40 protein-coding genes are annotated in these 49,852 nt (G+C 73.0%); 25 read left to right on the top strand and 15 right to left on the bottom strand.

Annotated features, from left to right (window positions below):
- Nucleotides 1-57: 57 nt before the first annotated feature.
- Entirely contained in the window at nt 58-1,380 is a 1,323-nt protein-coding gene (locus tag ACN6LM_RS21670; protein ID WP_445067029.1) for an ABC transporter substrate-binding protein, read from the bottom strand.
- Nucleotides 1,381-1,648: 268 nt separating this feature from the next.
- Here ACN6LM_RS21670 and ACN6LM_RS21665 point away from each other — a divergent pair, with 268 nt between their 5' ends.
- Nucleotides 1,649-4,048 carry a glycoside hydrolase family 2 protein gene (locus ACN6LM_RS21665; RefSeq protein ID WP_445067028.1) on the top strand — a complete coding sequence of 800 codons (2,400 nt, stop codon included), beginning with the start codon at nt 1,649-1,651 and terminating at the stop codon, nt 4,046-4,048.
- Nucleotides 4,045-5,070: a LacI family DNA-binding transcriptional regulator gene (locus ACN6LM_RS21660; RefSeq protein WP_445067027.1), complete on the top strand. Its 1,026-nt coding sequence runs from the start codon at nt 4,045-4,047 to the stop codon at nt 5,068-5,070. The genes ACN6LM_RS21665 and ACN6LM_RS21660 overlap by 4 nt, the downstream gene beginning before the upstream one ends.
- A 440-nt stretch (nt 5,071-5,510) precedes the next feature.
- Here ACN6LM_RS21660 and ACN6LM_RS21655 read toward each other — a convergent pair whose 3' ends face one another.
- Complete coding sequence (locus ACN6LM_RS21655) at nt 5,511-5,846, bottom strand: DUF6204 family protein (RefSeq protein ID WP_445067026.1); 336 nt, start codon at nt 5,844-5,846, stop codon at nt 5,511-5,513.
- Between the two features lie 184 nt (nt 5,847-6,030).
- Here ACN6LM_RS21655 and ACN6LM_RS21650 point away from each other — a divergent pair, with 184 nt between their 5' ends.
- Together ACN6LM_RS21650 and ACN6LM_RS21645 are read left to right on the top strand one after the other, a co-directional pair.
- Nucleotides 6,031-7,998: a DUF5107 domain-containing protein gene (locus ACN6LM_RS21650; RefSeq protein WP_445067025.1), complete on the top strand. Its 1,968-nt coding sequence runs from the start codon at nt 6,031-6,033 to the stop codon at nt 7,996-7,998.
- A 16-nt stretch (nt 7,999-8,014) separates the two neighbouring features.
- Nucleotides 8,015-8,551 carry an AAA family ATPase gene (locus tag ACN6LM_RS21645; RefSeq protein WP_445067024.1) on the top strand — a complete coding sequence of 179 codons (537 nt, stop codon included), beginning with the start codon at nt 8,015-8,017 and terminating at the stop codon, nt 8,549-8,551.
- Here ACN6LM_RS21645 and ACN6LM_RS21640 read toward each other — a convergent pair.
- The 3 genes from ACN6LM_RS21640 to ACN6LM_RS21630 all read right to left on the bottom strand — a co-directional run bounded on the left by ACN6LM_RS21640 (nt 8,548) and on the right by ACN6LM_RS21630 (nt 11,442).
- A complete protein-coding gene (locus ACN6LM_RS21640) occupies nt 8,548-8,901 on the bottom strand; it encodes a VOC family protein (RefSeq protein WP_445067023.1) in 354 nt (117 codons plus the stop codon). The genes ACN6LM_RS21645 and ACN6LM_RS21640 overlap by 4 nt on opposite strands.
- Nucleotides 8,902-8,958: 57 nt before the next feature.
- The gene (locus tag ACN6LM_RS21635; protein WP_445067022.1) at nt 8,959-9,768 is read right to left on the bottom strand and encodes a class I SAM-dependent methyltransferase; all 810 of its coding nucleotides are present in this window, start codon (nt 9,766-9,768) and stop codon (nt 8,959-8,961) included.
- A gap of 177 nt (nt 9,769-9,945) precedes the next feature.
- Nucleotides 9,946-11,442: a bifunctional phosphatase PAP2/diacylglycerol kinase family protein gene (locus ACN6LM_RS21630; protein WP_445067021.1), complete on the bottom strand. Its 1,497-nt coding sequence runs from the start codon at nt 11,440-11,442 to the stop codon at nt 9,946-9,948.
- A 116-nt stretch (nt 11,443-11,558) separates the two neighbouring features.
- Between ACN6LM_RS21630 and ACN6LM_RS21625 the strand changes: the two genes are divergently transcribed.
- From ACN6LM_RS21625 to ACN6LM_RS21615, 3 genes are read left to right on the top strand one after another with little or no spacing between them, the layout of a single operon-like run.
- Nucleotides 11,559-12,374: an IclR family transcriptional regulator gene (locus tag ACN6LM_RS21625; RefSeq protein WP_445067020.1), complete on the top strand. Its 816-nt coding sequence runs from the start codon at nt 11,559-11,561 to the stop codon at nt 12,372-12,374.
- A gap of 55 nt (nt 12,375-12,429) precedes the next feature.
- Nucleotides 12,430-13,680 (top strand): aminotransferase class I/II-fold pyridoxal phosphate-dependent enzyme, encoded by a 1,251-nt coding sequence (locus ACN6LM_RS21620; RefSeq protein WP_445067019.1) that lies wholly within the window; start codon nt 12,430-12,432, stop codon nt 13,678-13,680.
- A gap of 36 nt (nt 13,681-13,716) precedes the next feature.
- Nucleotides 13,717-14,802: an MBL fold metallo-hydrolase gene (locus ACN6LM_RS21615; RefSeq protein ID WP_445067018.1), complete on the top strand. Its 1,086-nt coding sequence runs from the start codon at nt 13,717-13,719 to the stop codon at nt 14,800-14,802.
- Here ACN6LM_RS21615 and ACN6LM_RS21610 read toward each other — a convergent pair.
- Nucleotides 14,750-15,376: a DedA family protein gene (locus tag ACN6LM_RS21610; protein ID WP_445067017.1), complete on the bottom strand. Its 627-nt coding sequence runs from the start codon at nt 15,374-15,376 to the stop codon at nt 14,750-14,752. The two genes, ACN6LM_RS21615 and ACN6LM_RS21610, sit on opposite strands and share 53 nt — an antisense overlap.
- Nucleotides 15,373-16,155, bottom strand: coding sequence for an MBL fold metallo-hydrolase (locus ACN6LM_RS21605; RefSeq protein ID WP_445067016.1), 783 nt, complete (start codon nt 16,153-16,155; stop codon nt 15,373-15,375). Before ACN6LM_RS21605 ends, ACN6LM_RS21610 begins: the two co-directional genes overlap by 4 nt.
- A gap of 226 nt (nt 16,156-16,381) precedes the next feature.
- Between ACN6LM_RS21605 and ACN6LM_RS21600 the strand changes: the two genes are divergently transcribed.
- Complete coding sequence (locus ACN6LM_RS21600; RefSeq protein ID WP_445067015.1) at nt 16,382-16,786, top strand: hypothetical protein; 405 nt, start codon at nt 16,382-16,384, stop codon at nt 16,784-16,786.
- An 83-nt stretch (nt 16,787-16,869) separates the two neighbouring features.
- Nucleotides 16,870-18,975, top strand: a complete 2,106-nt coding sequence (locus ACN6LM_RS21595; RefSeq protein ID WP_445067014.1) for a phage holin family protein — start codon at nt 16,870-16,872, stop codon at nt 18,973-18,975.
- On the opposite strand, the gene ACN6LM_RS21590 is transcribed toward ACN6LM_RS21595, so the two are convergent.
- The 3 genes from ACN6LM_RS21590 to ACN6LM_RS21580 form a co-directional block, all read right to left on the bottom strand.
- Entirely contained in the window at nt 18,976-20,028 is a 1,053-nt protein-coding gene (locus ACN6LM_RS21590) for a LacI family DNA-binding transcriptional regulator (protein ID WP_445067013.1), read from the bottom strand.
- Nucleotides 20,029-20,101: 73 nt separating this feature from the next.
- Nucleotides 20,102-20,674, bottom strand: coding sequence for a DUF305 domain-containing protein (locus ACN6LM_RS21585; protein ID WP_445067012.1), 573 nt, complete (start codon nt 20,672-20,674; stop codon nt 20,102-20,104).
- A gap of 73 nt (nt 20,675-20,747) precedes the next feature.
- Nucleotides 20,748-21,728, bottom strand: coding sequence for a DUF1996 domain-containing protein (locus ACN6LM_RS21580; RefSeq protein ID WP_445067011.1), 981 nt, complete (start codon nt 21,726-21,728; stop codon nt 20,748-20,750).
- A 236-nt stretch (nt 21,729-21,964) separates the two neighbouring features.
- Between ACN6LM_RS21580 and ligA the strand changes: the two genes are divergently transcribed.
- The 4 genes from ligA to secD all read left to right on the top strand — a co-directional run bounded on the left by ligA (nt 21,965) and on the right by secD (nt 27,974).
- Nucleotides 21,965-24,064 (top strand): NAD-dependent DNA ligase LigA, encoded by a 2,100-nt coding sequence (gene ligA / locus ACN6LM_RS21575; RefSeq protein WP_445067010.1) that lies wholly within the window; start codon nt 21,965-21,967, stop codon nt 24,062-24,064.
- 159 nt (nt 24,065-24,223) lie between these two features.
- Nucleotides 24,224-25,036: a rod shape-determining protein gene (locus ACN6LM_RS21570; protein WP_445067009.1), complete on the top strand. Its 813-nt coding sequence runs from the start codon at nt 24,224-24,226 to the stop codon at nt 25,034-25,036.
- A complete protein-coding gene (locus ACN6LM_RS21565; RefSeq protein ID WP_445067008.1) occupies nt 25,033-25,638 on the top strand; it encodes a hypothetical protein in 606 nt (201 codons plus the stop codon). The genes ACN6LM_RS21570 and ACN6LM_RS21565 overlap by 4 nt, the downstream gene beginning before the upstream one ends.
- Before the next feature lie 44 nt (nt 25,639-25,682).
- Nucleotides 25,683-27,974: a protein translocase subunit SecD gene (secD, locus tag ACN6LM_RS21560; RefSeq protein ID WP_445067007.1), complete on the top strand. Its 2,292-nt coding sequence runs from the start codon at nt 25,683-25,685 to the stop codon at nt 27,972-27,974.
- A gap of 51 nt (nt 27,975-28,025) precedes the next feature.
- Here the strand turns inward: secD and ACN6LM_RS21555 are convergent, their stop codons facing one another.
- Nucleotides 28,026-28,835, bottom strand: a complete 810-nt coding sequence (locus tag ACN6LM_RS21555) for a helix-turn-helix domain-containing protein (RefSeq protein WP_445067006.1) — start codon at nt 28,833-28,835, stop codon at nt 28,026-28,028.
- A 63-nt stretch (nt 28,836-28,898) separates the two neighbouring features.
- Between ACN6LM_RS21555 and ACN6LM_RS21550 the strand changes: the two genes are divergently transcribed.
- Nucleotides 28,899-29,204 carry a 4a-hydroxytetrahydrobiopterin dehydratase gene (locus tag ACN6LM_RS21550; protein ID WP_445067005.1) on the top strand — a complete coding sequence of 102 codons (306 nt, stop codon included), beginning with the start codon at nt 28,899-28,901 and terminating at the stop codon, nt 29,202-29,204.
- Between the two features lie 15 nt (nt 29,205-29,219).
- Here the strand turns inward: ACN6LM_RS21550 and ACN6LM_RS21545 are convergent, their stop codons facing one another.
- Nucleotides 29,220-30,182: a LysR family transcriptional regulator gene (locus ACN6LM_RS21545; RefSeq protein ID WP_445067004.1), complete on the bottom strand. Its 963-nt coding sequence runs from the start codon at nt 30,180-30,182 to the stop codon at nt 29,220-29,222.
- Nucleotides 30,183-30,284: 102 nt separating this feature from the next.
- Between ACN6LM_RS21545 and ACN6LM_RS21540 the strand changes: the two genes are divergently transcribed.
- Both ACN6LM_RS21540 and ACN6LM_RS21535 read left to right on the top strand, forming a co-directional pair.
- A complete protein-coding gene (locus tag ACN6LM_RS21540) occupies nt 30,285-31,025 on the top strand; it encodes a class I SAM-dependent methyltransferase (protein WP_445067003.1) in 741 nt (246 codons plus the stop codon).
- A 78-nt stretch (nt 31,026-31,103) separates the two neighbouring features.
- Nucleotides 31,104-32,039, top strand: coding sequence for a class I SAM-dependent methyltransferase (locus ACN6LM_RS21535; RefSeq protein ID WP_445067002.1), 936 nt, complete (start codon nt 31,104-31,106; stop codon nt 32,037-32,039).
- 77 nt (nt 32,040-32,116) lie between these two features.
- Here ACN6LM_RS21535 and ACN6LM_RS21530 read toward each other — a convergent pair whose 3' ends face one another.
- Both ACN6LM_RS21530 and ACN6LM_RS21525 read right to left on the bottom strand, forming a co-directional pair.
- Nucleotides 32,117-32,953 carry an aldo/keto reductase gene (locus tag ACN6LM_RS21530; RefSeq protein WP_445067001.1) on the bottom strand — a complete coding sequence of 279 codons (837 nt, stop codon included), beginning with the start codon at nt 32,951-32,953 and terminating at the stop codon, nt 32,117-32,119.
- A 91-nt stretch (nt 32,954-33,044) separates the two neighbouring features.
- The gene (locus tag ACN6LM_RS21525; protein ID WP_445067000.1) at nt 33,045-34,844 is read right to left on the bottom strand and encodes an AMP-dependent synthetase/ligase; all 1,800 of its coding nucleotides are present in this window, start codon (nt 34,842-34,844) and stop codon (nt 33,045-33,047) included.
- Between the two features lie 460 nt (nt 34,845-35,304).
- Here ACN6LM_RS21525 and ACN6LM_RS21520 point away from each other — a divergent pair, with 460 nt between their 5' ends.
- A complete protein-coding gene (locus ACN6LM_RS21520) occupies nt 35,305-36,375 on the top strand; it encodes a bile acid:sodium symporter family protein (protein ID WP_445067030.1) in 1,071 nt (356 codons plus the stop codon).
- Here ACN6LM_RS21520 and fdhD read toward each other — a convergent pair.
- Complete coding sequence (gene fdhD, locus ACN6LM_RS21515; RefSeq protein WP_445066999.1) at nt 36,354-37,208, bottom strand: formate dehydrogenase accessory sulfurtransferase FdhD; 855 nt, start codon at nt 37,206-37,208, stop codon at nt 36,354-36,356. The genes ACN6LM_RS21520 and fdhD overlap by 22 nt on opposite strands.
- Before the next feature lie 248 nt (nt 37,209-37,456).
- On the opposite strand from fdhD, the gene ACN6LM_RS21510 reads away from it, so the two are divergent.
- The 8 genes from ACN6LM_RS21510 to ACN6LM_RS21475 all read left to right on the top strand — a co-directional run bounded on the left by ACN6LM_RS21510 (nt 37,457) and on the right by ACN6LM_RS21475 (nt 49,776).
- On the top strand, nt 37,457-38,407 hold the full coding sequence (locus tag ACN6LM_RS21510) for a beta-ketoacyl-ACP synthase III (RefSeq protein WP_445066998.1): 951 nt from the start codon (nt 37,457-37,459) through the stop codon (nt 38,405-38,407).
- Nucleotides 38,408-38,546: 139 nt separating this feature from the next.
- Entirely contained in the window at nt 38,547-39,728 is a 1,182-nt protein-coding gene (locus tag ACN6LM_RS21505) for an ROK family protein (RefSeq protein ID WP_445066997.1), read from the top strand.
- Nucleotides 39,729-39,796: 68 nt separating this feature from the next.
- Nucleotides 39,797-41,323 carry a sugar ABC transporter ATP-binding protein gene (locus ACN6LM_RS21500; RefSeq protein WP_445066996.1) on the top strand — a complete coding sequence of 509 codons (1,527 nt, stop codon included), beginning with the start codon at nt 39,797-39,799 and terminating at the stop codon, nt 41,321-41,323.
- Nucleotides 41,320-42,354: an ABC transporter permease gene (locus ACN6LM_RS21495; protein ID WP_445066995.1), complete on the top strand. Its 1,035-nt coding sequence runs from the start codon at nt 41,320-41,322 to the stop codon at nt 42,352-42,354. Before ACN6LM_RS21500 ends, ACN6LM_RS21495 begins: the two co-directional genes overlap by 4 nt.
- Nucleotides 42,355-42,416: 62 nt before the next feature.
- On the top strand, nt 42,417-43,457 hold the full coding sequence (locus ACN6LM_RS21490) for a substrate-binding domain-containing protein (protein WP_445066994.1): 1,041 nt from the start codon (nt 42,417-42,419) through the stop codon (nt 43,455-43,457).
- 50 nt (nt 43,458-43,507) lie between these two features.
- The gene (locus tag ACN6LM_RS21485) at nt 43,508-44,716 is read left to right on the top strand and encodes a Gfo/Idh/MocA family protein (protein ID WP_445066993.1); all 1,209 of its coding nucleotides are present in this window, start codon (nt 43,508-43,510) and stop codon (nt 44,714-44,716) included.
- Between the two features lie 13 nt (nt 44,717-44,729).
- Nucleotides 44,730-45,734, top strand: coding sequence for a sugar phosphate isomerase/epimerase family protein (locus ACN6LM_RS21480; RefSeq protein ID WP_445066992.1), 1,005 nt, complete (start codon nt 44,730-44,732; stop codon nt 45,732-45,734).
- A 325-nt stretch (nt 45,735-46,059) separates the two neighbouring features.
- Nucleotides 46,060-49,776, top strand: coding sequence for a ThuA domain-containing protein (locus ACN6LM_RS21475; RefSeq protein ID WP_445066991.1), 3,717 nt, complete (start codon nt 46,060-46,062; stop codon nt 49,774-49,776).
- The last annotated feature ends 76 nt before the right edge of the window (nt 49,777-49,852 follow it).

Genomic DNA, 49,852 nt, shown 5'->3' with positions numbered 1-49,852 from the left:
CCCCCCCCCCCCCCCCCCCCCCCCCCCCCCCCCCCCCCCCCCCCCCCCCGCGCCGGGTCAGGAACCGGCGGTCTTCGCGGCGTCGTTCCACTTCTTGTTCAGCTCGCCGAAGTAGCTTTCGACGCTGCCCTTCTGCGCCCCGCGGGCGATGTCGATCAGCTTCTGCCGGTAGTCGGGCTTGTTGAGGCCGATCTCGGCGGCGTTGTCGATGTCGTTCACCGCACCCGTCTTGCGCTCCGAGCGCTCGACGAAGATGACATCGTTGTCAACGAACTCCTTGAGCGTGCCGGGCATGGGGGCCGACTTCAGGGTGGGGACGGCACCCTCCTTGGCGGAGTAGCCGGACTTCTCGGTGAACCAGTCGATCCAGGCCCGGGCCGCTTCCTTGTGGTCGGAGTGGATGTTGACGGCCTGCTGGTAGTCCGAGACGAGCGTGGCGCACTGCTGCCCTTCGTCCTCCTGGACGGGAACGGGCATGTAGCCGATGTCGTCGGGATTCCCGCCGGCCTTCTCGGCGGCGTCCCGCATCTGCGAGATCGCCCAGGAACCGACCATCATGGAGCCGATCTCACCCTTGGCGAGCTTGCTCTTGGACGCTTCCCAGTTGGTGGTGCTGGGGTCCTTCTCCGAGAGCCCGTCCTTGACGATGTCGAAGAGCAGCTTGTCGATCACTCCGAGCTCGCTGCCCGCCTTCCAGGGCGAGACGGCGCCCGCCAGCTTGTTGTCGGCCTCCTTGTCGCAGCTGACGGAACCGATGTTGGCGGACCACTGGACCAGCGGCCAGCCGTCCTTGAAGTTGGTGTAGTACGGGGTCGACCCGGTCTTCGCCTTGACCGCCTTGAGGTCCGCGAGGAACTCCTCCGGAGAGTTGGGCCAGGCGGTGATGCCGGCCTTCTTCCAGAGGGCCTTGTTGTAGACGAAGCCGTTGGCCGTACCGAACTGGGCGATGCCGTAGGTCTTGCCGTTGACCTCCGACTTGTCGCTGAAGCGGTACTTGCCGGCCATCTCGATGGACGGGCCCAGCGGCGCGAAGAACTTGGGGTAGTCGTTCTTCGCCACCGCCGCCGGGATCATCAGGACATCGCCGTACTTGTCCGTGTTCATTCGGATCTTGACTTCACCCTCGTAATCGGTGAGGCCCTCGAACTTGACCTTGATCTTGGGGTAGACCTTGTTGAACTCCGCCGCGTAGGCCTTCATGGCCCCGCTTTTGATCAGGTCCGTCCGCTGCGTCAGGACCGTGATCGTGCCACTCGCCGTGCTCGCGTCCGCGGGGGCGGAGGCGGTCTCGGTGGACGGCGTGCCGCTGCCACTGCAACCCGTGGCGGTCAGTGTCGCGATGGCCAGAAACGCACCTGTGAGTGTCCTGGTCTTCCCCATGTGCCCAACTCCTTCGGACGGCGGCTCGGGTCTGCGCCGGATGTCGGCACTATGGCAGGGCGGAGGTGAACCGGTAAAGCCATTGTTTCGTCTGCGATGCGGAATCGTTACCTCTGTGCGAGTAGTTGCAGGTGAGAGGGGTGCGTTGCAGTGCGGGCGTTGCCAACCCGTGACTAGACCGGTTTATGGACAGTGTGCGATCAGCGGGTTAGGTTGTGCGGCGTCGAACATCTGTCAGCGTGCGCACTGGGCCGATTGGAGCCGCACCATGAAGGACATCACCCCGCTCGCCGAAGGCTGGAATCTGCGCCATGACGAGGCGCTGTTGCCCGCCCAGGTCCCCGGCTGCGTCCACACGGACCTGCTTGCCGCGGGCCTCATCCCGGACCCTTTCCTCCAGCGGAACGAGACCGAGGCCGCCTGGGTCGGCCGACGGGCGTGGACGTATGAGGCCGAGGTCTCCCATGACAGCCCGCACGAGCGCACCGACCTCGTCTTCGAAGGTCTCGACACCGCCGCGCGGATCACCTTCGCCGGCCGGGAGCTCGGATCCACCCGGAACATGCACCGCACCTACCGGTTCGATGCCACTGGTCTGAAGGGCCGTCTGGAAGTGCGCTTCGCCTCCGCCTACGAAGAGGCCGAGTCCGTGCGGGCGGTCACCGGTGACCGGCCCAACGTCTATCCCGAGCCGTTCCAGTACATCCGCAAGATGGCGTGCAGCTTCGGCTGGGACTGGGGCCCGACCCTGGTGACCGCCGGCATCTGGCGGCCCGTGCGGCTGGAGCACTGGTCGACCGCCCGTTTCGCCACCGTTCGCCCACTGGTCACCGTCGACGGGGGCCGGGGGGCCGTGGAGGTGAGGCTGCGGGTGGAGCGCACGGAGTCCGGGGCCGCCGCCGTGCTGCGGGCGCGGGCCGCGGTGGCCGGCGAGGAGGCGGAGGTCCGCTTCGAGGGCGACGAAGCCGTGGTGCGGCTGGCGGTCGGCGAACCCCGGCTCTGGTGGCCGCGCGGCTACGGGGACCAGCCCCTCTACGACCTGCACGTCACCCTGTACGGCGAGGAAGGGGCGCTGGACACCTGGCAGCGGAGGATCGGCTTCCGCACCGTCGAGCTGGACCGCGCGCCCGACGAGCACGGCACCGGCTTCACCCTCGTCGTCAACGGCGAACGCGTCTTCGCCCGGGGCGTCAACTGGATTCCGGACGACGTGTTCCCCTCACGCGTCACTCCCGAGCGCTACCGCGCCCGGCTGCGGCAGGCGGCCGACGCCAACGTCGACCTGGTCCGCATCTGGGGCGGTGGCATCTACGAGGACGAGGCGTTCTACGACGCCTGCGACGAACTCGGTCTCATGGTCTGGCAGGACTTCCTCTTCGCCTGTGCCGCCTACCCGGAGGAGCAGCCCCTGCGGGGCGAGGTCGAGGCCGAGGCGCGTGACAACGTTGTCCGACTCATGCCGCACCCCAGCCTGGTCCTGTGGAACGGGAACAACGAGAACCTGTGGGGCTTCCGCGACTGGGGCTGGGAGCCCGAACTCGCCGGTGACTCCTGGGGCGAGGGCTACTACCTGGGGCTGCTGCCCCGCGTAGTGGCCGAACTCGATCCCACCCGCGCCTACTGCGCGGGCAGCCCCTGGTCGGGATCGTGGGACCACCACCCCAACGACCCGGCCCACGGCACGTACCACTCGTGGGAGGTGTGGAACCGTCAGGACTACGCCGAGTACCGGGCGAACGTCCCCCGGTTCGTCTCCGAGTTCGGCTGGCAGGCCCCGCCCACGATGGCCACGCTCCGGCGCGCCCTCCCCGGCGAGGAGCTGGCGCCCGACTCGCCCGGCATGCTCCACCATCAGAAGGCCGAGGACGGAAACGGCAAGCTGGACCGCGGAGTCGCCCGCCACTTCGCCCTGCCCGACGGGGACTTCGACCGGTGGCACTACCTGACCCAGGTCGTGCAGGCCCGTGCCGTCGCCGCCGGCATCGAGCACTGGCGCTCCCACTGGCCGGTCTGCGCCGGCACCGTCGTCTGGCAGCTCAACGACTGCTGGCCGGTCAGCTCCTGGGCCGCCGTCGACGGGGACGGCCGCCTCAAGCCGCTCCACCACGAGCTGCGCCGTGTCTACGCCGACCGCCTGCTGACCCTGCAACCCGGTGACCAGGGGCCGGTGCTCGCCGTGGTCAACCAGTCGGCGACGCCTTGGCGCACGGAGGTGGCCCTGCGCCGCGTCGAGGCCGACGGGGCGACCACGGGCCGGGGCGTGCAGGAAGTGACGGTCGCCGCCCGCTCCGTCGTCCGGCTCCCCGTCCCCGCCGGGCTGGCGCCGGCCGGACTCAGCACCAAGGAGTTCCTCGTCGCCGACGCCGACGGACTGCGCGCCACCTTCTTCCCCGTCCCCGACAAGGAGTTCGCCTACCGGCGGCCGGCCTTCGACGTCGTCGTGGAGCCCGGTCCTGACGGCAGTGGTAACGTCCACGTGGTGGTCATAGCACACACACTCATCAGGGATCTTCTCCTTCAGGCGGACCGGCTCGCCCCCGGCGCCACTGCGGACCGGGGCCTCACCACACTGCTGGCCGGGGAGCAGGTCCGTATCCGGGTCGACGGGTGCGGCGACGTCACCGCGGACGACGTCCGGGCAGCCTTGTTCTGCGTGGGCGAGCGGTGAGCGTTCCGGTCCGCGTGACCATCAAGGACGTCGCCGCCCTGGCGGGCGTTTCCAAGGGTGCGGTCTCCCTGGCGTTCAATCACAAGCCCGGCGTCTCGGACGCGACCCGGGAACGCATCTTCGCGGCCGCCCGGGAGCTGGGCTGGGCGCCGAACCAGACGGCGCGCAGTCTCTCGGGCCGGCGGGCCGACATCATCGGCCTCGTGCTGTGCCGCCCGGCCCGCCTGCTCGGCCTTGAGCCCTTCTACATGGACTTCATCTCGGGCATCGAGGCCGTGCTCGCCGAACGGTCCTGTTCCCTGCTCCTGCGCCTGGTGCGTGATGTCGAGGAGGAGATCGAGCTGTACCGGACCTGGTGGCGCAGCCAGACCATCGCCGGCGCGGTCCTCGTGGACTTCCGGGCCGACGATCCGCGGGTCCCGGCGCTGGAGGCCATCGGACTGCCGGCGGTCGCCGTCGGCCATCCGTCGCTCACCGGCTCGTTCCCCGCGGTCTGGACCGACGACGCCACGGCGACGGCCGAGGCCGTCCGCTATCTGGCCGCCCTCGGACACCGGCGACTGGCACGCGTCGGCGGTCCGGCCGGGTTCGGGCACAGCGCGATCCGGACGCAGGCGTTCGACGCCACGGTCCGGGAGCTCGGCCTGGAGCAGGGGACCCAGATCGCAACGGGGTTCGATGAGCGGGAAGGTGCCCGCGCCACGCGTTCCCTGCTCCTGGCGGCCAACCGGCCGACCGCGATCGTCTACGACAACGACATCATGGCGGTGGCGGGGGCCGGTGTCGCGGCGGAGATGGGGTTCGTCGTCCCGGACGACGTGTCACTGCTGGCATGGGACGACTCCCAGCTGTGCCGGATCACGCATCCCACCCTCTCGGCGATGAGCCACGACGTCCACCACTTCGGTGCCGAGGTGGCCCGCACCCTGTTCGCCCTGACAGAGGGGAAGCACAGCGGTTCCCTGCAGGTGCCGACCCCGTCCCTGACGCCCAGGGGCTCCACGGCACCGGCGCCCCACTAGAGCGTGTTTCGAAAGTCCCGCCTGTCCGGCGACGCCTGGCACGCACGCTCGCCGCGTTGTCGGGATCACCCCGATACACCCGGTATCGGGGCGACCCTCCGCCTTGCGATCGCACGCACCGGACGCCGCCGGCCCCGCCCTCCGGGCGGACGGCGCTCCTTTCGAAACACGCCCTGGAGCGGGTTTCGAAAGTCCCGTCTGCTGGGCGGCGCCGGGCACGCACGCTCGCCGCACCGGCCGCGATCCCACGTACATCCAGTACGAGGGATTGCGGCCGGCACGCCGAGAAGCGGGGTCTCCCCTGTGCGAGCGAAGCCGGGAACTCGGGGAAGCACCGGACGCCGCCCGGCCCGCCCCGCGGGCGGACGGCGCTCCTTTCGAAACACGCCCCAGCAGCGGCGCGCCGCGCGTCCCGGGCCTCCGGGGCGCGCGGCCCCACGTCACCGGCGCTTGTAGTTGATCTTCATCGTGTCCATGTCCGTCGCCGTGGACCGCAGCTCCCCGTGCCCGTACCCCGCCTCGCGCAGCGCCGTCTGCGCCCGGTCCTCGGCGATCGCGCCGGCCATCTCCTCGCCGTCCTCGGCGTCCGAGACCACCACATAGCGGAAGCTGAAGTGCTTGAGGACCCGGTCGTAGGTGAGCGACCCCTCCTCGGTGAACTGCATCGCCGCGAGGCCGTGCTCCTCGACCTCGGCCAGCAGCCGCTCGCGCGCCGCGTCCGGCAGGTCCTCGAACGTGCCGCGCACGATCACCCGGTAGGTGTGCTGCGTACTCATCTGTTGCGCTGTCCCTCTCGACTGCCGCGTACGTGTCCGGAGGGAGCGTACGGGGGCCGGGAGCGGGACGGAAACGGAATTCCGGGCGCCGAGACACCCCTTGTCGGGGCGGCGACCGGCGTGTTGCATGGTCATCGGGGGGCGCCCGGACCTGTGGCGGCCCGCGCGAGGGAGCGAGGTTGCCTTGGCCACCACCGTACGACGTGCCGTCCTGACCCTGCCCGCGGCGGCGACCGGGCCGGAGAACCCGCTGCCCGCGCTGCGGCCGCTGGACGAGACGCACGTCATCGACGACCGCGACCGGACCGGGCTCCCGCGCGACATGGCCCGCCAGCTCGGCCACGCCCCGCTGACCACCGTCCTGCCCGTCCGCCTCCTCGACGGCTACGGGCGCGAGCGCACCCCCACGGACCTCGACGCGATCGTCATCGAGAACGACCACCTGCGCGTCACCGTGCTGCCCGGACTCGGCGGCCGGATCCACTCCCTCGTCCACAAGCCGTCCGGCCGCGACCTCGTCTACGCCAACCCGGTCCTCCAGCCCGCCGACTTCGCGCTCAACGGCGCCTGGTTCTCCGGTGGCGTCGAGTGGAACATCGGCGCCACCGGACACACCACGCTCTCCTGCGCCCCCGTGCACGCGGCGCTCGTCCCGGCGCCCGACGGCGGCGAGATGGTCCGGCTCTGGGAGTGGGAGCGGCTGCGCGACCTGCCGTTCCAGGTGGACCTGTGGCTCCCCGCCGACTCCGCGTTCCTGCATGTCGGCGTACGGATACGCAACCCGCACGAGCAGCCCGCGCCCGTCTACTGGTGGTCCAGCACCGCCGTTCCCGAGGACGCGGGCACCCGGGTGATCTCCCCGGCCGACGAGGCGTGGCACTTCGGGTACGAGCGCGCCCTGACCCGGGTCACGGTCCCCGGGAGCGGCGGCACCGACCGCACCTACCCGCTGCGCGGCGAATACCCCGCCGACTACTTCTACGAGGTGCCCGACGGCGCCCGCCGCTGGATCGCCGCCCTGGACGAGCAGGGCCGCGGGCTCGTCCAGACCTCCACCGATCTGCTGCGGGGCCGCAAACTCTTCCTCTGGGGCAGCGGCTGCGGCGGGCGGCGCTGGCAGGAATGGCTCACCGAGCCCGGCACCGGCGGCTACACGGAGATCCAGGCCGGACTGGCCCGCACCCAGCTCGAACACATCCCGTTGGAACCGGGCGGCGAGTTCAGCTGGCTGGAGTCGTACGGGCCGCTCGCCGCCGATCCCGCCGTCGTGCACGGCGACGACTGGGCGGCGGCCCGCGCCGAGACCGAGCGGCGGCTCGCGGACGCCCTGCCGCGCGCGGATGTGGACGCCGCGTACACCGCCTGGCGCGCCCACGCCGACGCCGAACCGGGCGAACGCCTCGCCACCGGCTCGGGCTGGGGCGCCCTGGAGGTGCGGCGCGGTCGGTACGACCTGCCCGGCACGCCCTTCACCGACGACACGCTGGGGGAGGAGCAGGCCCCCTGGCTCGAACTGCTGGAGCAGGGCGCGTTCCCCGGCCCCGAGGGGGCGGTCCCCGGGCCCACCCTGGTCTCCTGGCACTGGCGGGACATGCTGGAGACGGCCCCGGCCGAACCGCACACCGAATACCACCTCGGCATCGCGCAGTGGCACGCCGGCGACCGTGCCCAGGCGGTCCGTAGCTGGGAACGAGGTCTGGCCGCGGCCGCCTCCTGCTGGCCGCTGCTGCGCTGCCTGGCCGTCGCCGCCCTGGTGAGCGGCCAGCGCGAACTGGCCGCGGAGTACTACGCGGAGGCGTTCGACGGGCTGTGCGCGGAGCGCCGCGACGGCGACGAGGCGTGGACCGCGGCCACCGCAGCGCTGGGCCGTGAGGCGTTCGAGGCGCTTCTCCCGGCGGGGCGCGCCGAGGCCGCCCGCGCGGTGTGGACGGGGCTGCCCCCGGAGGTCCGGGCACGCGGCCGGTTCCGGCTGCTGGAGGCCCAGTTGCTGATCGCGGAGGGCCGGAAGGACGCCGCGAAGGCCGTGTTCGACGCGGGCTTCGAGGTGGCCGACCTGCGCGAGGGTGCGGAGATCCTTGAGGAGGTGTGGCACCGGATCACGGACGAGCCGCTGCCCGACGCGTACGACTACCGCATGCGCCCGCGCGCCTGACAGGAGCGGGAACCACATGATCATCTGGATCAACGGGGCCTTCGGCAGCGGCAAGACGACGCTGGTCACCGAGCTGCACCGCAGGCTGCCGGACGCCCTCGTCCTTGACCCGGAGCACGTCGGCTTCCTGCTGCGCGAGATCGTGGAGGTGCCGGGCGGCGACTTCCAGAACATCCCGCTGTGGCGCAGACAGGTGGCCTCGCTCGCGCAGGGGCTGGTCGAGGAGTACGGGCGGCCGGTCCTCGCGCCGATGACCGTGGTCCGCCGACAGTACGCCGACGAGATCTTCGGGGCCCTGGAGAAGGCGGGCGTCCCGGTCCGCCACTTCTTCCTCGTCGTCTCGGCGCCCGTACTCGAACAGCGGCTGGAAGCACGCGTGTTGATGCCTGACGATCCGGAGCGCGACGAGGCGGCGCGGCGCTGGGGGAAGGCGCGGATCGCCGATTGCGTGGCGGCGGTGGGCAGTCTGCGGGAGGACACCGTGGTGCTGGACGGCGAGCTGTCCACCGCGGAGCTCGCCGCCCAGGTGCTGGAGCGGACGGGTCTTGGCTAGACCGGCACGTTGCGGTCGACGTACTCGAAGACCGAGCCGTCCGGGTGCACCGCGATCAGGTTGCGGCCGACCGGGGTCGGGACCGGGCCCGCGATGACGCGGGCGCCGACCCGGGTCAGGGACGCGTGGGCCTCGTCCACGTCCTTCACGGCGATGGTCGCGGTGACCTTGCGCAGGATCTCCAGCTCCGATTCGGGGCCGCTCATCAGCAGGAAGCAGCTGATCGCGGCGACGGACACCCCGCCGCGCTCGAAGCGGAGGGCCCGAGCGCCCGTCAGCCGCTCGTAGAAGGCCACCGCGCCCTCCAGGTCGTCGACGCAGATACGCAGCGTGGTTCCCAGGATCTCCATGGCGGCCAGGTTAGTTGGCCGCCCGCCGCCATGTGATCCCTTCGGCACCGGCCGTGCTCAGACGCGGCAGAGCACCTCGCCGTGCGGCACCATGAACCAGCCGTCGTCCTGCGCGCCCCACGCGCGCCACGCCTCCGCGATCTCCGCCAGCTGCTCCGCCGTGGCGTGCCCGCCGTCCACCGCGAGCTTCGCGTACGCCGATCCGACGGTACGGTCGGCCCACAGCCCGCTCCACCAGGCCCGGTTCACCGGCGTCGCGTAACACCACGAGCCCGCCGTGGGCGTGATGTCGGTGAACCCGGCCCGCCGCGCCCAGGACAGCAGCCGGCGTCCGGCGTCCGGCTCGCCGCCGTTGGCGCGGGCCACCCGGCCGTACAGGTCCGCCCAGCGGTCCATGCCCGGCGACTCGGGGAACCAGGTCATCGCCGCGTAGTCGCTGTCGCGCGCCGCGACGACGCCCCCGGGGCGGCACACCCGGCGCATCTCGCGCAGTGCCTGAACCGGGTCACCGACGTGCTGGAGGACCTGATGGGCGTGGACTACGTCGAAGGAGTCGTCGGGGTAATCCAGGTCGTGGACGTCCGCGACGGCGAACTCCACGTTGTCCAGGCCGCGTTCGGCGGCGGTCCCGGCCGCCTGGGCCAGGATGTCGTCGGTGGTGTCGACGGCGGTCACCCGGCCCGGGGCGACCAGCGCGGCCAGGTCCGCGGTGATGGTGCCCGGGCCGCAGCCGACGTCCAGCACGTCCAGGCCCGGGCGCAGTTCGCCGACGAGGTAGGCCGCGGAGTTGGCGGCGGTGCGCCACCGGTGCGAGCGCAGCACCGACTCGTGGTGGCCGTGGGTGTAGACGGCGGTCTCCTTCGGCATGGCCGTGCATCCTCTCTCGAAACGCGAACCGCGAAAGCGCTGTCCGACAGGACCACCGTAGAGCCTGCCGCCGAATAATGAGATGGGTATCTTGCGATGTGGACAATCGCCGGGCGTGCGAAAGGGCGGCCGACGCCACGTCGACCGCCCCTCGTCGGCCTCCCGGCCCGAATGTCGCTACGCCGGCCGCGGGCAGTACACCGTCAGCGCCTCCGGCACCTTGTCGATCAGCAACTCCTCCTCGCTGTGCGCCACTTCACCGTCGTACGCGTACGGTGTCCCCGGCTTGAGGCCGGAGACCCGCACCCGCTGCCGGCGCACCGCCGCGTGCATGGGGGAGCGGGTCAGCGGGCCCGCGACCGCCGCCGCGAGCAGCCTGAGGCCGGGCGTCCGGCCGCCGTGCACCACGCGGACGTCCAGCAGCCCGTCGGCGAGGTTGTGCCGCCGCCCGGGCGCCGGACCCACCCGCTGGAACAACCCGTTGCCGATGAACAGCAGCCACAACGGACGGCACCGGCCCTGGAGTTCGGCCTCCAGGGGGCGCTCGCCGCGCAGTACGTGCAGGGCCGCGAGCACGCCCGCCGGCCAGCCGCCGATCCGGGGCGACCAGCGCTCCCGCATCCGCACCAGCTCCGGATACACGCCCAGGCTGAAGGCGTTCAGGAAGTACCCGTCGCCGCCGTCGGGGCCGGGCCGGAACCTGCCCAGGTCCGCCCGGACCGCACTGCCGGCGACGAGCGCGGAGCAGGCGTCGGCGACGGTCTCGATGCCCAGGTCGTACGCGAAGTGGTTGAGGGTCCCGCCGGGGAACACCGCGAGCGGCACCTCGTGCTCCACCGCCACGGACGCCGCCAGGTTGACCGTGCCGTCCCCGCCGCACACCCCCAGCGCCGTGCACCGGTCCGCGGCCTGCGCCAGCTCCGAGGCGAGCCGGCCTGGCGGGCACTCCACGATCTCCGCCTCCGGCAGCGCGCTCCTGATCAGCGAGGCGGTCGCGGTCGCCGTCCCCGACTCCTGGTTGGCGACCACCACCAGGCCCCGGCCCCCGGGCAGGGCGGGGGCGTCGGCCGGCGGTCTGCCCGGCGCGGGCAGCTGTCCCCTGGTCGGTATCACCCCGCGCAGGGCGAACGCCGCCCCCACGCCCAGCGCCGCGCCCGCCAGCACATCGCTCGGGTAGTGCACCCCGGTGTACACGCGGGACGCCGCCACGGACAGCGCGACGGGCGCGACGACCGCCCCCCAGCCCCGCGACTCCAACGCGACGCCGGTGGCGAACGCGGCCGCCGAAGCGGCGTGCCCCGACGGGAACGACGTGGTGACCGGCTGCCGCTTCAGCTGCCGTATCACCGGCACGGCGTCCAGGATCGGCCGCTGCCTGCGGACCGCCCCCTTGCCCACCGTGTTGATCGCCGCCGACGCCACCGCGAGCGAGGCGATCCCGCGCAGCGCGGCCCGCCGGGCCCGCGCACTGCCCCCGAAGGCGGCCATGCCGGCCGCGGCCCCGAACCACAGGAGCCCGTGATTGGCGCTGCGGCTCAGGCGGGGCAGCACCGGCCCCGCGGCCGGCCAGTGCCGCTGGGCCAGATTCTGGAACACGGCGAGATCGCGCCGGTGGAACCGGTCGCGCAGCCCGGCGATCCGGGACGGGACGGAAGCATTGCTCGCTGACGACATGCGTCAGCGGATACCCCGCATCGCCGCCCCGAACCAGCAGCCACGCCGACGGTAGCCTGTGATCGTCATACCGGTCACCGGCCTGGGCGCCGGACAGGAGAGGGGGGTGCACGACCATGGGGCGACTCGTCCCCGCGGTGACCAGGGCGCTCGACGTGCTCGAACTCTTCCTCCAGGGCGACGGCACCCTGTCCGCCCCGGAGGTGACCCGCAAGCTCCAGCTGCCCCGCACCACCGTCCACGAGCTGCTCACCACGCTCGCCGCCCGGTCGTACCTGGTCACGGAACCGGACCGGCCCGGCCGCTACCGGCTGGGCGTGCGCACCTACCAGCTCGGCAGCCGGTACGCCGAACAGCTCGACCTCGCCGCCGAAGGCCGCCAGGTCGCCCGGCGCGTCGCCGAGCGGTGCGGCGAGTCCGTGCACGTGGCGATCCTGGACGGCACCGACGCCGTCTGCGTGGCCCAGGCCGACTCCACCCACGCCGTCCGCACGGTGGCGGCGGCCGGCCACCGGCTGCCCGCCCACTGCACGTCCGCCGGCAAGATGCTCCTCGCCTCACTGCCCGCCCCGGAACTCGACGCCCGGCTCGACGGCCTGGAACCGGCCGCCCTGACCCCGCACACCCTCACCGGCGAGCGCGAGCTGCGGGCCGCCCTCGACGCCGTACGGGAACGAGGCGTGGCAACGGAGCACCAGGAGTCCGACCCGGGGGTCAGCTGTGTCGCCGCCCCCGTGCACGACCGGTCGGGGCGGGTCGTCGCCGCGCTCTCCGTGTCGGTCCCGATGATCCGCTGGACCGAGGAGCGCGAACGGGAACTCGCCGACCTCGCCCTCGAAGGAGCCGACGAGCTGTCGGTCCGCCTCGGACACGACCGCGGCACGGTCCGAGCCACCGAGCCACCGGGCGCCCCGCCCCGTTCCCTCGTATAAAGGTCCGGAGGGCGAACGGCGGGGCTGAGTGGCGGGCGGCGGCGAAGGAGGCCCGATGGGCCGGGAGCGGACCGGGCGGCACGAGCGCGGCACGGACGCGGTCCGGGAGGACCGGGGCCCCGTACGGTACGGGCCGCCGGCCCCCTGGCCGGGACTGCCCGTGCTGCCGGAACTGGCCGAGGTGCTGGCCTCCGCCGCCGGCCGCGCCGCCCCCGAACCCGCCGGCGGATCGGCCGCCCTGCGCGAGGCCGCCTGCGCCTACTGGGACCGGCGCGGACTGCGCGGCGGCCCCGAGCGCGTCGCGGCGGCACCCGGCACCGCGCCGCTGCTCCTCGCCCTGATCGCCGCGCACGGGGGAGACGTGCTGCTGCCGCGCCCCTGCCCCGCCTCCTGGATCCCGCAGGCCAGGCTGCTCGGCCGGCCCGCCTACCAGGTACCCACGCCCGCCGAGTGCGGCGGAGTGCCCGACCCTTACGCCCTCCTCGAAACCGTGCGGCGGGTGCGCGCCGAGGGCGGCCGTCCCAGGCTGCTGCTGCTCTCGGTGGCCGACGACCCCACCGCCACGGTCGCCCCGCCGGAACTCGTGCGAGAGGCGTGCGAGGCCGCCGTGGACGAGGGGCTGCACATCGTCAGCGACGAGACCTGGCGCGACACCGTGCACCGCCCGCACGACACGGTCCTGGTCAGCCCGGCAGAGATGTGCCCCGACGACGTGACGGTGGTCTCCGGTCTGTACGGGGCGCTGGCCCCCGCCGCCTGGCCGGTCGCCGTCGCCCGGTTCCCGGGCACCGCCCGCTCCGCCGCCCGCCACGCCCGTACGCTCGACGTCCTCACCGCGCTCGGCGCCTCCGTCGCCGGACCGGTCGCGGCGGCCGCCGCCCACGCCCTGCGCGAACCGGACGCCGTGACCGGACGCGCCAGGCTCGCCGCCGCCCTGCACGCCCGGCTCGCCACCGAGGCGCACCGTGCCGTCCTCGGCTGGGGCGCCCTCGCCCGGCCCCCGCAAGCCGGCCGCCATCTCTACGCGGACCTCGGCCCGCTCCGCTCCCGGCTCGCCGCCCGGGGCGTCAACGACTCGCTCGAACTGGAGGAGTTCCTGTCCGCCCGGCTCGGGACCCCCGCCCCCGGCGGCCACCGCTTCGGCGACGAACTCGGCGCGCTACGGGTCCGCCTGGGCACCGGCTCGCTCCTCGGCACGGACCCGGAGCGGCAGGCCGAAGCGCTCACCGCCCCGGACCCGCTCGAATTGCCGCACATCGCGGCAGCGCTGAGCATTTTCCGAGCAGCCCTCGACGCACCGCGCTGACCCACCGCGCCGGCGCCCTCCTGGACGGGAGCCCCGATGACCGACCAGACCGAGACCCCGGTCGCACCCCCTGTGTCCTGCGGCGAGGTCGTCACCCCGCGCCCCCTCGGCGAGGTGCGTACCTGGCCCCGCAGCTTCGCCGACCGGCTCACCGCCCCGCTCCCCGGCGTCCGCGGCATGTCCAGGCTGGCCCGCGAGCACGCCATCCGGCCCAACGCGGAGGGCCTGCGCCACATCCACCGCCTGCCCTACGCCCCCGGACCCCTGCCGCCGGTCCCGGCGGGTGCCGCGTGCGTCACCTGGGCCGGCCACGCCAGCTGGATCATCCGCACCGGCGGCCTCACCGTCCTCGCCGACCCCGTCTGGTCCCGCCGCATCCTCGGCACCCCGGCCCGCATCACACCGGTCGGGGTCCGCTGGGCGGACCTGCCGTCCGTCGACGCGGTCGTCATCAGCCACAACCACTACGACCACCTGGACGCCCCCACCCTGCGCCGGCTGCCCCGCGGCACCCCGCTGTTCGTCCCGGCCGGACTCGGCCAGTGGTGCCGCCGCCGGGGCTTCGGCAACGTCACCGAGCTCGACTGGTGGGAGTCCGCCCAGCTGGACGGCGTCCGCTTCGACTTCGTACCCGCCCACCACTGGTCGAGGCGCACCCTCACCGACACCTGCCGCTCGCTGTGGGGCGGCTGGGTCGTCCAGGACACCACCGGGCCGGGTGGCGGCAGCCGGATCTACTTCGCCGGTGACACCGGATACGGCCACTGGTTCGCCGAGATCGGCCGCCGCCACCCCGGCATCGACCTCGCCCTGCTGCCGATCGGCGCGTACGAGCCCCGCTGGTGGCTCGGCGACGTCCACGCGGACCCGGAGGAGGCCGTGCAGGCGTACGAAGACCTCGGCGCCCACGCCATGGCCCCCATGCACTGGGCGACCTTCCTGCTGTCCGCCGAGCCGGTCCTCGAACCCCTCACCCGGCTGCGCACCGCCTGGCAGGGCGCCGGACACCCCCGCGACCGGCTCTGGGACCTGCCCATCGGCGGCTCCCGCCTGCTGGGGCCGCCCGGCGTCAGCGCGCCCACCACGCCCGCGTCCGGCGCCACACCGCGGGCGCCCCGCTGATCACCAGCGTCAGGCCCACCGCCGCGACCACCCCCTGCCACGGCTCGGGGAACAGCGAGCCGCCCAGGATGCCGATCAGCTGGTACGTCGCCGCCCAGGCCAGACACGCCGGCACATCGCCCCGGGCGAACCGCCGCAGCTCCATCCGGCCCAGCAGGCATGCCAGCATCACCGGGATCCGCCCGGCCGGCACCAGCCGGGACAGCACCAGCACCGTGGCCCCGTGCTCGTCCAGCTTGTGCTGCGCCTGCTCTAGCCGCTCCGGCGCCGCCCGGTCCCGGATGGCCCGCAGCCACCGCGACCCGTTCTTCGACCGCACCCCCCGCTGCCCCAGCCAGTACAGGGATATGTCCCCGAGGAACGCCGCCGACGACGCCACCGCGAACACCACCAGCAGCGAGAACGGCGACGACTGGTGGAACGCCACCACGGCCGCCGAACTCACCAGCGCGCCCGTCGGCACCACCGGCACCAGCGCACCCAGCGCCACCAGCAGGAAGAGCGACGGATAGCCGACCGCCTGCTGCGTCGCCTCGGCGGGCAGCTGCGCCGCCTGGCGCAGGAACTCGATCACGCGCTGCCTTCCGGCCGCACCCGCTCGCCGTGCGCCAGCCGGTGCACCGCGACCTCCGGCGCCACCAGCGCCGCCTTGCGTACGAACTCCTCGCCCGGCGCGTGGAACTCGTGCGGCCGCACCCCGTCCATCCCGATCGGCCAGTACGTGCCGTAGTGCACCGGCACCGCCGCGCGCGGCCGCAGCCGGGTCAGCGCCTGGGCCGCCCGCCCCGCGTCCAGGTGCCCGTGGCCCAGGTAGGGCCCCCAGCCGCCGACCGGCAGCAGCGCCACGTCCACCGGGCCGACCGCCCGCGCCATGTCGTCGAAGAGCCCGGTGTCCCCGGCGAAGTACGTACGTGCCGCGCCCTCCACCACGTAACCGAGCGCCGGCGAGCGGTGCGGGCCCAGCGGCAGGCGCCGGCCGTCGTGCAGCGCCGGGACCGCCCGGACCCGCACCCCGCCCACCGTCACCTCGTCGCCCGCGACCACCTCGGTGATCCGCAGACCGCGCACCCGGCGCAGCAGCCGCAGCCCCGGCACCGACCGCACCGAACCGCGCGGCACGACCACCCGCGCCCCCGGGGCGACGCGCGCCAGCGACGGCAGGTGGAGATGGTCGGAGTGCAGGTGCGAGATGAGGACCACGTCGGCCACGGCCGCGTCCGGACCCGGCAGCTCGCCGCGGCGTCGCCGCAGATGCGCGAAGCGCCGTACGAACACCGGATCGGTGAGGAAGCGGACCCCGGAGTCCTCGATCGTGCATGTGGCATGACCCCACCAGGTGATCTCCACCGGCACGAGACGCCTCCTTCTGCTCACCGGACCCTTCGGCCCCCTCCACACCTGCCCGGACGAGCCTACGGCCAGTCGTACCCGGGCGGCCCGCGTACCCCGGCGCAGCCGTGGATCACCGGCCGGGGCCCGTGCCCCCGTGCGCCCCCTCACCGCCCCGGAACGCTCCCTCGGCCTGCACGTACGGGCACATAGGGTCGGGGAACGACGAGCACGGGGAGAAGGACGGGCCATGGGGGACGTACGCGTGGCGGCCATCGCCAGCCTGACGCCGCTGGAGGAACTGGACAGCGATCCGTTCCTCGTGGACACCCGGGGCCAGCACGCCATGTGCGCCCGCTGGGCAGCCGACCAGGGCTATGTCGTCACCCGGCAGCTGCGCCTCTACGGTCTGCGCCCCGACCACCCGGCGCTCTGGTCCGACATCGAGAGCGGCGAGGTCGAGCTGTTCGTCGCCCCCTGCGACCGGGTCCTCGCCAGCGCCCTCGCCTCGGTGCCGGAGTTCACCGCCGAGTGCGAGAGGCGCGGCGTACGCCTGGAGATCGCCGGACTCGCCGAGCCGTCCTACACCGCCGACGGCAAGGCCGGCGTGCACCGCCGCCTCTCCATGCCGACCGCGGGATACGACGGCTGCTGACCGGCCGCGGGGCCGTCCGGCCCGCTGTGAAATCCTGGGGCGGGGCCCGGAACGGCAGGGCCCGGACGTGAGGTGACGACAGCGTGGGCGACGGACGATGGCGGCGGACCGGCGCCGCGCTGATGCGCGTGATCGCGGTCTGGGCCGTCTCGACGCTCACCATGCTCGCGCTCGCCGGCATCCTCCCCGACTTCAGGCTCCAGTCCGCCGACGGCGACAGCATCACCAAGACCGCCTTCACCGCGGCCTGGGGCGCGGGCGCCTTCGGACTGCTCTCCGCGCTGGTCTGGCCCGTGCTGGTGCGGGCCCTGCTCATCGTCCCCGCCCTCGTCCTCGGCGCGCTCGTCTTCTTCCTCAACGGCTCACTGCTGCTGATCGCGCTTCGGCTCATACCGGACGGCCGCGGCGCCGCCGCCCCGGAGACCGCGGTCGCCGTCGCGGCCGTGATGTCCGCCGTCGCCTCCGCGACCTCCACCGCTCTCGCCGTGCGCGACGACAACGCCTACCGGCGCCGCCTCTCCCGCCTGGCCGACCGGCGCCGCCGGCGCAGCGGCACGGGCGGCGAGGCGGGCGGCGCCCCGCCGGGCACCGTCTTCATCCAGCTCGACGGGGTCGGCCACGACGCCCTCGTCGCGGCGGCCGCGGGGGGTGTCATGCCGACCGTCGCCCACTGGCTGGCCGAACCCGGCGGACACCGGCTCCTGCCCTGGCGCACCGACTGGTCCAGCCAGACCGGCGCCAGCCAGCTCGGCATCCTGCACGGCAGCAACCACGACGTACCCGCCTTCCGCTGGTACGAGAAGGAGACCGGCCTCGTCATGGTCTCCAGCAAGCCGGCGAGCGCACTGGAACTCCAGCGCCGGGCCGTCGCCCGCACCCGGGACGGCGGGCTGCTCACCCTTGACGGCGCCAGCCGGGGCAACCTCTTCAGCGGCGGCGCCGCCCAGCTCGCGCTCGTCCTCTCGATGGCCGCCAGACTCGGCAAGGGCCGCCGCTCACGGGCCGGGTACTTCGCCTACTTCTCCGACCCGGCCAACGCCGTCCGCACCGCCGGCTCCTTCGCCGCCGAGGTCTGCCGGGAGATCGCCCAGTCGACCCGCTCCCGCCTCCGCAAGGAGACGCCCCGCATCAAGCGCGGCGGGCTCTACCCCTTCATCCGCGCCTTCGCCACCGTCGTGGAACGCGACGTGGTGGTCGCCGCCGTCATCGGCGACATGTTCGCCGGCCGGACCGCCGTCTACGCCGACCTCGTCGCGTACGACGAGGTGGCGCACCACTCCGGACCGCGCAGCCGGGACGCGGAGAAGGTGCTCGCCCGCCTCGACCGGGCGCTCGCCCTGATCGCCAAGGTCGCCGAGCAGGCCCCCCGCACCTACCGGATCGTGCTCCTGTCCGACCACGGCCAGAGCCCGGGGGCCACCTTCGCAGGGGCGTACGGGCTGACCCTCAAGGACCTGGTCCGGGCGGGCAGCGGACTGCCCGTGCCCCGGAGCGCGCAGCGCACCCGCAGCGCCTCCGAGGCGCGCGACGCGGTCCGCATCGCCCTGCACCGGCCGGTCGCCGGGGGCCAGGACGAGCACGTCGCGGTCCCCTCCGACCCGATAGTCCTGGCCTCCGGCAACCTCGGCCTGATCTCCTTCCCGGACATCGAGGGCCGCGCGTCCCAGGAACAGCTGGAGCGCCGCCACCCCGCGCTGCTCTCCACGCTCGCCAACCACCCGGGCATCGGCTTCCTGCTCGTCCGCAGCGAGCGCCACGGCTCGGTGGTGCTGGCCCGCGACGGCGTACGGGTGCCCGTGGCGGATCTGGCCGACGGGCAGGGGCCGCTGGCCGTGTACGGCCCCGGCGCCGCGGACGCGATCCGGCGGACGGACACCTTCACGCACGTCGCGGATGTGATGGTCAACTCCATGTACGACCCCGCCACCGGCACCGTGCACGCCTTCGAGGAGCAGATCGGCTCGCACGGCGGCCTGGGCGGCGAGCAGTCGCGGCCGTTCCTGCTGTGGCCGCGCACCATGACGGACCCGCTGGACGCCGTCACCGGCGAGGACGGGGGGCGCCCGGCCGAACTCGTCGGGGCCGAGGCCGTGCACCGGGTCCTCAGACACTGGCTCCAGGAGGCGTCGGGGCCCCAGGTGCCGGTGCGGCCGGACGGGCAGCCGGACGAACAGGCCGGCCGCGCCTGATCAGGCCGACTGCCGGCGTACGAGCGTGGGATGGAAGATCACCGACGGGGGCGGGTCCGCCGGTTTGCCGATCTGCCCGAGCAGCAGCCGGGCCATCTCCGCCGACATCTCCTCCACCGGCTGCCGGACCGTGGTCAGCGGCGGATCACAGGCCAGCGCCGCGCTGCTGTCGTCGAACCCGACGAGCGCGACATCGTCCGGGACCTCCTTCCCGGCCCGCAGCAGCACGGGCACGGCCCCCAGCGCCATCAGGTCCGAGGCGATGAACACCGCGTCCAGATCCGGACGCTCCGCCAGCAGCCGCCGCATCGCCGCCGCGCCCCCGGCATGGGTGAAGTCGCCCTCGGCGGTCACCACGTCGTGGATGCCGTGCGAGGCGAGCGCGTCCAGGAACCCGGCGAGCCGCGCCTGACCGGCCGGCATGTCCTGCGGGCCCGACACCGTGCCGATGCGGCGGCGGCCCAGCGCGGCGAGATGGTCGGCGGCCAGCCGCGCCCCGGCCCGCTGGTCCGCCTCGACGTAGGTGAGCGGCGTCGGCCTGCGCGGCTGCCCGGCGAGCACGGCGGGCAGCCGGGTCCCGTGCAGCAGCCCGGGCAGCGGGTCGTCCGCGTGCGACGAGATGAGCACCACCCCGTCGACGTGACCGTGGCGCAGGTACGAGAGCAACTGGTCGCGCGACTCCTGGTCGTCGGCCAGCATCAGGACCAGCTGGATGCCCGCCGGACGCAGCACCTCCAGGAGACCGGTGACCACCCGCCCGAAGTAGGGGTCGGAGAACATCCGGCCGACGAATGGCTCTGGCACGGTGCGCCGCTCCCGCTCCGAGACGACCAGCGCGATCGAGTCCGTGCGGCGGGTCACCAGCGAACGGGCCGCGCGGTTGGGGACGTAACCGGTGGCGTCCACCGCCGCCTCCACGGTCCGCCGCAGCGCCGGGTCCACGGTGGTCGCGCCGTTGATCACCCGGGACACCGTCGCCCGTGACACCCCGGCCACACCGGCGACGTCCTCCAAGGTCACCGGACGGGCGGGCGGCGGCACGTCGGCAGGCATGCAGTCTTTATACCGGGTGGTACGACCGGCGGGGCAACGGCCCCGGGCGCCTCGGGTTGCGTCGGCCCGGCCGTCAGCCGGGAGCGCCGGACAGGCCGGGCAGCCGGGCGAGTTCGGTCCGGCGGGCGGAGACCAGGGCGGCCGCGAGCCGCTTGGCGTCCGGCCGGGTGCCGGCCCCGGTCTCCGAGCGCGAGACCTGGGCGGTCTGGCGCAGATGGCCCCCGATCCGGTCCACCAGGAACCGGTCGAAGGCCGCGCCCCTCAGCGCGCGGGCCCGTGCCAGGTCGCCGGCCGTCACCATGCCCGGCATGTCGTGGCCCTCGTGCACATTGGTGTCAGGGAGCCCCATCCGGGTCAGCAGCGGGCGCAGCCGGGCCAGTTCACCGTTCTGGGCGGCGCGCAGCCCCGCCGCCCAGCGCCGTACACCGGCGTCGCCGGAACGGTCGGCGGCGAGCGAGAGGAGTTCCACGGCCTGTTTGTTCATCGGGGTCATCAGCTGGACCCAGGCGGCGTCCGTCGGATCGGCGGGGGCGCCGGTGGCGGACGGGGCGGGCGGGGGAGTGGATCCCGGGTCGGCCGCCGGGGTGCCGCAGCCGGCCAGGAGGAGAAGCAGGGCGAGCGTCGCCGCGCGGCGGACCGCCTTCATCGCGGGCTCCCTCGGGGGAAGGCCCGTCCGGGGCGCGGGGCCCCGGACGGGCGATGGGGGTACGGGGGACGCGTCAGGGGGTGCCGTCGGCCCCGCACTTGATGATGGCGTTGATGCAGTCGCGCACGCGCTGCGCCAGTTCGGCCTCGGGCCACACGTTGAAGAAGTCGCCGTGCATCGTGTAGCCGGGACCGGACGCCAGGCGGAACCTGGACGGGTCGCCGTTGACCGGGTACCGCAGCACCTGGCGGAGCTTGGGTACCGGGACCGGGTGGGTGGCCGGGCACTCGCCGTTGACCGGGTACGACATGTGGCTCTTGTGGTCGGGCGAGTCGAGGTCCTTGCCGTTCCAGCACTGCGGGAAGTCGAGGTACGACTCCAGCATCGCGTCGGCCGGGCAGTTGACGAAGTCGTGCGACGGGTTGACCTCGCCGTGGTGCAGACACGACCAGCGCGAGATCGTGTTGTCGTTCGGCCCGGTCGCCCTGGCGTTGCCCGCGACGATCCTCAGGCCCCGGGGGAAGGGCTTGATCTGCCGGATGACGTCGTCCCGGACGCCCTCGCCCAGGTAGTAGAACGTGGTGCCGGTGGGCTCCACCTCCTTGTCGCCGTTGTACAGGGTGGGCACCCAGTACGACGACAGGTCGATGTCGGGTGAGCAGGTGCTCCTGGCCTTCTCCAGCGAGGCCAGGTCGGAGTGGCCATTCGTGGAGTCGTTGCCGAAGAAGCTGTGCATGTGCGAGGCGCCGGGCAGGCCGGGGAAGACGATCGGGTCGTCGGGAGCCCGGTGGGTGTACGGGCACTCGGCGAGGAATTCGGCCACCCGGACCACGTCGGCGGCGGCCTTGGGCGCGGGGGCCTCCGTGCCGGCGGACGCGCTGCCGGTGGTGGCCTGAAGGAGGGTCAGGGCGAGCGCCGCGGCGGCGAGTGCCGCCGTGCGGTACCGCCGGGGCGATGGGGGTCTGCGGTGGCGGTCCTCGCCGTTGCTGCGTTGACGGAAGAAGAGCACGGCACTCCTGTTCAGGGAAGTGGTGGGGGGATGTGCCCTGATCATGGGCGGTCTGATCAGGTGAGAGAGCGCTCTCTGCCAAGGGAACGTAGGAGCGTGTTCGGTGCATGTCAATACAGCCGACGGGCCTTCGATGGCCGGTCGGTGACGGTGTCCTCCGGGGTTTCTGTACGGGAGAGCGCTCTCTCTCGTGACAGGCGCCCAAAACCTCGGGCGCCAGGCCTGGGAGAGCGCTCTCCCAGGCTTCTTCGGCCGCGGCGTTGTCAGTGGTGGGCGGCAGGATGAAGGGCATGACGAACTCAGCAGTCGTGCTCGCCGACCACGCCTCCTACGCCGCCGCCGTCGAGGATGCCGCCCAGGCCGCCGCCGCTTACTACGCCACGGGCGAGAGCACCCTCGACGACGACGCCTACGACCGCCTGGCGCGGGGCATCGCCGCGTACGAGCGGGACCATCCGCAGGAGGTGCTGCCCGCCTCGCCGACCGGCAAGGTGGCGGGCGGCGCCGCCGTCGGGGACGTGCCGCACACCGTGCCGATGCTCTCCCTCGACAACGTCTTCTCGGCCGAGCAGTTCGCCACCTGGACCGCATCGCTGGAGCGCCGGATCGGACGGCCCGTCACCGCGTGGAGCGTCGAGCCGAAGCTCGACGAGCTCGCGGTCGCCGCTCGGTACCGCGAGGGCCGCCTGGAGCGGCTGATCACCCGGGGCGACGGCACCGCAGGTGAAGACGTCTCCCACGCCATCGGGACCGTCGTCGGGCTCCCCGCGCGGCTCGCGGAGCCGGTCACGATCGAGATACGCGGCGAGATCCTGATGACCACCGAGCAGTTCGAGCGGGCCAACACGGTCCGCACCGAGCACGGCGGCGCCCCCTTCGCCAACGCGCGCAACGGCGCCGCGGGCACCCTGCGTGCCAAGGACCGCGCGTACACGGTGGAGATGACGTTCTTCGCGTACGGCGCCCTGCCGCTGCCCGACTCCGGCGCAGTGGCGGACGAGCTCGCCGAGCTGCCGCACAGCCAGGTGCTCGCCCGGGTCGCGGAACTGGGCGTGCACACCGCCGCGGATACGCAGGTCGCGCCGCGCACCGCCGCCACCGTCGAGCAGGTCCAGGCCCGGATCGAGGAAGTCGCCGCGCTGCGCGCCGCGTTGCCGTTCGGGATCGACGGCATCGTCGTCAAGGCGGACCTGGCCGCCGACCGGCGCGACGCGGGTTCCGGCTCCCGGGCCCCGCGCTGGGCCATCGCCTACAAACTGCCCGCCGTCGAGAAGGTCACCCGCCTCCTCGGCGTCGAGTGGAACGTGGGCCGCACCGGCATCATCGCGCCGCGCGCCGTGCTGGAACCCGTCGAGATCGACGGCTCGACCGTCGGCTACGCCACGTTGCACAACCCGGCCGACATCACCCGACGGGACCTGCGCATCGGCGACCACGTGATGGTCTACAAGGCGGGCGACATCATCCCCCGCATCGAGGCGCCCGTCGCCCATCTGCGCACCGGTGACGAGCAGCCCGTCGTCTTCCCCGAGGCGTGCCCCCAGTGCGGTTCGGAGATCGACAGCAGCGAGCAGCGCTGGCGCTGTGTGCGGGGCCGTGACTGCCGCATCGTCGCCTCCGTCTCGTACGCCGCCGGGCGCGACCAGCTCGACATCGAAGGGCTCGGCACGACCCGGGTCGTCCAGCTGGTCGACGCCGGTCTCGTCACCGACTTCGCCGACCTGTTCATGCTGGAGCGCGAACAGCTGCTCACGCTCGACCGGATGGGGGAGACCAGCACCGACAATCTGCTGGCCGCCATCGACACGGCCCGCTCGCAACCGCTCTCCCGGGTGTTCTGCGCCCTCGGTGTGCGCGGCACCGGGCGCTCCATGTCCCGCCGGATCGCCCGCTACTTCGCCGAGATGGACCGGATCCGGGCCGCCGGCGAGGAGGAGTTGCAGCGGGTCGACGGCATAGGCAAGGAGAAGGCGGCCGGCGTCGTCGCGGAGCTGGCCGAGCTCGCCCCACTCATCGACAAGCTGGTCGCCGCCGGGGTGAACATGACCGAACCGGGCGCGACCGCGCCGCCCGCGCCGGGCGAGGAGGCCGACGAGGAGACGGCCGCCGGTGCCGAGGGCGCTCCGCTGGCCGGGATGACGGTGGTGGTCACCGGGGCCATGACGGGCGCGTTGGAGAAGCTGTCGCGCAACCAGGTGAACGAGCTGGTCGAGCGGGCCGGCGGCAGGTCCTCCTCCAGCGTCTCCAAGCGCACGACGCTGCTCGTCGCCGGTGAGAAGGCGGGCTCCAAGCGCACCAAGGCGGAGGAGCTGGGGGTGCGGATCGCGACGCCGGAGGAGTTCGCGGAGCTGATGGCGGAGTTCCTGCCGGTCGACGCCTGAGCCGGGCGCGCCGTGGGCAGGGCCTGGCCGCGTCCTTCGATTGTGCAGGGGAGTGGCTTTCTTTGCCTCCCTATTGCATAGTGAGGGCTCGGCCATGCCTCGCGATCAGCGGGTCACTGGGTGTGTACGGCCGCGGCTGCGTGCCGGGGGTGAGGGGCGATGCGTTCTCTGCGCGACGGACGGCGGCACGACCGCTCCGTCCACCGGCACTACCGGGGCGCCACCCGGGGTCTCGCCCTGGATCTCGGCAGCTCCCGCACCCGCGCCTGGGTCCCCGGCCAGGGCGTCCTCGCGGACACCGTCCACGGCACCGGTGAGTACGGCCCCGGCCGTCCCGTCCGGCGCGGCCGCATCGTGGACCCCGACTCGTGCGGCCGGATGCTGGCCCGCATCGCCGACCGGGCCCTGGGGGAGCGCCGTGAGGACGCGGTCATCGTCCTCAGCCACCCCGTGCTCGCCGGCCCCGGACACCGGGCCGCCGCCCGCGACCTGCTCCGCGCGCTCGGCCCCTCGGACGTCATCGTCCTGGACAGCGCCCGAGCCGCCGCGGCGTGCGCCGGGCCGGGGGACGGCGGCCCGCTCCTCGTCCTCGACATCGGCGCCGAGCTGACCGAGGCGACCCTGCTCGTGGACGGCCTGGTGCGCGACGCACGGCTCGCCGAGACCGGGCTCAGCGACCTGGAGCCGGGCGAACCGCCCACCGCCGCCGTCCGCGCCGTCCTGGACATGGTCATGGCCATGTGGCGGCAGGACCCGCACGGCGCGCTGCTCGGCGCCCTGCGCAGGGGCCCGCTGCTCGCCGGAGGCGGTGCGCTGCGCCCGGACGTCACCAACCGGATAGCGGTCCGCCTCGGCGTCCCGGTCCGGCGCACGGACGACCCGGCGACCACGGTCGTGCGCGGGGCCGGACTGGTCCTCAGCTCCGTCCTCCGCCAGGCCGCCGCGCCCGCCCTGCCCGGCCGCCCCCGGTGACCCCGCTCCCGGGGCCGCCCCCGGGGAACGCAACCCCGGGGCGCCCGTCCGCCGCGCGGCACTGCATCGTCGCCCTGCTCCTCGCCGTGCTCGCCCTCGTCGGCGGCGCGCCCGCGGCGGCCGGGGCGGGCCTCCCCGTGCACGCGGCGGCGGCCCTTCCCGCGACGCCCGCGTCCGTCCTCCCCGTACGGGAGGCGACCGCCGAGCGCTCCACCGGGACGGCCGAGGCGTCCGGGGCGCCCCGGACCGCCCCGCTCACCCCGGCCACCGCGCCCCGGACCGCCCCAGCCGCTTCGGCCGTCCCGCCGCCCGCCACCGTCGACCGGGGCCAGGACACCACGCCGTGGGCCGCCGCCGAGCACCCCCGTACCGCACACCAATTGCCTCCGCCGGGCCCCGGCGGGCTCGTCCCGTGCGCCGCGCGGGCCCCGATTCCGCTTTCCGTCCCCTGGTGCGCCCGTACCGCCCCCGCCTCCGCCGTCCAGCGCCCGCGCGTGGCGCTGCCCGGCGTGCGCGGGCCTCCGAGCGCCGGTGTCCACCGGCCCGGGGACCGCTTCGCGGTCCCGCGATCCATCAACGCCGTGCCGTTCCCGCCGTCCTGACCGGGGTGGGGGCGTGCCCGGCGCCCCCTCGGAGGAAACCCGCAATGACGCGCGCCACCACGGTGCGGGCGGTTCTGGCTGCGGCCGTCCTGCTCGTCTCCGTGTTCATCACGCTCACCATGTCCCCCAGACTCGGCCTCGATCTCCAGGGCGGCACCCGCATGGTGCTCCAGGCCGAGGACTCCGAAACCGCGAAGGCCGACCGCGAGAGCACCGACCGCACCCTGGAGGTGCTGCGCCGGCGCATCGACTCGCTCGGGGTGACGGAGCCGGTCCTCACCCGGTCCGGTGAGGACCGGATCATCGTGGAGCTCCCGGACGTCCAGGACCCGCGCAAGGCCGCCGATGTCATCGGCAAGACCGCCCAGCTCACCTTCCACGCCGTCCAGGGCCCGGGCGGAACCGCAGAGGACGGCAAGGGGCCGGCCCTGCCCGACGAACAGGGCCGCGAACTGGCCCTCGGCCCCGCCGCGCTCTCCGGCGCCGGGGTCAAGGAGGCGTCCGCGTCCTTCGACGCCCAGCAGGGCGCCGGCTGGACCGTGTCGCTCGACTTCCACAAGGACGCCGGCCGGGACTGGACCCGGCTGACCGGCGAGGCGGCCTGCCACCCGGTGCAGGACGAGCGGCGCCGGGTCGCCATCGTGCTCGACAAGAGGGTGATCTCCTCGCCGCAGGTCTCGCCGACGGTCTCCTGCGGCACGGGCCTGCCCTCCGGCTCCACCCGGATCACCGGCTCGTTCAGTGCGGACGAGGCCCGCGAGCTCGCCCTGCTGATCGAGGGCGGCGCGCTGCCCGTGCCCGTCGAGATCGTGGAGCAGCGGACGGTCGGCCCGACGCTCGGCGCCGCCGCGATCGACGCCAGCGCGCGGGCCGCCCTGATCGGCGCGGCGGCCACCGCCCTCTTCGTCATCGCCGTCTACCGCCTCTTCGGCGCCCTCGCCGCCGTGGCGCTCGCGGCGTACGGAGTGATCTCGTACGCGGCCCTCGTCGCCCTCGGCGTCACGCTGACCCTGCCGGGGCTCGCCGGTTTCGTGCTGGCGATCGGCATGGCCGTCGACGCCAACGTGCTGGTCTTCGAGCGGGCCAGGGAGGAGTACGCCGGGCGGCCCGGGAAGAGCCTGCGGGCCTCGCTGGCCGCCGGGTTCAAGGGCGCCTGGACGGCCGTCGCCGACTCCAACGTGACGACGCTCATCGCGGCCGGGCTGCTGTTCTTCCTCGGCTCCGGACCGGTCAAGGGGTTCGGCGTCACGCTCGCCATCGGCGTCCTGACGTCGATGTTCTCCGCGCTGGTCATCGCCCGCGCCCTCACCGAGATCGCCGCCCGCTCACGGTTCGTCGCGGACTACCGGGGGGTCAACGGCATCGCGGTCCCGGGCCGGGTGCGGACCTGGCTCACCCGGCGCGACCCGCAGCTCATGCGCTTCCCGCGCCGCTGGCTGACGGTCTCCGCCGTCCTGATCGCGGTGGCCGTCGCGGGCATCGTGGTGCGCGGGGTGAACTTCGGCGTCGAGTTCACCGGCGGCCGGCTCGTCGAGTACTCCACCAGCCGCCCGGTGGACGTCGAGACCGCCCGCACCGCCCTCGCGGGCGCCGGGTTCGGGGACGCGGAGGTCACCACGGCCGGTGCGGGCGACATCTCCGTACGCGCCGGGGAGCTCGACAACGACGGCGAACACGCGGTGCGGGCCGCCCTGGCCGCCGAGGGCGGCGAGGCCACCAAGGTCCGCGACGAGCTGATCGGCCCCAGCCTCGGCGACGAACTGCGGCGCAACGCCCTGATCGCCCTGGCCATCGCCGTACTCGTGCAGCTGGCCTATCTGGCGGTCCGGTTCCGCTGGACGTTCGCCGTCGCCTCGGTCGGGGCGCTCGTGCACGACGTGATCATCCTGACCGGGGTGTTCGCCTGGCTGGGACGCACCGTCGACGGCATCTTCCTGGCGGCGCTCCTCACCGTCATCGGATACTCCGTCAACGACTCCGTCGTGGTCTTCGACCGGGTCCGGGAACTGTGGGCGAAGGCCCGCCGCAAACCCCTCGCGGAGGTGGCGAACCGGGCGGTCCTGCAGACCGTGCCCCGGACGGTGAACACCGGGATGGGCGCCCTGTTCATCCTCACCGCCCTCGCCGTCCTCGGCGGCGACTCGCTGGAGGACTTCGCGCTCGCCCTGCTGATCGGCGTCGTCGTCGGCACGTACTCCTCGGTGATGACCGCCGTACCGGCCGCGCTGCTGCTGGAACGCACCAGCAAGGTGCCGCCGCCCGGCCGGACCCGGGCCCCGCGCGCCCGGCAGGGCGCCGGACGCCGCGACCCGCACGACAACGGGGCGCGGGTGTAGCGCGGACGGGCCCGTGCCGCCCCGGCCGGCGGACACGGGCCCGGCCCGCCCTCAGGGCGCCGACGAGCGCAGATACGCGGCGGTGTCCGCGTCGGCCGGCAACAGCGTCTCGATGGCCAGCTCCGCCACCGTCACGTCCATCGGCGTGTTGAACGTGGCGATCGAGGCGACGAACGACAGCACGTGCCCGTCGTGCTCGATGACCAGCGGCAGGGCGAACGGCACCGACGACGAGGGCGGCTGCCAGTCCTCGTGCCCGTCCGGGCCCGCCGGCAGCGGGTACCCCGCGACCTCCTCGTACAGCTCGCGCAGCTCCGGTGAGCGGACCAGCGCGATCTGGCGCTCCATCTGGGCCAGCAGATCCGCCCGCCACGCGCGCAGGTTCCGGATGCGCGGGGCCAGGCCCTGCGGGTGCAGGGTGAGCCGCATCGCGTTCAGCGGCGGCGCCAGGAGGTGTTCCGGGACGCCGTCGAGCAGCCGGGTCATCCCCTGATTGGCCGCCACGACGGTGTACGTCCCGTCCACGACGAACGCCGGATACGGTTCGTAGCCCCGCAGCAGCCGGTCGAGGCCGTCCCGCAGCGCACCCATCGCCGGGTCGTCGAGCGCGGTCTCCGCGTAGTGCGGGGCGTAACCCGCCATCACCAGCAGGGCGTTGCGTTCCCGTACCGGCACGTCCAGGTGTTCGGCGAGCCGCAGCACCATCTCCTCGCTGGGGCGCGAGCGCCCCGTTTCGATGAACGAGATGTGCCGGGCCGACGAACCGGCCCGCAGCGCGAGCTCCAGCTGACTGATCCGGCGCCGCTCCCGCCAACTGCGCAGCAGCGGTCCTACCCCCGTGTCGAGCGCGACAGTCGTCATACGGAGACCGTAACGTTCCGGGCACCGCCGACCGGCACCGACCACCAGTGAGGGAGCCGTCCCATGCCCGCCGCACCGCTGCCGCAGGACGAGATCGAGGACCGGCTGCGCGAGCTGCCCGGCTGGGCGCTGGAGGGGGACCGGATCGGCCGCACCTACCGGCTGCCCTCGCACTTCGCCGCCGCCGCCCTCGCGATGCACGTGGCCGCGATCCAGGACGAGCTGAACCACCACAGCGACCTGACGCTCGGCTACAACACCGTCGCCCTGTGGGTGAACTCGCACGACGCGGGCGGCAAGGTCACCGAGAAGGACCTCGGCCTCGCCGCCCGGATCGCGGCGGTGGCAGCGGGCCACGGGGCGGAGTAGGGCGGCGGGCCGTCCTCACGCCGCGGCGCCGAAGCCGGGGTGCGTGGCGAGCCAGCGCGTGTAGCTCTCGCTGCGCCCCACCGCCTGGGCGTACGCCGCCCGGGTGTGTCCGCTCACCGCTGAGGCCGCCGCCGACGCGGCGGCCGAGCGCGGGTGCCAGCCCAGCAGGTGGCGCCAGCTGAGCGGCGCCCCGGCGACCGGACGCGTCACCACCCCCGGCGTCGGCGGGAACGTCGCCCGGCACAGCCCCACCGCACGCCCCACCTGGACGAGATGCACGACGGACGAGGTGTCCGTCTCGTACACCGACACCGGGCGGAACCCCGCCCTCGCGCACGCCGCCACGAAGCAGTCGGCGAAGCAGCCGTCGCCCGGCACATCCGCCCAGCACTCGCCCGCCAGCTCGGACAGCTCCAACTCCCCCCGGGCAGCCAGTGGATGGGCCTCGGGCAGCATCACGAAGACCGGATCGACCCCGACGACCTGCCACTCCAGCCGGTCCGTCTCCGGCGGGGCGCTCTCGCCGCAGGTCCCGATCAGCGCGAAGTCGAGCCGTCCGTCCACCAGTTGCGAGGCGATCTCGGCCACCGACCAGGAGGTGTACGTGGACACCGGCGCCACCGGGTGCGCGGCGGCCAGCCGGTCCACGAGGCCCCCGAGGAGCGGGCCGTGCGTGCCGCCCAGCCGGAACCGCTCCATGGACCCCGTCGCGTTGGCGAACCGGACCGCCTCCTCCTGGAGTTCGCTGACGGCGGGCAGCACGATCCGGGCACGCTCCAGCACCAGTTCGCCCAGCGGGGTCGCCCGCGCACCCGTGTGGTCGCGGTCGAACAGCGGGCCGCCGAGCGCCCTCTCGATCCGCCGCAGCTGTGCGCTGAGAGCGGGCTGTGCGAGGCCCAGCGCGGTGGCGGCCTTGGTCAGGCTGCCCGTGTCGGCGATGGCACGTACGGTTCGCAGATGGCGCAACTCCAGCTCCATCACCGCACGTTATGGCCACCGTGGCCGCACGGCAATACGTCGGTGGTTCAGACCTCTGGTTCGCGCCCGCGAGCGGCGGTCATGGCCTAGAGTCGCCTCCCGATGCTGGATTACAACCAAGAGGCCACGGTCTACGACGACACGCGGGGCGGGCTGCCGCGCGCCGAGGCGGCGGCCGCCGCCGTGCTCGGCCTGCTGCCGGAGGCGGTGCGCTCCCTGCTGGACATCGGCTGCGGTACGGGCCTGGTCACCGGACGGATCGCCGCCGGCCGGCCCGGGCTGCGGGTGACCGGCTCCGACGCCGCCCACGGCATGGCCGCCGTCGCCCGGCAGCGCGTCGGCTCCGTCGTGCTCGCGGACGCCCGCCGGCTGCCCCTGCCGGACGCGGCGGTGGACGCGGTCACGGCCGTCTGGCTGCTGCATCTGCTGCGCGAAGCGGGCGCGGTCCGGGCAGTGGTGGCGGAGGCCGCGCGGGTGCTGCGGCCGGGCGGCGTGTTCGTCACCACCGTCGACAAGGACGCCGCGCACGACGTGGGCAGCGACATCGACGAGGTGTTCGCCCCCTGGCTGGCGCCGACCCCGGCCGACGGGACGGACCTGGTCGTCGCCCATGCGGCGGAGGGCGGCCTCGACGTGGCGGGGGAGGCGTTCTTCACCGGACACGGGCAGGGCCGCTCGCCGGTGGGCGCGGCACGCGGGGTCCGGCGGGGTTACTACACCTCCCGCCTGGTCCTGCCGGGAGACGCCGCCGACGAACTCGTCCGGGATCTGGCGGCGCTGCCGGACCAGGACCGCAAGCGGGCCGACCCGGAGTACCGGCTGCTGGCCTTCCGGCGCGGGTGACGGGCCCGCCGCCACCTGCGACTTGCCGGAACGGCAAGCATGTTTGCCTCAGCGGTGGCGCGTGCCGACCCTGGTGCCATGAGCAACCACTCCGGCCACGGCCACCACCACGACGGCCACCAGAGCCTGCACCACGAGCCCGCCGCGCACGGGCACCACCACGGCGGGTCCGAACCCGACTGGGACGTCATGGCCCCGCTCCTGGAGCGCAACGCCGAGCTCAGCAGCGCGCAGTACACCGAGGCGGCCCGCTGGATCGCCGCCCTGCCCACCGCCCCGAAGGTCCGCCGGGTCCTCGACGTCGGAGCCGGCCCCGGAGTGGTCGCCTGCCTGCTCGCCGAGGTCTTCCCGGACGCCGAGGTCGTCGCCGTCGACGGCACCCCCGCCCTCCTCGACCGCACCCGGGACCGGGCGCGGCGGCTCGGGCTGGACGGCCGCGTCACCACCCTCCACGCCACTCTCCCCGAAGAGCTCTCCGCCCTGGGCGAGGCCGACCTGATCTGGGCCGGCAACACCCTGCACCACATGGGTGACCAGCGCGCCGTGCTCGCCGGGTTCGGCGGGCTGCTGCGCCCCGGCGGCACCGTCGCCCTGGTCGAGGGCGGGCTCCAGCCCCGGCAGCTCCCGCGCGACCTGGGCTTCGGCAGGCCCGGGATCGAGGCACGCATGGAAGCGGCCGAGGCGGAGCTCTTCCAGGAGATGCGCGCGGAGCTGCCCGACGCCCGGCGCGAGGTCGAGAACTGGGCGGCCCTGTTCGACGCCGCCGGACTCGCCCCGCAGGGCACCCGCAGCTTCCTGCTCGACCTGCCCGCGCCCCTCGGCGACGCGGCCCGGGAACAGGTCGTCGCGGACTTCACCCGCCGCCGCGACGGACTGCGCGATCACCTCGACGCCGACGACAACGCCGTGCTCGACCGGCTCCTCGATCCGGAGGACCCGGCGTCCCTGCACCGCCGGCCGGACGTCTTCCTGCTCCTGGCCCGCACCCTCCACCTGGGCCGGCGCGACGCCTGAGCCGTCCCCGGACACCAGCGGAACCGCCGCCCGGCTCAGGAAAAGAGCGGGGCGGCGGTTCCGTGAGGCCGTGGCGGTCAGGCGCCGAGGTTGAACTCGCCCGGGTTCGGGCCGAGCCGCTTGCCCTCGTCCAGCGCCGCGAACGCGGCCAGGTCGTCGGCGTCCAGCTCGAAGTCGAACACGTCGATGTTCTCCGCGATCCGCGACGGCGTCACGGACTTCGGGATCACCACGTTGCCCGTCTGGAGGTGCCAGCGGAGCACCGCCTGGGCGGGCGTGCGGTTGTGCTTGCGGGCGACCGCGAGGACCGTCGGGACCTCCAGGAGGCCCTTGCCGGAGCCGAGCGGCGACCACGCCTCGGTGAGGATGCCGTGCTTGGCGTGCAGGGCGCGCGACTCGGCCTGCTGGAGCTGCGGGTGCAGCTCGATCTGGTTGAGCACCGGCACCACGGAGGTCTCACCGAGCAGTCGCTCCAGGTGCTCCGGGAGGAAGTTCGACACACCGATGGCCTTCGCGCGGCCGTCGGCGTAGATCTTCTCGAACGCCCGGTAGGTGTCGATGTACGCGTCCTTGGCCGGCACCGGCCAGTGGATCAGGTACAGGTCGACGTAGTCGAGGCCCAGCTTCTCCAGGGAGGCGTCGAAGGCGCGGAGCGTCGAGTCGTAGCCCTGTTCGCTGTTCCACAGCTTGGTGGTCACGAACAGCTCGTCGCGGGCGACACCGGAGGCGGCGATGGCCTTGCCCGTGCCCTCCTCGTTCTGGTAGATCGCGGCGGTGTCGATGCTGCGGTACCCGGACTCGATGGCGGTGGCGACCGCCTTCGCCGCCTCGTCGTCCGGCACCTGCCAGACTCCGAACCCGAGCTGGGGCATCTCGACGCCGTTGTTGAGGGTGAGGGAGGGGACCTGGCTCACGAGCTGAGGATCCTAACGTTGAGGGGTGGGACTCCCAGGGTCAACGATCAAGGACGCCCACGCATTCCCGACCGCCCCGATCCGTTCCCCCTCAGCGGTACAGCGCGTCCACCTCGGACTCGTACGCCGCCTCGATCGCCTTGCGCTTCAGCTTCAGCGACGGGGTGAGCAGCCCGTGCTGCTCGCTGAACTGGTGCGCCAGGATGCGGAACGTACGGATGGACTCGGCCTGCGAGACCGCGGTGTTCGCCGCCACCACCGCCCGGCGCACCTCCATCTCCAGATCCGGGTCGCGGACCAGCTCGCCCGGGGCCAGCCGCTGCCGCCCCTGTATCGTCAGCCAGTGCTCCACGGCCTCCTGGTCGACGGTGACCAGCGCCGCCACATAGGGCCGGTCGTTGCCGACGACGATGCACTGCGCCACCAGCGGATGCGCCCGCACCCGCTCCTCCAGGGCGGCCGGCGACACGCTCTTGCCGCCGGACGTCACCAGGATCTCCTTCTTCCGGCCGGTGATCGTCAGGTAGCCGTCCTCGTCCAGCGCTCCCAGGTCCCCGGTGGCCAGCCAGCCGTCGTTGAGCACCGCGTCGGTCGCCTTCGGGTCGCCGAGGTACCCGCCGAAGACATGGCTCCCGTGCACCCACACCTCCCCGTCCTCGGCGATGTGCACCGTGCTGCCGGGGATCGGCTGCCCGACCGTGCCGTACCGGGTGCGTTCCGGCGGATTGGCGGTGGCCGCCGCCGTCGTCTCGGTCAGCCCGTACCCCTCGTACACCGTCACCCCGGCGCCCGCGAAGAACAGCCCGAGCCGGCGCTCCATGCCCGAGCCGCCCGACATGGCGTGCCGGATGCGGCCGCCCATCGCCTCGCGGACCTTCTTGTACACGACCTTGTCGAAGAACTGGTGCTGCATCCGCAGCCCCGCCGAGGGGCCGGGGCCGGTGCCGAAGGCCCGGGCCTCCATCGCCTCCGCGTACTTCACCGCGATGTCGACGGCCTTGTCGAATGGCCCCGCCCTGCCCTCCGCCTCCGCCTTGCGCCGGGACGCGTTGAAGACCTTCTCGAAGATGTACGGCACCGCCAGGATGAAGGTCGGCCGGAAGGACACCAGGTCCGGCATCAGGGCCTTCGCGGACAGCTCCGGCTGGTGCCCCAGCTTGACCCGGCCCCGGATCGCGGTGACCTCCACCATCCGCCCGAAGACGTGCGCCAGCGGCAGGAAGAGCAGCGTCACCGCCTCGTCGCCCGGTCTGGAATGGAAGACCGGCTCCCAGCGCGCGGCCATGGTGTCCGCCTCGAACATGAAGTTGGCGTGCGTGAGGACGCAGCCCTTGGGGCGGCCCGTGGTGCCCGAGGTGTAGATGACGGTCGCCACCGACTCCGGGGTCACCGCCCGCCGGTGCCGGTGCACCACCTCGTCCTCGACGTGCGCGCCCGCCTCCACCAGTTCCGCCACCGCGCCCGCGTCCAGCTGCCACAGCCGCTTCAGCTGGGGCAGCCGGTCGATGACCGAGGCCACCGTCATCGCGTGGTCCTCGTGCTCCACCATCACCGCCGACACCTCGGCGTCGTGCAGCATCCACAGCACCTGCTCGGCGGAGGACGTCGGGTAGACCGGCACCGACTGGGCGCCCACCGCCCACAGCGCGAAGTCGAACAGGGTCCACTCGTAGCGCGTACGCGACATCAGGGCGACCCGGTCGCCGAACCGCACCCCGTGCGCGATCAGCCCCTTGGCCAGCGCCAGCACCTCGTCGCGGAACGCGGCGGACGTCACGTCCTGCCAGTTCCCGTCCGCGTCTTTCCGGCCGAGAGCGATCCGGTGCGGCTCCTCGTCCGCATGGTCGAACACGACGTCGGCGAGGCCGCCCACGAGGGGCGAGGCCGCCATGGGGGGGACAGTGAACTCGCGCAATGACCTGCTCCTTGTGGTGCTCCGCACAGCGCCGCGACGCTACCCCACCGGGCGTCGGCGCGGGAGGGTCCGGAGCGGCCCGTACCACTTGGTATATGCACAGGTCAGCAGCCGAAATCCGGCCAGATGGGCAAGGCTCGGGCGCGCTTGGGACCGCGGGGTAAGCGGCTCGCGCGGGAATCTCCACCGAATCTGTACGCCGCGATCACTGCTGGTGTGGGTGGCTGTGTCCCGTTATGGCCGGTCCGGTGCGATCGGCCCGCCCGGCGGGCCGTCGCGTCCCCTGCATTCTCCCCGGCCCCGCACCCCGTCATGCCTGCTCACACCGATCGTGACGGCGGTAACAGCCCGACGCCCGCATTTCCCGATCGCGGCCCCCCGCGCGCAGGATGGGTCCGGGCACGACACGACCCGAACGGAAGAACACGTGAAACACCTGAGCCGCCGCATCCCGCAGCCGCCGTCCCGGCTGCCGGTCGACCCCTACATAGCGGCGCTGATCGGCACCGTCGTCCTCGCGGCGCTGCTGCCGGCCTCGGGCCCGGCCGCCGAGGTGGCCGGCGGGGCCTCCACGGGCGCGGTCGCGCTCCTCTTCTTCCTGTACGGGGCGCGCCTGTCCACGGCCGAGGCGCTGGACGGGCTGCGCCACTGGCGGCTCCACCTCACGGTGCTGGCCTGCACCTTCGTCGTCTTCCCGCTCCTGGGCCTGGCGAGCGCGGGCCTCGTGCCGTACGTTCTGACGCCGCAGCTGCAGAGCGGCTTCCTCTTCCTGTGCCTCGTCCCCTCGACCATCCAGTCCTCGATCGCCTTCACCTCGATCGCCCGGGGCAACGTGCCCGCCGCGATCTGCGCGGGCTCCTTCTCCTCGATCGCCGGGATCTTCCTCACCCCGCTCCTCGCCGCCGCGCTGCTCGGCGGCAGCGGGGGCGGGTTCTCCGGTGACGCCCTGCTGAAGATCGGCGTCCAGCTGCTGCTGCCGTTCGCGGCGGGCCAGCTGCTGCGCCGCCGTATCGGTGGCTTCGTCGCCCGCCACCGCAAGGTCCTCGGCCTGGTCGACCGGGGCTCGATCCTGCTCGTCGTCTACACCGCGTTCAGCGAGGGCATGGTCGCCGGCATCTGGCACCAGGTGACCCCGGCCCGGCTCGGCGCGCTCCTCGCCGCCGAGGCGGTCCTGCTCGCGCTGATGCTCGCGGTGAGCTGGTACGGCGCGAAGCGCCTCGGCTTCGGCAGGGCGGACCGCATCGCGATCCAGTTCGCCGGGTCCAAGAAGAGTCTGGCCTCCGGGCTGCCCATGGCCAGCGTCCTCTTCGGCGCGCAGGCGAGCCTGGCGGTGCTGCCGCTGATGCTCTTCCACCAGATGCAGCTGATGGTCTGCGCGGTGATCGCCAAGCGGCGCGCCCGCGACGGCCAGGACGCCGTGTCGCCCGAGGCGGCGGTACCGGTGGCTCAGGGACGTGTTGCGAACGTCCCGCCTGCCGGACGGCGCTACTTTCGGAACACGCCCTGAACCGCGTCCAGCGCGATGCGGTGCTCGCCCGCGTACACGTTCATCGAGGGCCCCCGCAGGAAGCCGACCAGGGTCAGGCCGGTCTCGGCCGCCAGGTCGACGGCGAGGGACGAGGGCGCAGAGACGGCCGCCAGCACCGGTATGCCGGCCATCACCGCCTTCTGCGCCAGCTCGAACGAGGCCCGTCCCGACACCAGCAGGACCGACCGGGACAGCGGCAGCCGCCCGTCCGTCAGCGCCCGGCCCACCAGCTTGTCGACCGCGTTGTGCCGCCCGACGTCCTCCCGTACGTCCATCAGCTCCCCGGTCTCCGAGAACAGCGCCGCCGCGTGGAGCCCCCCGGTCCGGTCGAAGACCCGCTGGGCCGCCCGCAGCCGGTCCGGGAGTCCGGCCAGCAGCGCGGGCTCCACCACCAGCGGGGGAGTGTCGGCGACGGGATGCCGAATCGTGGTGCGGACGGCGTCCAGGCTGGCCTTGCCGCACAGCCCGCAGGACGACGTGGTGTAGACGTTGCGCTCCAGCGTGATGTCGGGGACCTCGACGCCCGGCGCGAGCCCGACGTCCACCACGTTGTACGTGTTGACCCCGTCGGCGGTCGCGCCCGCGCAGTACACGATCGACCGCACATCGGCTTGGTCGCCGATCACACCTTCGCTGACCAGGAAGCCCGCCGCCAGCGCGAAGTCGTCGCCCGGGGTGCGCATGGTGATGGCGAGCGGCTTCCCGTTCAGCCGGATCTCCAGGGGCTCCTCGGCGACGAGGGTGTCGGGGCGGGTGGAGACGGCCCCGTCCCGGATGCGGATGGTGCGGCGGCGCTCGGTGACCCGTCCCATGACCGTTGGACCCGATTTCCTGTGTGTGAGGGAGTGGGACGCACCGGCGGTGCGACCCGACGCTGCCATTCTCCTGCACCGCCCGCGCGGCCCCGCAACCGGAGGGACCGGACCCGGGCCACCGGCGGCCTGGTGTCGAGCCCTCCAAGCCCAGGCCGGTATTCCTGTGGGATCACCTGCCCCCGTACCGGGCGGTAGCGACCAAGACTGGTTGGTTCCTGACAGATGGAGCGAGGGGACCTTTGTTTATGACCGGCACACGTGTCGTGGCGCTCGGCCACTACCAGCCCGCCAAGGTGCTCACCAACCACGACCTGGCGGCCATGGTCGACACCAGTGACGAGTGGATCACCAGCCGCGTCGGCATCAGGACCCGCCACATCGGCGGCCCCGACGAGCCGGTGGACGAGCTGGCCGCGCACGCCGCCGCCAAGGCCCTCGCCGCGGCCGGTCTCCAGCCGTCCGACATCGACCTGGTGCTGGTCGCCACCTCCACCGCCATCGACCGTTCGCCGAGCATGTCGGCCCGGGTCGCCGCCCGCCTTGGCATGGAGGCGCCCGCGGTCATGGACATCAACGTGGTGTGCTCCGGCTTCACCCACGCCCTCGCCACCGCCGACCACGCGCTGCGGGCCGGCGCCGCCACCCGTGCCCTGGTCATCGGCGCCGACAAGATGGGCGACATCGTCGACTGGACGGATCGTTCCAGCTGCGTACTGATGGGGGACGGCGCCGGTGCGGCCGTCGTCGTCGCCGACCCGGCGGAGAGCGGGCGCCCCGGCATCGGGCCGGTGCTGTGGGGGTCGGTCCCCGGCATGGGGGACGCGGTCCGCATCGAGGGGACGCCGCCGCGCTTCGCGCAGGAGGGCCAGTCCGTCTACCGCTGGGCCACCACCCAGCTGCCCCCCATCGCCCGCAAGGTGTGCGAGAAGGCGGGCCTCACCCCGGAGGACCTGGCCGCGGTCGTCCTGCACCAGGCCAACCTGCGGATCATCGAGCCCGTCGCCCGCAAGATCGGCGCGGTCAACGCCGTCGTCGCGCGCGACGTGATCGACTCCGGCAACACCTCCGCCGCCTCCATCCCGATGGCCCTGTCCAAGCTGGTCGAACGGGGCGAGGTCCCCAGCGGTGCGCCGGTCCTCCTCTTCGGCTTCGGCGGCAACCTCAGCTACGCGGGACAGGTGATCAGCTGCCCGTGAGCCGGGGGGCTTTGTCCTCGGAGTGGAGAAAGTTCGCCGGATTCACGCGCGACTTCTTCCCAGTCCCGGCAACCGCTGCTACGTTCCCCTCCCAAGCCCGACGGACAGGCCGACGAGGCGGGAGGGGCGCGTGAGACGTATGACGGCACGACCCGCGAACGCCCACCAGGCGCGACTGCTCCGGCTGTTGCGCGACGGTGGGCCCAACTCCCGGGCGAAGCTGGGCGATCAGGTCGACCTCTCGCGGTCCAAACTGGCCGTCGAGGTCGACCGGCTACTGGAGACCGGACTCGTCGTCGCCGACGGGCTCGCCGCGTCCCGGGGCGGACGCCGGTCGCACAACATCCGGCTCGCCCCGCACCTGCGCTTCCTCGGCGTCGACATCGGCGCCACCTCCATCGACGTGGCGGTCACCAACGCGGAGCTGGAGGTCCTGGGCCACCTCAACCACCCCATGGACGTACGCGAAGGGCCCGTCGCGGTCTTCGAACAGGTGCTGTCCATGGCGGCGAAGCTCCGGAACTCCGGGCTCGCCGACAGCTTCGACGGCGCCGGCATCGGTGTCCCCGGACCGGTCCGCTTCCCCGAGGGCGTCCCCGTCGCGCCCCCGATCATGCCCGGCTGGGACGGCTTCCCGGTCCGCGAGGCACTCAGCCAGGAGCTGGGCTGCCCGGTCATGGTCGATAACGACGTGAACCTGATGGCCCTGGGGGAGCAGCAGGCGGGCGTGGCCCGTTCCGTGGGCGACTTCCTCTGCGTCAAGATCGGTACGGGCATCGGCTGCGGCATCGTCGTCGGCGGCACCGTCCACCGGGGCGCGACGGGCAGCGCCGGCGACATCGGCCACATCCAGGTCGAACCCGGGGGCCGGCTCTGCGCCTGCGGCAACCGGGGCTGCCTGGAAGCCCACTTCAGCGGCGCCGCCCTGGCCCGCGACGCCGAGGACGCGGCCCGCGCCGGACGGTCCGAGGAGCTCGCGGCCCGGCTCGACGCGTCCGGCCGGCTCACCGCCGCGGACGTGGCAGCCGCGGCGGCCGCAGGGGACGCCACCTCGCTCGTCCTGATCCGCGAGGGCGGCAACCGCGTCGGCCAGGTCATCGCGGGCCTCGTCAGCTTCTTCAACCCCGCCCTGGTGGTGATCGGCGGCGGGGTGACCGGACTCGGCCACACCCTGCTGGCCGCCGTCCGGGCCCAGGTCTACCGGCGCTCCCTGCCGCTGGCCACCGGCAACCTGCCGATCGTCCTGGGCGAGCTGGGACCCGCCGCCGGAGTCACCGGCGCGGCCCGGCTCATCAGCGACCACCTCTTCTCACCCGTCTGACCCGCCCGGCCCGCCCGAACGGCGGGCAGCCCCACACACCCACACCTCGTCCGCCGAGGGGATTCGTCATGGCTCCGCAACCACCGCTGCTCACCATGTCCGGCATCACCAAGTCCTTCCCCGGTGTCCGCGCCCTCGACGGCGTCGACCTGGAGGTCCAGGCCGGCGAAGTGCACTGCCTCCTCGGCCAGAACGGGGCCGGCAAGTCCACCCTCATCAAGGTCCTGGCCGGCGCCCACCAGCCCGACGAGGGCGAGATCACCTGGCGCGGTGAGCCCGCCGAACTCAAGTCGCCCATGGCCGCGATGCGCCTCGGCATCGCCACGATCTACCAGGAACTCGACCTGGTCCGGGGCCTGTCGGTCGCCGAGAACGTCTTCCTGGGCCACGAGTTCACCAGCGCCGGCTTCGTCGTCCGCTCCCGCCGCGCCCGCGCCGAGGCCGCCGCCCTGCTGGCCCGGCTCGGCCACCCGGAGATCGACCCGGCCCGCCCGGTCGGCGAACTCTCCGCCGCCCAGCAGCAGATCGTGTCCATGGCCCGGGCGCTCTCGCACGACGTACGGCTCATCGTGATGGACGAGCCGTCCGCCGCGCTCGACCCCGACGAGGTCGGCAACCTCTTCCGGATCATCGCCTCGCTCACCGCCGAGGGCGTCGCCGTCGTCTACATCTCGCACCGCCTGGAGGAGATCCGCCGCATCGGCGACCGGGTGACGGTGCTCAAGGACGGCCGGGCCGTCGCCTCCGGCCTGGCCGCCGAGACCACCCCGACGCACGACATCGTGGCCCTGATGACGGGCCGCAAGGTGGAGTACGTCTTCCCGCCCCGCACCCCGCCGCCCCCCGGCCGCGCCGGAGCCGCCCCCGTACTCACCGTCGAAGGGCTCGTCAGGGACGGCGAGTTCGCCCCGGTCGACCTGGAGGTCCGGCCCGGGGAGATCGTCGGCCTCGCCGGACTCGTCGGCTCCGGGCGCTCCGAGATCCTGGAGACGGTCTACGGCGCCCGCCGGGCCACCGCGGGCCGGGTCACCGTCGACGGAAAGGAGCTGCGGCCCGGGAGCGTGCGCTCCGCCGTCGCCGCCGGCATCGGCCTCGCCCCCGAGGAGCGCAAGGCCCAGGCCCTGCTGATGCTCGAATCCGTCACCCGCAACGTCTCGCTCTCCACCATGTCCCGCTACTCCAGGACCGGCTGGCTGGACCGCATCGCGGAGCGCCGGGCGGCGAGCGAGGCCACCCGGACCCTGTCGCTGCACCCCGACAACCCGGACACCCCCGTCCGCAACCTCTCCGGCGGCAACCAGCAGAAGGCGGTCCTGGCCCGCTGGCTGCTGCGCGGCTGCCGGGTGCTGCTGCTGGACGAACCGACCCGCGGCGTCGACGTCGGCGCCCGCGCCGAGCTCTACGCCGTGATCCGCCGGCTGGCCGACGAAGGGCTGGCCGTGCTGCTCGTCTCCAGCGAAGTGCCCGAAGTCCTGGGCCTCGCCGACCGGGTGCTCGTCCTGCGCGAGGGACGCGTCGTGCACACCGCCGACGCCACGGACCTGGACGAGCACCGCGTACTCGACCTCGTGATGGAAGGGAGCCCGACGTCATGACCCACCCCGTTCCCACGGCACGGCAGAGCGGGCCGGACGAGGGCCCCGCCCCCGTGGCCCTGAAGAAGTACGGACCCCCGCGCGCCCTGGGGCTGCGCCTGGACCTGCACACCCTGTCCCTGCTCGGCATCCTCGCCGTGCTGGTGGCCGTCGGCGGATTCACCGAGCCCGACGCCTTCCTGGACACCGGAAACCTCCAACTCGTCCTGACCCAGGCGTCGGTGATCGGTGTCGTCACCGTCGGCGTGACCTTCGTCATCACCTCGGGCGGCATCGACCTCTCGGTCGGCGCCATGGTCGCCCTGGCCTCCGTCTGGGCGAGCACCCTAGCCACCCAGGAGTACGGGCTCGCGGGCATCCTGTTCACCGCCGTCCTCGTCGGCCTCGGCGCAGGGCTGGTCAACGGGATGCTCATCGCGTACGGGAGGGTGGTGCCGTTCATCGCGACGCTGGCGATGCTCGCCTCGGCGCGCGGCGTCGCCCTCATGATCACCGACGGCAAGACCCAGATCGTCACCGTCGACGCGGTGCTGGACCTGGGGCTCCCGGACTCCTTCGTCCTCGGCATCCCGCCGCTCGTCCTGATCTTCGCCGCGGTCACCGCCGCCGGCTGGCTGCTGCTGAACCGTACGACCTTCGGCCGCCGCACCGTCGCCATCGGCGGCAACGCGGAAGCGGCCCGGCTCGCCGGCATCGACGTCCGCAGGCAGCGGCTCTACCTCTACCTGCTGTCCGGACTGTGCTGCGGTATCGCCGCGTTCATGCTGATCATCCTGTCCGGCTCCGGCCAGAACACCGCGGGCAACCTCTACGAACTCGACGCCATCGCCGCCGCGATCATCGGCGGCACCCTCCTCAGCGGCGGACGCGGCACCATCACCGGCTCCGTGCTCGGCGTCCTGATCTTCACCACGATCACCAACATCTTCGCGCTCAACAACCTGCAGAGCGACGTCCAGCAGATCGCCAAGGGCGCGATCATCGTCGCCGCCGTCCTCGTCCAGAGCCGCACCGCCCGCACCGAGACCTGAACCGCCCGGCCCGTCCACCCCCCTCCCGCACACCCACCCACCGGATGAAGGGTTCCACAGCCATGCCGCAAACCAGTCGCAGAGGGCTCCTGTTCGGCACCGCAGCCGTCTCCGCCGGCGCCCTCCTCACCGCCTGCACCAGCAACGACCCCAAGGAGAAGGACGCACCCGCGCAGAGCGGGGCGCCCGCCGCCGACGACAAGCCGGGCAAGCCCGTCACCATCGGCTTCGCCGGACCCCAGGCCGACCACGGCTGGCTCAACGCCATCAACGAGCAGGCCAGGTCCCGGGCGAAGAAGTACTCCGAGGTCACCCTGGAGACCACCGAGGGGTCCAACGACACCGCCGCCCAGATCGGCCAGGTCAAGACCCTCATCAACAAGAAGGTCGACGTCCTGGTCGTCCTGCCCGCCGACGGCAAGGCCCTCACCCAGGTCGGCCTGGAGGCCATGCGCGCGGGCATCCCCGTCATCAACCTGGACCGCATCTTCGCCTCGCCGCAGGCGTACCGCTGCTGGGTCGGCGGCGACAACTACGGCATGGGCCTCAACGCCGGCACGTACATCGGCGAACAGCTCAAGGACAAGAAGAACGCCAAGGTCGTCGAGCTGGCCGGGATCGACAACCTGGAGCTCACCAAGCAGCGCAGCAAGGGCTTCGCCGACGCGCTGAAGAACTACTCCAACATCGAGCTGGTGGCCCGTCAGGCGGCCGAGTTCACCGTGGAGTCGGGCCAGGCGAAGATGGCGCAGCTCCTGCAGGCGCAGAGGAAGTTCGACGCCCTGTGGAACCACGACGACGACCAGGGCGTGGGCGCCCTGAGCGCGATCAAGCAGGCGGGGCGCGACGAGTTCCTGATGGTCGGCGGCGCCGGCGCCAAGTCCGCGATGGACGCCATCAAGGCCGACAACAGCGTCCTGAAGGCCACCGTCCTCTACCCGCCGACCATGGCCGCCTCCGCCATCGACCTGGCCCGCGCCCTCGGCCAGTCCAAGGGCGTGTCCGGCCTCGCCGAGCTGGAGATCCCCACCAACCTCACCCTCTACTCCGCCGTCGTCACCAAGGACAACGTCGACCAGTACCTGCCGACGGGCTTCAACTGACCCGCCCCGCGACCGAACGTGCCGCACCACCGACGAGGAGGAAGCCCCGGATGGCCCAGAGGGATCAGACGCAGGAGACGGCAGCGCCGCCGACGCTCGGGATCGGCATGGTCGGATACGCGTTCATGGGAGCCGCCCATTCACAGGGCTGGCGCACCGCCGGACACGTCTTCGACCTGCCGGCGCGACCGGTGCTCGCCGCGGTCTGCGGACGCGACCGCGCCGCGGTCGAGGCGGCGGCCGCCCGGCACGGCTGGGCCGCCGCCGAGACCGACTGGCGCGCCCTGATCGCACGCGACGACGTGCACCTGGTCGACATCTGCACACCCGGCGACAGCCACGCGGAGATCGCCGTCGCCGCCCTGGAGGCCGGCAAGCACGTCCTCTGCGAGAAGCCGCTCGCCAACACCGTCGCCGAGGCGGAGGCCATGGCGGCGGCGGCCGAGCGCGCCGCCGCCCGGGGCCGGTCCGCCTTCGTCGGCTTCAACTACCGACGGGTGCCCGCCCTCGCCCACGCCCGCCGGCTCATCGCGGAGGGCCGCCTCGGCAGCCTGCGCCACGTGCGCGCCGTCTACCTCCAGGACTGGCTGACCGACCCCGCGTCCCCGCTGACCTGGCGCCTCGACAAGGACCGCGCGGGTTCCGGCGCGCTCGGCGACCTCGGGGCCCACGTGGTGGACCTCGCGCAGTACCTCGCGGGGGTGCCGCTGGCCGCGGTGTCGGCGCTGACCGAGACCTTCGTACGCGAACGCCCCCGGCCGGCCGGACCGTCCGGGAAACTCGGCGGCGGGGCGGCGGCCGGGGGCACCGGTCCGGTCACCGTGGACGACGCCGCCGTCTTCACCGGCCGGTTCACCTCCGGGGCCCTGGCGTCCTTCGAGGTGACCCGGATGGCGGCCGGCCGCAAGAACGCCCTGCGCCTGGAGATCAACGGGGAGCGCGGCTCGCTCGCCTTCGACCTGGAACGCCTCAACGAACTGTCCTTCCACGACCACACCGAACCCGCCGCCACGGCCGGGTTCCGGCGCGTCCTCGTCACCGAGCCCGAGCACCCGTACCTGGAGGCGTGGTGGCCGCCGGGCCACCCCCTCGGCTACGAGCACACCTTCGTCCACCAGGCCCGGGACGTGGTGTGCGCCATCGCCGGAGGCGCCCCGGATGTGCCGACGTTCGCGGACGGCCTCCAGGTGCAGCGGGTGCTGGCCGCGGTGGAGGAGAGCGCCGCGAAGAACTCCGCCCTCACCCCCGTAATCCTCTAGGAGGTCCCGTCCCATGCCGCGCCCCTTCACCCTCTTCACCGGCCAGTGGGCCGACCTCCCGCTGGAGGAGGTCTGCCGGTACGCCCGCGACTTCGGGTACGACGGACTCGAACTCGCCTGCTGGGGAGACCACTTCGAGGTGGACAAGGCCCTCGCCGACCCGGCGTACCTGGACGGCCGCCGCCAACTCCTCGACAAGTACGGCCTGAAGTGCTGGGCGGTCTCCAACCACCTGGTGGGCCAGGCCGTCTGCGACAACCCCATCGACGAACGCCACCAGGGCATCCTGCCCGGCCGCATCTGGGGTGACGGCGAGCCGGAGGGGGTGCGCCGGCGTGCCGCCGAGGAGATCAAGAACACCGCGCGGGCGGCCGCCGCCTTCGGCGTGGACACCGTCATCGGCTTCACCGGGTCCTCGATCTGGCACCTGGTCGCGATGTTCCCGCCGGTCCCGCCGCACATGATCGAGCGCGGCTACGAGGACTTCGCGGAGCGCTGGAACCCGATCCTGGACGTCTTCGACGCGGAGGGCGTGCGCTTCGCCCACGAGGTGCACCCCAGCGAGATCGCCTACGACTACTGGACCACCCACCGCGCGCTGGAGGCGGTGGACCACCGCCCTGCCTTCGGCCTGAACTTCGACCCGAGCCACTTCGTCTGGCAGGACCTGGACCCGGTCGGCTTCCTGTACGACTTCCGGGACCGGATCTACCACGTGGACTGCAAGGAGGCCCGCAAGCGCCTGGACGGCCGCAACGGCCGCCTCGGCTCCCATATGCCCTGGGGCGACCCGCGCAGGGGCTGGGACTTCGTCTCGGCCGGCCACGGCGACGTGCCCTGGGAGGACGTCTTCCGGATGCTGCGGTCCATCGGCTACGCGGGTCCCGTATCGGTGGAGTGGGAGGACGCCGGCATGGACCGCCTCGCGGGCGCCCCGGAGGCGCTGGCGTCCCTGAAGCGGTACGACTTCGACCCGCCGAGCGCGTCCTTCGACGCGGCGTTCGGGGGGAGCGACTGACCCCCTTCGGGGCGCTGGTCCCCCCAGTCCCGCTTCTCGGGCACTGAGGGGCTCGACCCGTGCCCGGCGGTCGCCCGTGCGCCGCCGGGCTGCTCCGCCTTGCCCTCATCCCGCTTTGTCCTGACCCGGGAAAAAGTCCGGCAACTCTGCCGACAAGGGCTTTCCGTCCCGGACGAAGGGGCCTACCGTTCTGGCATGTCCCTGACATAGACCAGCGTCATTTCCCTGTCACCGGCGTCGCACGGGCCCGGCTGACCTGCGCGGCAGTCCCCGCGCGAACGGCACGGCATCACCGCCCGCACAACCGGCAACCTCCGGAGGACACGTGCACACACCCCGCAGCGGCAGCCGCACCAGGCTCCGCATCCAGGAATCCCTCGCTCTGTTCACCGGCGGTCTGCTGGCCGCCGCCACCCTCGGCCTGAGCGCCGCCTCGGGTACCGCCGCCGCCCACGAGGAGCCCGCGCCCGCGCCGGCCGCCGAGGACTTCCAGCAGGTCACCCTCGCCAAGGGGGCCGCCGAGACCGGTGAGCCCATGTCGCTGGCCGTGCTCCCCGACCGCAGCGTGCTGCACACCTCGCGCAGCGGCGAGCTGCGCATCACCGACAGTGCGGGCAACACCAAGGTCGCCGGCGTCATCCCGGTCTACTCGCACGACGAGGAAGGCCTCCAGGGCATAGGCGTCGACCCGCGGTTCAGCGAGAACCGGGCGATCTACCTCTACTACGCACCTCCGCTGGACACCCCGGCGGGCGACGCGCCCGAGACCGGCACCGCCGCCGACTTCGCCCCCTTCGACGGCGTCAACCGGCTCTCCCGCTTCGTCCTCAACGAGGACGGCACGCTGGATCTCGGCAGTGAGAAGAAGGTCCTCGACGTCAAGACGTCCCGCGGTATGTGCTGTCACGTCGGCGGGGACATCGACTTCGACGCCGACGGCAACCTGTACCTGTCGACCGGCGACGACACCAACCCCTTCGCGTCCGACGGCTTCACGCCCATCGACGAACGCCCGGACCGCAACCCGGCGTTCGACGCCCGCCGCTCCGCGGGCAACAGCAACGACCTGCGCGGCAAGATCCTGCGCATCAAGGTCGCGGACGACGGCTCGTACACCATCCCGGACGGCAACCTCTTCGCGCCGGGGACGGACAAGACTCGTCCCGAGATCTACGCGATGGGCTTCCGCAACCCGTTCCGCTTCTCCGTCGACAAGGCCACCGGCATCGTCTACGTGGGCGACTACGGGCCGGACGCCGGCGCGGCCGACCCCAAGCGGGGGCCGGCGGGGCAGGTCGAGTTCGCCCGGGTCACGAAGGCCGGCAACTTCGGCTGGCCCTACTGCACCGGGGCGAACGACCCTTACATGAACTACGACTTCGCCACCAGGACCTCCGGCGCGGCCTTCGACTGCGCCGCCCCGAAGAACACCTCGCCGCACAACACCGGCCTGGTCGACCTGCCCCCGGCCCAGGCCGCCTGGATCCCGTACGACGGCGGGTCCGTCCCGGAGTTCGGTTCCGGCTCGGAGTCCCCGATGGGCGGACCGGTCTACCACTACGACCCGGACCTCGACTCGCCCGTGAAGTTCCCCGAGGCGTACGACGGGGACTTCTTCGCCGGTGAGTTCGGCCGCCGGTGGATCAAGCGGATCGAGCAGGACGCCGACGGCAAGGTCGAGTCCATCAACGACGTCCCCTGGTCCGGCACCCAGATCATGGACATGGCCTTCGGGCCCGACGGGGCGCTGTACGTCCTGGACTACGGCCTCTCCTGGTTCGGCGGCGACGAGAACTCCGCGCTCTACCGCATCGAGAACGCCACCGGAGGACGCTCCCCGATCGCCGAGGCCACGTCCGACAGGACCTCGGGCACCGCGCCCCTGAAGGTGCGGTTCTCCTCCGCCGGCACCACCGACGACGACGGCGACGCCCTCACGTACGCCTGGGACTTCGGCGACGGAGGAACGTCCACGGCCGCGAACCCCACGTACACGTACAAGAAGAACGGCACCTACACCGCCACCGTCACCGCGAAGGACCCCACGGGCCGCACCGGATCGGCCAGTGTGCATGTGACCGTCGGCAACACGGCACCCTCGGTGAAGCTGGAACTCCCGGGCGACGGACAACTGTTCACCTTCGGTGACACCATTCCCTTCAAGGTGACCGTCACCGATCCCGAGGACGGCACGATCGACTGCTCCAAGGTCGAGGTCCGCTTCGTCCTCGGCCACGACAGCCACGGCCACCCCATCACCTCGGAGCACGGCTGCACCGGCACCATCAAGACCGAGATGGACGGCGGGCACGACCCCAACGCCAACATCTTCGGCGTCATCGACGCCTCGTACACCGACGGCGGAGGCGGCGGCCAGGCCGCACTGACCGGCCACGACCAGGCGCAGCTCCAGCCGCGCCACCGCCAGGCCGAGCACTTCACCCACTCGTCCGGCGTCAAGACCTACGACAAGGCGAACGCCGAAGGCGGCAAGACCGTCGGCGACATCGAGAACGACGACTGGATCTCCTTCAAGCCGTACATCCTCGGCGACTCCACCAAGCTCACCGCCCGGATCTCCTCCGGCGGCGCGGGCGGCTTCCTCGAAGTGCGCACCGGCTCGCCCACCGGTACGATCCTCGGCTCCGCACCGGTGCCGGTGACCGGCGGCTGGGAGACCTTCCAGGACATCGACGTCCCGCTGCGCGGCGTCCCGAAGAAGGCCACCGAACTCTTCCTGGTGTTCAAGGGCGGCGAAGGCGCGCTCTACGACGTCGACGACTTCGAGCTCTCCAACACCCCGCCCGACAGGACCGCCAAGCGCGTCCTGGTCTTCTCCAAGACCGCCGGCTTCCGCCACGACGCGATCCCCGAAGGAATCGCCGCGCTGAAGGAACTCGGCAAGGACAGCAACATCACGGTCGACGCCACCGAGGAGGCACGCCAGTTCACCACCGCCAACCTGGCCCGCTACGACGCCGTCGTCTTCATGTCCACCACCGGTGACGTCCTCAACGCCGACCAGCAGAAGGCCTTCGAGAACTACATCAGGACCGGCGGCGGCTACCTGGGCGTCCACGCCGCCGCCGACACCGAGTACGACTGGTCGTTCTACGGCGGACTCGTCGGCGCCTACTTCTCCGGCCACCCCGCCATCCAGCCCGTCACCGTCCGCGTCGAGGACCACAAGCACCCGGCCACCGCCCACCTGGGCGACGAATGGCAGCGGACCGACGAGCTGTACAACTACCGCACCGACCCGCGCGACAAGGTCAAGGTCCTCGCCACGCTCGACGAGACCACCTACACCGGCGGCACCATGAAGGGTGACCACCCGATCACCTGGTGCCAGACGTACGAGGGAGGCCGCTCCTTCTACACCGGCCTCGGTCACACCAAGGAGTCGTACGCCGACACGGACTTCCGGAAGCTCCTCCTGGGCGGGATGCGCTACGCCGCCGGCCAGGTCAGGGGCGACTGCAGGCCGAGCACCGGCTACCGGCCGATCTTCAACGGCAAGACGCTCGAAGGCTGGAAGCAGGCAGGTCCCGGGAAGTTCGACGTGGTCGACGGCGAACTGCGCTCCGAGGGCGGCATGGGCCTGCTGACCTACCAGGCGAAGGAGCTGACGTCCTACTCCCTGAAGCTCGACTGGAAGCTGGCGGGCGACGACAACTCCGGCGTCTTCGTCGGCTTCCCGGAGTCCGACGACCCCTGGTCCGCGGTGAACAACGGCTACGAGGTCCAGATCGACGCCTCCGACGCCGTCGACCGCACCACCGGTTCCGTCTACACCTTCAAGGCGGCCAACACCAAGGCCCGCGACCAGGTGCTGCGCCCGCCGGGGCAGTGGAACAGCTACGAGATCAAGGTGCGGGGTGAACGGCTCCAGATCTTCCTCAACGGTGTGAAGATCAACGACTTCACCAACACCGACCCGGTCCGCAGCCTCAAGGACGGCTACATCGGCCTTCAGAACCACGGGGCCGACGACCAGGTGTCCTTCCGCAACATCCAGCTGAAGGAACTGCCCCCGGCGTAGGCAGCTCCCCCCCACCGGGGGGGGGGGGGGGGGGGGGGGGGGGGGGGGGGGGGGGGGGGGGGGGGGGGGGGGAGGG

Source organism: Streptomyces sp. SAS_281, assembly GCF_052542855.1.
This window is presented reverse-complemented; position numbering and strand designations above follow the sequence as displayed.

Coding starts and splice junctions, on each gene's coding strand:
- ACN6LM_RS21670 (WP_445067029.1), bottom strand. CDS start 1,380: ATGGGGAAGACCAGGACACTCACAGGTGCGTTTCTGGCCATCGCGACA.
- ACN6LM_RS21665 (WP_445067028.1), top strand. CDS start 1,649: ATGAAGGACATCACCCCGCTCGCCGAAGGCTGGAATCTGCGCCATGAC.
- ACN6LM_RS21655 (WP_445067026.1), bottom strand. CDS start 5,846: ATGAGTACGCAGCACACCTACCGGGTGATCGTGCGCGGCACGTTCGAG.
- ACN6LM_RS21645 (WP_445067024.1), top strand. CDS start 8,015: ATGATCATCTGGATCAACGGGGCCTTCGGCAGCGGCAAGACGACGCTG.
- ACN6LM_RS21640 (WP_445067023.1), bottom strand. CDS start 8,901: ATGGAGATCCTGGGAACCACGCTGCGTATCTGCGTCGACGACCTGGAG.
- ACN6LM_RS21635 (WP_445067022.1), bottom strand. CDS start 9,768: ATGCCGAAGGAGACCGCCGTCTACACCCACGGCCACCACGAGTCGGTG.
- ACN6LM_RS21630 (WP_445067021.1), bottom strand. CDS start 11,442: ATGTCGTCAGCGAGCAATGCTTCCGTCCCGTCCCGGATCGCCGGGCTG.
- ACN6LM_RS21625 (WP_445067020.1), top strand. CDS start 11,559: ATGGGGCGACTCGTCCCCGCGGTGACCAGGGCGCTCGACGTGCTCGAA.
- ACN6LM_RS21620 (WP_445067019.1), top strand. CDS start 12,430: ATGGGCCGGGAGCGGACCGGGCGGCACGAGCGCGGCACGGACGCGGTC.
- ACN6LM_RS21615 (WP_445067018.1), top strand. CDS start 13,717: ATGACCGACCAGACCGAGACCCCGGTCGCACCCCCTGTGTCCTGCGGC.
- ACN6LM_RS21600 (WP_445067015.1), top strand. CDS start 16,382: ATGGGGGACGTACGCGTGGCGGCCATCGCCAGCCTGACGCCGCTGGAG.
- ACN6LM_RS21590 (WP_445067013.1), bottom strand. CDS start 20,028: ATGCCTGCCGACGTGCCGCCGCCCGCCCGTCCGGTGACCTTGGAGGAC.
- ACN6LM_RS21585 (WP_445067012.1), bottom strand. CDS start 20,674: ATGAAGGCGGTCCGCCGCGCGGCGACGCTCGCCCTGCTTCTCCTCCTG.
- ACN6LM_RS21580 (WP_445067011.1), bottom strand. CDS start 21,728: ATGATCAGGGCACATCCCCCCACCACTTCCCTGAACAGGAGTGCCGTG.
- ligA (WP_445067010.1), top strand. CDS start 21,965: ATGAAGGGCATGACGAACTCAGCAGTCGTGCTCGCCGACCACGCCTCC.
- ACN6LM_RS21570 (WP_445067009.1), top strand. CDS start 24,224: ATGCGTTCTCTGCGCGACGGACGGCGGCACGACCGCTCCGTCCACCGG.
- secD (WP_445067007.1), top strand. CDS start 25,683: ATGACGCGCGCCACCACGGTGCGGGCGGTTCTGGCTGCGGCCGTCCTG.
- ACN6LM_RS21555 (WP_445067006.1), bottom strand. CDS start 28,835: ATGACGACTGTCGCGCTCGACACGGGGGTAGGACCGCTGCTGCGCAGT.
- ACN6LM_RS21550 (WP_445067005.1), top strand. CDS start 28,899: ATGCCCGCCGCACCGCTGCCGCAGGACGAGATCGAGGACCGGCTGCGC.
- ACN6LM_RS21545 (WP_445067004.1), bottom strand. CDS start 30,182: ATGGAGCTGGAGTTGCGCCATCTGCGAACCGTACGTGCCATCGCCGAC.
- ACN6LM_RS21540 (WP_445067003.1), top strand. CDS start 30,285: ATGCTGGATTACAACCAAGAGGCCACGGTCTACGACGACACGCGGGGC.
- ACN6LM_RS21535 (WP_445067002.1), top strand. CDS start 31,104: ATGAGCAACCACTCCGGCCACGGCCACCACCACGACGGCCACCAGAGC.
- ACN6LM_RS21525 (WP_445067000.1), bottom strand. CDS start 34,844: ATGGCGGCCTCGCCCCTCGTGGGCGGCCTCGCCGACGTCGTGTTCGAC.
- fdhD (WP_445066999.1), bottom strand. CDS start 37,208: ATGGGACGGGTCACCGAGCGCCGCCGCACCATCCGCATCCGGGACGGG.
- ACN6LM_RS21510 (WP_445066998.1), top strand. CDS start 37,457: ATGACCGGCACACGTGTCGTGGCGCTCGGCCACTACCAGCCCGCCAAG.
- ACN6LM_RS21505 (WP_445066997.1), top strand. CDS start 38,547: ATGACGGCACGACCCGCGAACGCCCACCAGGCGCGACTGCTCCGGCTG.
- ACN6LM_RS21500 (WP_445066996.1), top strand. CDS start 39,797: ATGGCTCCGCAACCACCGCTGCTCACCATGTCCGGCATCACCAAGTCC.
- ACN6LM_RS21495 (WP_445066995.1), top strand. CDS start 41,320: ATGACCCACCCCGTTCCCACGGCACGGCAGAGCGGGCCGGACGAGGGC.
- ACN6LM_RS21490 (WP_445066994.1), top strand. CDS start 42,417: ATGCCGCAAACCAGTCGCAGAGGGCTCCTGTTCGGCACCGCAGCCGTC.
- ACN6LM_RS21485 (WP_445066993.1), top strand. CDS start 43,508: ATGGCCCAGAGGGATCAGACGCAGGAGACGGCAGCGCCGCCGACGCTC.
- ACN6LM_RS21480 (WP_445066992.1), top strand. CDS start 44,730: ATGCCGCGCCCCTTCACCCTCTTCACCGGCCAGTGGGCCGACCTCCCG.